This is a genomic window from Nostoc cycadae WK-1 (assembly GCF_002897135.1).
Lineage (GTDB): Bacteria > Cyanobacteriota > Cyanobacteriia > Cyanobacteriales > Nostocaceae > Nostoc_B.
The window spans coordinates 23,149-80,819 of sequence record NZ_DF978422.1 but is presented as its reverse complement, the minus strand read 5'-3'; the positions used below and the strand labels follow the sequence as shown (position 1 = coordinate 80,819).

The following is a 57,671-nucleotide window of genomic DNA, read 5'->3' as shown; positions in this document are numbered from 1 at the left end:
TACGCGACTCATGATGAATAGCTTAACCCAATTGCTCAAGGCGCAATTTCATACCAATAATATTGATATGTTGCTAGTGTACATTGGGCTGGCGATCGCTCTTGCTACCTTACCCGCCGGAGTTTTAGCTACCAAAATCGGTAATTGTCAGGCAATGTTACTGGGCGTAGGTACAACAATTATCTCAATATTGGCGATCGCTTTTACTGGTGCAATCTTACCGCTGATAGTCTTGTTAGTAGCCGGCTTTAGCACCATCATCAACGGCGCAATTCCCCTAGCTTTGGGCTTAATATCTCCAAAATGGGCAGGTTTGGGGATAGGAACTTACTTTGGTGGGTTTGCTTTAGCTATGAGTTTATTCGGTTGGTTATTTCCCCAAGTTGCAAAAATGACACCTGTTATTAGTGCGTTGTTTTGTGGGTTAGCCTTTTTGCTAGTTGGTATTTGCCTCATAATTGCTACTGTGCAGATAAATGCAAAGGCTCAAACTCCATAAGCACGGGGATAGGGTTTAAGCAGTGTCTTAGCTTGATAGACATAAACAATATTCACAGCCACACCACCACGGCGAATTACTATTTGTTCAATCTCTTCTACACTGCGAAAATGATTGCGATAACTAGCCATTAAATCTTCTCGCAAGTTAAACGGTGCAGTAGTAATATATAGTGCATCTTTTCCTACCCATTGTTTAGCCCTCGACCAAAAAGCAAAACCACGGTTATCATTACCAATATCAAAACAAGTGATGGGAATTTGCGCTACAGGTTCCAGAGACATGGCAATTGGCCCACCTAAATAATAGCGATTAGTAAAGATAAAACTAGAATTTTGTAGGGCTGTTTTGAGAATTGGCGATTCACTAAAACTACGGCGCAGTTGTTGAATATCAATTAGTTCTGTAGAAGGGTCATTCTGAACAGGTAAGAATCCTCCCAACAAGGCGTATTGGCTAGGTTTTTGGAAAATTCCTAAAGTTAATTGCAACAGTAAAATGAGGACGATACTCACAACCATAATTCCCGAACCTAAGAGCCATTGCCGCACCCAAAGCCGGGATTTTTGCTCCCAAATAACAGCTTGTTGTCCTAATAATAAAGTGATTCCCCAAAATCCGGGCATTGTCCAAGCTGGTAGAATCTGTCTATATCCGCCAATAAAAGTAAAGCCTAAAATTAAGGGTAATGAAACCCATAAAATTAAGAGTTTTTCTGTCTGGAAATTATCTTGGTAAGTGATAGGTTTTTGCGTAAAAATTTGCTTGATTTTTCTGAGTATTGGTTGCAAACTGACACGCCATAAAGGAAAACCTAGGGTTGGGAATAAATAAGCTACCTGAGCTAAATAAACTAATAAAACATTCAGTAAATTGTAGCCAGTTTTCGGTACCGCTCGTGCTGATTGAAAACTAAACGATACCCAATCATGCTGCATATTCCAAAACACAATTGGGGAAATGGTAATGATAAATAATCCTAAACTGAACCATGCCCAAGGCGATCGCAATACAACTCGATGTGGTGAACTGCTGAAACAAAACCCAAGTAACCCTAGCCCCAAAATAAACCCATGATATTTGCTATTACAGGCTAACCCGACCAAAATTCCTAAAATAGCTAAACGATAGCTAGGAATATATGAATGAGGCTGACGCAGAAATTCAGTAACTGCACAATATAAACTAGCCGACCAAAAAAACATCAGCGGGCTATCTGGTAGACTCAGGATACCAAAACCAATTTGAAAAATTGGACAGATGGTAGCAATTGCCAAAGTAAAATAGGCAGCTTTGGCAGAAAATATTTTCTGACTAGTCAAATATAAAAATATCAAACTGCCTGTATGGCAAAGTATAGCTCCTAGACGAATAGTAAACTGTGATACGTCTCCAGTTAACCAAGTACCAAACCCAGTCGTAAAAGCAACTATCGCAGGATGATCAAAATAGCTCCAGTTGAGATGCAAACTGTATAGGTAGTAGTAAGCTTCATCAAATGTAGGGTAAAGCCAAAAAGCAATTATGGCTCGAAATAATAATCCTCCGACCAGCAAAACAAGCACTGATTGATTAGCTTTTCTAGTCAACCACTTTTGAGCTATTGGCATTTATTTATATTTGTTTTTAGTATGCACACTAAATCATAAACTCAAAGGTCAATGGACAAAAATCAAGGGTTTTTTGGACTGTTGACCATTGACTATTGACAGCCTAAACGAAAAAAATCTGACACTTGCGTAAGTCCTATTCTTTTTTAATGACCCTTACCTGCACCTAAATACAATTCACCCACTTTCGGGTCTGTTAATAATTCTTGCCCAGGGCCAGAAATTGCATCCCGTCCAGACTCTAAAACATAACCGCGATGAGCCATTTCTAAAGCTTTCCGAGCATTTTGTTCTACAAGTACGATCGCAGTACCACTCTGGTTAATTTGCTTAATTTGGGCAAATACCTGAGTTACCAAAATCGGCGATAAAGCCGCTGATGGTTCATCTAACAGTAATAAACTGGGTTCTAACATCAATGCTTTGCCCATCGCCAGCATTTGCCGTTCTCCTCCAGAGAGTGTACCAGCCCGTTGACGACGGCGATCGCTCAATTTGGGAAACATAGCAAATATCTTATCTTTGACTGGTTTGAGAGGTGCATTACTCACAAAAGCACCCATTTCTAAATTTTCTTCCACACTCAAAGAAGGAAAGACGTTAGCAATCTGTGGTACATAACACAAGCCTTTCTTAACAATTTGATTTGATTTTAGTCCAGCAATATTTTCACCTTTAAAAGTAATTGTGCCTGTATGCGGTGTTAAAAGCCCAAAAATAGTTTTTGCCAAGGTGGATTTACCCGCACCGTTGGGGCCAATTACTGTCACCAATTCTCCTGCATCTACCCGAAAATTCACACCTTGCAGAATATCCACATCTTTGATGTAACCAGCATGGACATTGTGTACTTCGAGTATTGGGGCAGAGTGATCAACTGAACCTGACATACAATCCTTAAATTAATCGAATTTTATAATGCTATGTCTTCTCTCTCAGAAACGCGAATGAAACTTTTATCTGTTCCCTGTTTCCTCTCTACACAAATAATTTCAGCAATCACATCAGATTGTATATAACTCTATGGAAAATTATTGAGACTTGTTTTTTTTGCAGTGGCGAACTGCCAAATATATCCCCGCCAAAGATAACACAGCGAGACCACTAGGTTCTGGAACAGGACTGGCTGGCTGTGAAACAATCACTTCTCCGACTGCAACTTCACCATTGTCGCCAACTTCCCCAATGTAAAGATATAACGGAATATTTGTAAAAACAGGACTTTTAAGTTTAAATTCTACTTGACCATTGTCTCCCAAGCTGAAAAATCCAAAAATTCTCCTGGGGTCAGTAGTAGAATTAGCATCAAAATTTCCCAGCGTAGCCACAGCATTATTGACATTACCGCCTGTAGTGCCAAACAATGGCGGAGTTGTAGGAGGACGCTGGCTTCCTAGAGTCAAGATAGTTCCTGTAGGAGTAAAATCAAAAACGTCTACTAAATCTGAAATAGAAATGTTTTTCGCGGCGACGGCGCTGTCAACAGCAAGGTAACTAAGTTTGATCCCATCTAAATCAAAGCCACTGACATTACCAGGAGTGCCACCAGTCCCATTACTAATATCTTTAATTACAATGGAAGCAATCTCACCAAAGCTTAAAACCGGAATTTCGGCACGATAAACAGCAGTAGTTGCAGGAGAACCACCAGTTACACCTGTTAGCTTGGTAAAGCCAAGAGCAATTGTTGCTGCTGTAGCACTTTGACTTGAGATCAAGCTAATAGCTAATGTAGCTATACTAGAAGTTAAAAACTTAACACTAGAAAAACTACTTAGTTTTTTCATGAATTTCAATATCTTGTTCTAAAGGAAATGCAAGTATTACTTATTTTCCAGATTTAGCTGAGGTTGCTAACTGAGGTAATCAAGTAGACAGTCTATCAACTTTTACAAAGAAGATATCAAGATTATATAAATTTTTTATACGGTACTGAGTTGCAGTCTTATGGATGAATACAAAAATAGGCATTGGTGAAGTTAATCCAATGCCTATATGTTGAATAATATGTGTGCAAAGATGTAGTGGTACGAGGATTTTGAACATCTGTACTCCCATACACCCACACCCTTAAACTCAAGCAATGCCTAATTGATTCTGAATTCTAGCTTCTGAATTCTTCTTCAAGGTGTTTTTTGCAAATCTGGGCGTTCTTCTTGAACGATCGCCCCTGCTACTGGGCATACTTGGAAACATATCCCACAATCGATGCAGGTAGTAAAGTCAATCCAGTACCAATCTGTTCCTTGAACATTTTTGCCAGGCCCTTCATGGATGCAGGCTACAGGACAAGCATCTACGCAGTCGGCAACGCCTTGACAAACATCAGTGACAATTGTGTGTGGCATTTGATAGATTCCCTCTCTTAATTGGTCATTTGTCAATAGTCAAAAGTCAATGGTTTTTGCTATTGACCCCTTCGGGGTGACGCTCCTAACGTCGCTAACGCTGCGCTAACACCAGTCGCTCATGGGGGAAACCCCCTACAGCCCTTTGGGCATCCTACGGCGGGCGTTAGCCTCTCCCTTTGGGAGAAGACCGCGCTGGCTCACCATTGACCATTGACTCTGAACTATTGGCTAATACTTTCTATTGTGGGGGAGCCATCGGCTTTAATCCAAGCGATTTGGGCAATTCGGCGATCGCTGGCATACTGACGAATAGCTTGTGCATCTCTGCCTCCTAATTCCATTTCTACTATGACTAGATGAGTAGAATCACGGAGTTTTTGGGAATATGCAAAAGCTGCCGCCTCAGCATGTTCGGTTTCTGGTACTACTAACCAGTTGCTGGCAGGAATTTCTTGCGGCAATTGCTGACTAGATAAAAGAACCTGGTATAAATCTTCAATGTTGAGGACAAAACCAATGCCGGGGATGTTTTCGCCTTGGGGGTGATACAGTCCTAAAAGTTGGTCGTAGCGACCACCCCGCCCTAAAACTCTGGCTGGGTAATCGCTATTGTTGACTATTTCAAAGACAATCCCTGTATAGTAGTCAATGGTCTGGATTAAACTGAGATCCAAAATTACAGGAAAATTCCTTTCTTTTTCTAGTAAATCTACTAGAGATTTGAGGCTATTTACTGCTGCTTGCTGTTCTGCGTCTAAACCCAGACTACTGACTTTTTGTAATACGTCTTGACTTTTGCCGCGCAGGTCGAGCATGATTCTGGCGCGATCGCGTAAATCTTCACTTAGCGGCAAGGTATCTATAGTCACACGATCAAGGTGAGCGATCGCCTGACGCACTTTTGCTTGTAAATTAGCCGGAAAAGCTTGCAAAAGCGATCGGGTAATTCCCGCCTCGCCTAAAACTATCTGCCAATCCCTCAAACCCAATGCGTCTAAACAATTACCCACCAACAGCAGTACTTCAGCATTAGCCCGCAATCCACCAACACCTAGAAGTTCCACACCAGCTTGATAAAACTCTTGCTGACGATTGTGCCGATTTTCCCAAATATGTCGGAAGACATTGGCATGATAATAAAGTCGTTGCGGATAGGTAACAGCTTCCATACGCGTAACTACAGCACGAGCAATGGAAGCTGTCAGTTCTGGACGCAATCCTAATTCTTCATTTTCTGAATTTTGCAGTTGAATCACCATCTGGCGTTGAATTGCTTCCCCCGCCATTAAAGTGTCCATCCGTTCCAGCGTTGAGGTAATAATCTTGTGATATCCCCAACGATGGAACACTTGCTGTAACCTATCTTCAATCCAGCGTTTTTGAGCCACATCTAAAGGTAATAAATCCCTCGCTCCCGCTGCTGGTTGATACACCATTATTTTTTATTCCCACCAAACAAACCTCCAAATAAACCTCCACCTCCCGATTTATCTGGTTGTGTATTCCCAGTTTTGGCAGATGGAGTCGCTTTAGAACCACCTGATTGTTGACCCAAAGCTTTATCTATTTTAGGTTTCCATGTGGCCGCTATTTGGTCGGTCGGGTCTAATTTTAAAGCATTGTCAAAATGAATCTTGGCCATTTTTAGCTGATTTTGCTTTAAATAGACCAAGCCAATCAAACTATGACAGCGGCCACTCTTGGGTGCGAGTTTCAGTGCATCCTGCAACTCGACTTTGGCTTGAGCAAATTGGTTTTTCTCAATTAGACCTTGCGCCCGCCGAATATATTGTTCCGCGGCTGAGTCTTCTTTTGGTGGCGCTGGCGGTGGTGGCGGTGCTGCTGCTGTATCTGGAGGAGTGTTGGCGCTCGGTGCAGATTTAGGTGCAGCCGATTGGCTAGAGAAAGCTTTACCCGCACTCCGCATTAAATAGACTAAGTTCAACTCACTAATTTGAGCAATGATAGGTATTACTTGCTGTAAAGAATTGTATTGAGTTTCAGCAATTTTAGCGATCGCAGTTTTATAGGAATGATCAATATTGGGAGCCGCCGCCAGCTGTCTGGCTAAATCGGTGGTAAGTTCTATAGAAGCCGAATCTTGTACCAAACGCTTACCCATTTGAGACAAAATTATCATGTATTCTGTGCGGCTGCGATCGCCAGATAGTGCCTCATAAGCTGGGTTAACCAACTTAGATAATAATTCACTAGCCAGCTTTTTTTCCCCAGGAGTGGCAGAAGCATTACTATCAGGATGCAAACGACGAGCAATTTGCAGATAACGCTTGCGGATCTCTTTTACATCCGCATCCACTGAAACGCACAAAACTGCATGATGGTCTATAAAGTCATATCTAAACAGTCCACGATCTATTTTTAGCGACATAGGTTGGTGTTACACCACAGGAGTCATAAGATTCCTTCTAGTTTACTTCGCTAGATCAGTGGATCGTCAGTAGCAATTTTTCATTTATTCCATAGTCAAGGGTCAATAGTTCATAGCACTATAACTTTGGCGTGAACAATGCACGCTTCGGGAAATGCTATACCAACTACGGAGTAATCCAAGTGCTTAAAAGCCAGCTATATTCATATTTTTCGCATAAAAAGCTAAAAATAGCCTAAAAATAAGCTACATTTACCGATTTATAACTATTTTTTTGAGTATAATTTTACTGTGAAATTTTTGCTCCTCAATTTAAATCTTTTTTCATGTTGCAATATCAAATTGCTTTACATGATTTGTGATTTTTGACTTACACCTTACGTTACTAGCTTAAATATCGCATCAAAATTGATTCAAGCTGAACAATCCGAATTGGCTTTAAAATATAGTTATATTTATCTGCTTGTCCCAGGTTCAATTCTGGCAATTCATTTTCGTTACCACCCATAAATACCACAGCAATATTTTGCAATTCAGATTCCTGCATTAATATTTGGTATAAACTGGAGTCTTGACTTGGCAAAAGTTGCGTATCTAACAAAATTAAGTTTGGCTGAAAATTTGTGATTTTTTCTAATAATTTATCTAAAGTATTTATCCACTCAACTTGATAGCCAATAAGTTGGAGATAATCGTGTAAAAATATGGCTATATTTTCTTCTGCTTCCGCAAGTAGAATACGTTTTTCATTTAATTTGTTTGCAGGTGCATAAAATTTACTGATATTTTCATCTACTATGTTGATATCTGTGGTTAAATCTACTTGATCTGGTAGAAATAACGTAAAACGGCTGCCTTCTCCCAATTTAGATTCGACTGTTACATCTCCACCATGTAATCGGGCTAATTTACGTGTCAAGGCTAAACCTAAGCCTGTACCTTCATACTGGCGATTTAAGCGGCTATCTAATTGTTTAAATGGTTCAAAGAGAAATTGAAATTGATTACTATCTATACCAATACCAGTATCTGCAACTATAAAGGTAATCCCTTCAGGAACTTTATTAATTTCTAAACTTACCTGACCGGCTGGTGTAAATTTAATCGCATTCGTCAGCAGGTTAATTAACATTTGTTTGCTCCGACGAATATCCACTTTACAAGTTTCTGCCTGTGGATCAATTTTGCTGATCAGGTTTAAACCTTTTTCTTTAGCTTGATCATGTACTGTCGAAATGGCGTAATTGCACAAATCTACTACCGATACAGTTGATAAATTTAGTTCTTCTTTACCTGCTTCTACTTTTGATAAATCAAGAATATCGTTAATAATTGCTAGTAAATGTTCTCCGCTACTATATATACAATTAATATATTCTTGTTGTTTTTCATTTAAAGAACCAACCATTCCATGTTGCAACAACTGTGATAATCCCATAATTGCATTTAAAGGAGTTCGCAGTTCATGACTCATTGTGGCTAAAAATTCGTTTTTGGCGCGATTACCCGCTTCTGCGGCTGCTTGAGATGTACGGAGTTTTAACTCTGTTTGTTTGCGCTCAGTAATATCTTCTATAATTGCCAGAAAAAACTCTGGTGTGCCATTACTCCCAGGAATCATAGAAATTGAGAGGTTAGTCCAAACTAACTGACCATTTTTATGTCGGAAATATTTTTCGATTTCAAGGCGATCGCGCATTCCTGATATTAGTTGTTTATATACCTCTAAATCTCCTTTTTGGTGGGAAATATAATCGATAAAGTACTTACCGTACAGTTCTTCCCGACTGTATCCCAGCATTTGCGATAATGTGGGATTAATATCTACTATCTCAGCTTTGATATCTGCAAGTCCAATACCAATAGACGAACGCTCAAATATTGCGCGAAATTTGGCTTCACTTTTTTGTAGCGCTGCTTGTACAGTATGGCGATCGCTCGCTTCTATGGCTAAGGCGACAAAATCCGCAATTGAACTAGCAAAGTTTTCTTCATCTACAGTCCACTGGCGGATGTCTCCAAAGTGTTCATGGCATACTACACCTACCACTCGTCCTCCCAGCCAAATTGGTGCATCTAGTAATGATGTAATGCCAAATACTTTTAAATAAGATGCGGCTAATTCTTGGGTTCTATTATCGTTAATAGCATCACTAACTGCTAGACTGCGCTCCACTTCTAAACTTTGGAAATAATTAGGATAATTTGCTTTTAATAATGTCTGACCTGATATATGTATTTTTTTCTTCAAGTCATACAAATTTTTACATTCAATTGAGGTGTGATCAGCAGTGTATAACCATACGCCAACTCGCTCCACAGCCAGTGTTTTTGCTGCTACTTCGGTAATTTCTTGTAAGGTTGCCTTGAGATTGCCTTTTTGGAATGTCTTGCTCCTGGCCAATTGCACTAGGGATTGAATCTGTTTACGTTGCTCATTTTCTCTGATTTGCACAATCTCTTGTTTGCTATCATTAATCACTGCTAATTGCATCTATTACACCTGTTAAGTAATTACCACGTCTGGCAGAGCTATCACAGAAATAGAACCATCTTTTATAACTACAACTACCCCACAGGGTTTTTCATATCCGGATTGTATATTTTTTTTCATTAAAATCTTTGATGTCAGTGCAATACCTACCACTAAAATTACATTATTATTAGTCATCCACCTTTGGCAATCATCTGGTATGTAACTACGTGCGGAATGGCTGCTTGTTAAAAATTTTATGAGTTTAATAGATAAACTCCATATAGCTACTATGCTATTAATAAGCTCATACACTTTCAAAATACACCTAATTTCCGGAACTATTTATTAATGCTTACCACCCAATAGCATAGAAGGCACAAAGATAGTATCGTTCCTGAAGAAGATATCTCATACAATGGGAGTAATCAGTGCGGAAATATATTGATTTATGAAATTTTCTTAAATAGTCAATTTATTCAGCTAATCACGGCAGTAACAATTTGCGGCATTCTCCTACAGAAAGATACTTATTTATTTAAAGTTTGTAAAAATTGAACTGTAAGCAGATGTTCTGGAGATGGTGCGATGACTAATAGCAATATCAGAATTGTTTCTTTGATACCAAGTGCAACGGAAATTTTAGCCACGCTGGGGTTAGCTGATGCAATTGTGGGGCGATCGCATGAGTGCGACTATCCCCCAGAAATCAAAAATCTTCCTGTCTGTACACAAGCCCGCTTAAGCACTGATGAGCCTAGTGGCAATATTCACGCTAAAGTCAATGATTTGTTGCAATCGGCACTGAGTATTTATCAAATTAAAACTGAGGTTTTAGAGCAGTTACAACCTACTCACATTCTGACTCAAGATCAGTGTGATGTTTGTGCAGTTAGCTTACCAGAAGTTGAAAAAGCAGTTGCTAATTTTGTCTCAACTTCACCAAAAATTATTTCTTTACAGCCTAATCTGATTGAAGATGTGTGGGCTGATATTGAACAAGTTGCTCATATCTTTAATGTAGATTCAGTAAAAATACTAGAAAATTTAGAAGCTAGAGTTAAAATTACTCAACAAAAAATTCAAGGACTTTCACTTAACGAATTGCCTAAAGTTGCTTGTATTGAGTGGACAGATCCTTTGATGACAGCAGCAAACTGGATTCCCGAATTAGTCAACTTAGCGGGCGGACAGTCACTATTTAGTGTTCCAGGTAAACCTTCGGTACTTTTGGAATGGGACACACTCATCGCCACCAATCCAGATGTGATTATATTTATGCCTTGTGGCTTTGATTTAATTCGCACTCGCAAAGAGGCTGATTTATTAACTCAACGTTCAGAATGGCAACAACTTCACGCCAATCAAACAGGCAGAGTTTATATTACTGATGGAAATGCTTACTTCAACCGTCCAGGGCCACGATTAGTAGATTCTTTAGAAATTTTGGCAGAAATGCTGCATCCAGAAATTTTTGACTATGGTTACAAAGGTACAGCTTGGGAAGTTTTGTAAAAGTGCTGAGTAAAAATACTAGTCTCTAGTTCCTCTTAAATTATTTTTGCTTGGCTGCGTTATTTAGCCATTCAATGAGAGGTCTTAAAGTTCCTGGTAAGGCTGCTTCACTGACAATTACTGTGTGCTGTTTATCGTTGTCTTCTACAGTTAACCTATATTGAAAGCGATCGCTTTGAGGATTAGGCGAGGGAATTTGTGCAGGTAAATGAAATAAATCAGCCGCTTGGACTAATAATGGTAGTTCTTTTGCTTCTTTTGCTGACAGCGTGTTGGTGTCAAGGGTGGTTTTTTTAGTTATCCCAGCAAAGCCGCCTGTGCGTTCAAATGTGATCCGCATGATTAAGTCTCCGTTGCATACAAAAACTGGGAGAAAATGACTATCTTCTCCCAGTTTAGCAACAATGAAAAATACAGTAAAAATTCGGAATGATCAATCATGAATTATGAAGCCATTGTTGATTCATGATTCATCATTGCTCATTACTATCAACTAAAGTACTCCTACTTTTTGCCAAGCATTCTGTACAGCTTTTTGTTCTAGGCTGTCAATACCATAAAGTTCGCCTGCGACTTGGATAGTGATGTTAGCTGCGGTTTTAAATTGTGCTTGGTTACGCAAGCGATCGCGCAAAGCAATGTACCAAATTTTCCCGGCTTTTTCCCAAGCATAGCCCCCAATCTCAACTGCTGCTAAATAAAAAGCATAGTTGGGGATACCGGAATTTATATGCACTCCCGCATTATCTTCCCAGCCAGTAAACTTATCTCGCATGTGTGCTGGTTGTGGATCTTTACCTAAGACAGGATCATCATAAGCTGTTCCCGGTGCTTTCATCGAGCGAATCCCAATGCCATTCACACCCGGCGCTAAAAGACCTTCACCAATAATCCAGTCGGCTTGATCGGCTGTTTGATTTTTTAGCTTTTGTTTCACTAAAGAACCAAAAACATCAGAAAATGACTCATTTAACGCCCCTGGTTCGCCATAATATTGCAGACCAGCTTCGTATTGAGTGACTCCATGTGTTAACTCATGCCCAATAATATCAATACATTTAGTGAAGCGTTGAAATAATTCACCGTCACCATCGCCGTATACCATTTGGTCGCCGTTCCAAAAGGCGTTGTCATACTTAACACCATAGTGTACGGTAGAATCTAAACGTAAACCCTTATCATCAATGGAGTTGCGTTCAAACACCTCATAATATAAGTCATAAGTAGCACCAGCAGCATCGTAAGCTTCATTCACTGCTTCATCGGTGCTTGGAGGATCACCCTCACCACGTACTAAAGTACCTGGAAGTTGCTGTCCATTTTTTGCATCGTAGATAGTGCGTCGCTTCTCACCAGGAGAAGGAGAGAAGGAAATATTCCCGACAACATTCCGTCGCCCCTGGAACTGTGCGGAAACGTTTAATGTATGAAACGCCCAAGAACGTTGCTGAGGATTACCATTCACAGCCACATGTTCCAGCATGTGAGGTGGAACAATACAACAGATAGGACATCTAGTATGTAGTAAATGCTGAAATCTAGAACCCGATGATTTTTTCTTACGAGCCATAGAAGATATTCTCCTTAAAAAAACTAAGCGATCGCCAATTTTGACATCAATGCCAATGTGCCAATAAATAGACTCATTAATGCCAATAACATATCCGCTATTTATACTTTTGAGTAGCTTTTCTACTAGTTCTTTTTAGATATGTCTGTTCAGCATATATAGTACGAAGCAAAAAAGCTTAAATTACCGTCGTTTCAGCCCTAGTGTTTGCACCAATAAATCAAAACTCTTCACAGAACTAGCAAGGCTAAATAATAGTTCCTTTTAAGAAAAATTATGCTCTTTTTTAAATGTCTTTTACAGGATATTTCCTAAATATTTTATTAAGCTTTTTTGCCTAAGCAGGAATTTTTACAGTTTGTTAAACTGGCAATTATTATATTGCAAATAAAATTTAAATTTCTGATTTCAATCAGGGGCTAAGATATATGTACAAAATAAATGATCCATCGTCGGTAAATAGAACTAACTGGAGATAGTTTATAACTAATTGTTAAGTAAGAGGAACGGAAAAGTTTATATTAATTTACCTCAGAATTTTACTCTTTGTTATTTATCATGACTCAAACAGGATGTACGCACAGCCTAAGATTTTACGTCATTACGAGCAAAGCGAAGTAATCGCAAAGGCTGACTTTTCGTCACGAGTGCGTAAGTCCTATCAAACTAAAAACGCCATATGCTCTTTGATGCAGAATTGTTATGACAGTTAAAACATCAATCTTGACAAACAAATGTCGCGCATCCCTGATTGGTATTTCACGGCTCTTGCTCTATTTTTTCCTTTACTGACAATATTTGTCTTGCATCTTAATTGGAATCGTCTTGCCAAGCACTATCGCACCTACGAATCACCACCTGCAAACTTCTGGCGGATGCAACATGGTTCTGTGGGTTGGCTTTATTACAAAGGAACTTTGAATGTTGGTGTTAGCCGCCAAGGAATTTATTTGAGTATCTTTCCTTTATTTAGTTTTGGGCTACCGCCGTTGTTGATTCCTTGGAGTGCGATTAGGAAAATTGAGCCTGCTAATAGTTGGTTTGTGCAGCGTTTTCGACTTTACCTAAGTGTGCCAAAAGTCAAGTTAGTAATTAATAAAGAAGTTTTGGAACCGGCAAAAGAATATCTAGCTGCACAGGGGTTTGAGTGGATTTAGAGGTCTAGTACAACAAGGTAAAAGTCAAAAGTTAAAAGGAAAAAGGAAAAAGAAAGAATAGTGATACCACAAGCCTTTTAGCAATTGCAGATGGTCACGGAGCGTAGTCGAAGTGTGGTCTGTACTAGCAGTATTTTTCGAGTTACTAATCACCAAAAATTACTAAACCGAATTCTTCCCCAGTCGGACGAAAACCGATACCTTGGTATGCTGCTTGGGCTGGGTGGTTTTTTTGATTGGTAAACAATATAGCGCGTTCAACACCGTGCGATCGCGCTTCTAATAATGAGCCAGCTACTACACATTTGGCATAACCTTTTCCCCTAAGTGGTGGTGGTGTCCAGACTCCACCAATCTGCACAATTTCTGGCAACCAAGCATTGAATGTCGTATAAGCTACAGGAGTATCATTTAGTACTAACACCCAATGTCTAGCTCTAGCTTGGCGTGCTTCTAGCTCACGGCGGCAATTTAAGATTAAATTAGGAGTTTTAGTATGTCCTAATGCTTCCACATTAAATTCAGCACACCACTGGCTGAGTAAATCAAACTCTTCAGGGTAAGGTAATCGACATTCCACTTCTTCCAATAAAGTTGGAGGTACTTGTAAGTTTTGCAATGCTAAAGAAAACAATCTCTCGCTTTCATCAAGCTGAGTTGGTCGCTTCACAAGTCCCAATACTTGCTTAGTAGCCGTAACTTGTGCGGCTGGGCCTGCAATTCCCGAAATCGGGCGATGAGACTGCGCTACCGTTGCTTGCACCACTTCCGCCAGATGCACTGGTGCTTGGATGACAAGCATATTATTCCAATAATGGGCGGCCACTGCAACTATAGTTGCATCAGCGATCGCAGCTACGTATGTTCCTTGAAACCTTCCACCTTGGTCGAGTAGTCCAGCTTCGCGCCAATTTGATCGCAGAAACATGGAAGTGTCAGCGTGTTGCAATAGAAAATTTTCTAGCCATGCTTCATCACCAGATTGCAAGGTTTTTAAGGTATACACAAAAAACTCCGTTGCTTGAATTAGACATTCACTGATGAGCATTATTTCAGATAAATCAACAAATTCAATCCGGGAATTGTGCGCGAAAGTGTCCACAAAATTAGGGTAATATACAGTACACCTAAACTCCACTGATACCAAGCAAGGGTAGCAATTATTCCTGGTAAATGTTGGTCGCGCAGACGAATATCATTAAATCCTAATCGCACTAAATTGTTGAGACTAAAGTCATAATAATTCAGCCAATTCCAGCGGCGATCGCTTAATAATGGCATATATCTTTCTCGAAATGTGGAGTTTCTCGGTATCACTGGTAAACGTCCAATCAATAATCTTAATTGTCGAAAAGTTCCATCCTCAGTGAAGTAAGAAACATCCATTAAATCGTGATAGCGTCCCTGTTGATATAATCGTACTATTAACGTTATTGGTACAGGGATAATAATGAGCAATAAACATCCCAAGGTTAACCAAGGCTGTTCGGCATTGCGAAAGATAGCTAACAAACTAAAAAATTCTAAACAGCTAAAACCTATTAATATAGAGACAGTTTCGTAATATGTAGGAATAATTACTACAGGACGGAGACGACGGTAACGATCTACTAGCCAAAATAGTAACCCAAAATAAGCGATCGCCACACCACCTACACCAAAAGCTAACCAAAAATTTGTACCATAACCACTTAATAACAGTAATAGAGTTAAAGCGAACAAACTCCAAGCTTGTAATATCCATCCGCCTAAAGCTAGAGGTTCAGTAAAACTCAGGCGATTATTGAGTTTATTATATGTTTCTAAATCAATATCTGCTAAAGTTAATATCTCATTACTATAACGAAACATTCTGATAGCCCGACGCTTAATGATTGCGTCTGCTTGTGTTGCTGAAAAACCCAAGTTAATCAAACGATTTATAGATGCACTATTAATGTTTGTTCTCAGTAAACTTTGACTTAATTCAATTAATCTGAGACGCTGTTTGGTATACTCCAGTTGATTAGCATCGGCAATTTGCTGTTGCTGACGAAAATTTTGTCCTAAATTCCGCAGAATATTTTGATTACCTTGTAAACTAGTTACACAAAACATTTTGCCAATTTGACCAAGATTACCTAAAATTTTGGCTTGGTTAGAGTTAAAACTTAATCCAGATACATTTAAAAAAGTATTTTTAGCAAAACTCGCATCACTAAAGTCGGCTAAATTCAAGATACTCGCACCGTGCAGATTTATAGGCTGATTAAATTGGGCTTCCCGAAAACTCACAGCTTGTTCAAAAGTGGCTTCTGTCAACAATAAAAACTGATTAAAATTTGCCTTGGTAAATTGAACTTGATTAGCAAAGCGTACATCAGAAAAATTAGTATTACTTTGCCATTGTACTTTGTTAAATTTAGCTAACTGCTTAAACAAAGCTTGGTTAAAGTTAGCGGTTTGAGCAAAAAAACTCCCATAAAAATCAGCAATTTCTTGAAATTGAACTTGTTTAAAATTAGCTTTATCAAAAAAAATACTCCCTTGAAAATTACTAGCTTGTCGAAAAGTAGCATTCATAAAGCTAACCAGACGACTAAATCTAGCTTCACTCCAATTTGTTGTTTGTAAGAAAGTCGCATTTTGGGCATCTACAGATTGAAGAAAGAAAGTATTGAGGAAATGTACTTGCCCATTAAAGCGCGTATTTACCAGAGTTAAAGTACCACGAAAAACATTAATTTCACCAGAAGAATTTGCATCAGTTGCCAAAAGTGAGCGACAATCTTTAGAGTTAGGTAAAGCGTAGACGTGAAGCGGCTTGTCGTTAGACATCGCTAGTGATTGTAAACAGACTAGACGTAAACTTTCTAATTGTGCTTGTTCTGTAGCGGTAAAAATTGGTGCGATCGCTTGAGCATATAAAGGTGTGCGTAAACCCAAATCACTCCCAATAAAATCCCCCTGAATCACAGAATAGCTGAGGTCTAAACCTAAAGGTTTCGCACCAGCTTTTTGTAATTCTTTCCGCAATAACTGATAAAAAGCATCCCGAAAACTACCATTTTCTGGACGCAAATCAATCACCATCTCTCGCAAATCCACAGTTAAATTACCTTCGCGGAGTATGGGTTTGCTTAATCTTTCTTGTAACAGTTCCAGAGTTAGGGGTGTACGTTCTAATTGTGTCTGTGCAGCTACAGCAGACAAAGGTAATAAAAAACTCAACAATAAAACGCAGAGGAACACCAATATAAGATTCTCAGCAAACCTCCGCGTACCTTGGTGTTGAAAAAATAATTTACTCAAATGTCAATCATTCATCACTAATCAGCAGGACAATTTTACCTGCGATCGCACCAGTTTCAATTAATTCATGGGCTTTTGCTGCATCTTTTAACGAAAACTGATGATTAACTTGGATTTTCAACTTACCTTCTTCCATCCAACTCCCGCACTGTTCCAAAATTTCCGCATGATGTTGCAGACTTTCATCCATTCCTAATAGCATCGGTGTTAGCATTAACTCCAAGCCAATACGGAGATTCCGATTCCTCGCAATTTTCCACACAGTATTCGCATCAGGTTCTAGAATCGTCACAATATCACCATACACCCGCACCGCTGGAAAGGTGTTTTGAAAAGTTTCGCCGCCAACAGTATCAAAAGCTAAATCTACTCCTTCTCCATTAGTCCAATCTAAGATTGCTTGGACAAAATCTGTTTGTTTGTAAAAAATTGGATAATCTGCGCCAAGTTGTTGGACAAACTTCGCTTTTTCCTGAGAACTCACCGTAGTGGCGACAGTAGCATTGTTGAGTTTAGCTAATTGAATTGCAACATGGCCGACACCACCAGCACCCGCATGAATTAACACCTTTTCTCCTGGTTCTAATCTTCCCCGTTCGTATAAAGCTTCCCAAGCAGTAATTAATACTAACGGTGCTGCGGCTGCTTCTGCAAAAGACACAGATGCGGGTTTACGCGCCACAAATCGTTCATCCACAATAGTATATTCCGCATAATTACCTTGGTGTCCGCCTAAGCCACCGTAGCAAAAATATACTGCGTCTCCCGGACGAAACTTTTGTACACCAGCACCCACAGCTTCAACAATACCTGCACCATCACAGCCTAAAATTGCCGGCATTTTATCAGGGTAAAAGGTACCACGTCTGCGAAGTTTAGTATCAATCGGGTTAATCCCAGCCGCTACTAAGCGGACTAAAAGTTGCGTATTATCTAAAGGAATACTTGGGGCTAGTACTTCCTGTAATTGCAATACTTCAGGACTACCTGCTGCTGTCATTAAGACTGCTTTCACAACGCTTTCCTCCTAGCTGACACTAGATGCTTGTTCTTTTGCAACTTTATCAGTATTGCTATGTGTGTGCGATCGCTTTGATAAAATAACCACAATTATCTTTGCCCAAGCCAATTTAATGACGAGATTTATCCATGATCAATTCTCTAAAGACTATTTAGAAGAATTGCTAAAGCCTTATGGACAAGTCCAAGCACCCAGTCGAGTCGCCGCCGAAGTGCGAGAAATAGACGTATTATTTACACCAATTCCCACACAAACAGCTAATTTAGTCACGTTGGGAATATTAGGAAAAATGGTGACAACACCAGCCATCTTTGAACCCTTCCGTAACCCTGCATCAATAGAAGAAATCCACGATTGTATCTCTAAATTATTAGAAGTCAGAAGGGACATACAGCGAGAAGTTAATCGCAGCAAAACTAAAATACCAGACGCAGAAATTCCTCAACTATGGATACTAACGCCCACTTGCTCAAAAAGTATAATTTCTGGATTTGGTGGACAACTAAACTTAGATTGGGGGAAAGGAATCTACTTTTTACCAAAACATTTCCGCACAGCGATCGTGGTAATTCATCAGTTACCATGTATTCCCGAAACACTATGGCTGAGAATACTAGGACGTGGTAGAGTGCAGCAGCAAGCGATTGACGAATTAGTCGCACTCCCAACAACTCACTCATTCAAAAGAGTGACGCTAGAATTGCTTTATAGCCTGCAACAAAACTTGCGAATCAACCAGAATATAGAAACAGATGATCGGGAGTTAGTAATGAGATTAGCACCACTGTATCAACAAGACAGAGAACGCGCTAGACAGGAAGGGTTACAACAAGGACTACAACAAGGAGAACAACAACTAATTCTGCGACTGTTAAATCGGCGTTTTGGAGAAATCGAGATATCTTTAACCGATAAAATTCAAAGATTGTCTATTGAACAATTGGAACCTCTAGGAGAAGCGTTGTTGGATTTTGCCACGGTAGCGGATTTAGAAGTTTGGTTAACTCAACTAGAAGACACAGAAAATCAGTAAATCTTTAATGTGGGTTATTTCGATTAAGTTGATAGGCGATCGCACTCTACAATCATGCAGTATTTCTGAGGCGATCGCACTACAATAATAAACAAAATTTTATGCCGCAAAAAAAGAGAGGTAAAACTATTTACCTCTCTTCTGTTAAATATTAAAACCACAGGTATGAGGAATTTCACCTTTTACCTGTAACTTTTTCAATATCTGTTGGGTTTGTGAACGATAAAGCTGAGAACTTGACATTGCTTGATGTTGTCAAAACCTACAACACGGATGTAGTGTGTGGGATATTGAGAACGGCAGGATTGAACCTCAGCCAATACTTCACGGGAGGTTTTAGCGCCGAATAAAGGCAACTTCCACATTGTCCAGTAAAATTCGGTGGGTTCTGAGACTTCGTTAAACTCAACACCTGGAATGTAGCCTTGGCTCAAAATGTATTGAACTTGCTTTTCGATTTGAACGTCGGTGAGGGGAGGTAAGTAAGAAAGGGTTTCGTAACGACGCTCTTTTGGTAAGGTTTGCATAGCTGGTGATAATGGGTTGCTATTTGGAAATAATTACTTGTACTAGCCTAGCTGGATTAGTGATCCCAGTCAGGTTCGGAAATTGTCTGCTGTTCTGATTCAGGACTGGGGTCTGATAAACTCAACTGCGTCATGCGTTCTAGATGCTGGCGGCGTTGTTCCATATTGCCTTGCTGAATCCCGCTACGAACCATTTCTGGCAAGAAATCGGCTACCTCTTCAGCTATATGTTCTCTGACAGTCATAATCCGCAAGGCTAAATCTGGTTTTTCTCGGAAAAGTTGTTTAATATAAGCTTCTCCGTCCTGAACTTTGCCGGCAGAAAAGGTTTGCAGCCATAGTGCTAACGGTGGATTCGTTTCGCCTAGCTGCGCCAACACAGTCATTAGCGCCTGATAAGTCAGGTAGCTTTGGAGAGTTTTGGCTGTATCTTTAGCTATTTGCTTGAGATTCATGCTTGACCCAGCCCAAATTTAAGTTAAAAGTAAAAAGTAATAAGTAAAAAGATTTTCTTTTACCTTTTACCTTTTAACTTTTTACCTTTTACTTGATGATCAGACGGTATCCATAGCCTCAAACTCGAATTTGATTTCTTTCCACAGTTCGCAAGCAACAGCCAATTCAGGAGACCATTTGGCAGCTTCGCGGATAATGTCATTACCTTCACGAGCCAAGTTGCGACCTTCGTTACGTGCTTGGACGCAAGCTTCTAAAGCTACACGGTTAGCGGTTGCACCAGGAGCGTTACCCCAGGGGTGTCCGAGTGTACCACCACCGAATTGGAGTACGGAGTCATCACCAAAGATTTCTACTAAGGCGGGCATATGCCAGATATGGATACCACCAGAAGCAACTGCCATTACACCAGGTAGAGAAGCCCAGTCTTGGGTAAAGTAAATACCGCGAGACTTGTCTTGCTCAACGTAGTTTTCACGCAATAGGTCAACGAAACCCATTGTGATACCACGTTCGCCTTCCAATTTACCTACTACAGTACCTGTGTGGATGTGATCACCACCAGATAAACGTAGGGCTTTAGCCAATACACGGAAGTGGATACCGTGGTTCTTTTGACGGTCAATTACTGCGTGCATCGCGCGGTGGATGTGTAGCAGAACGCCGTTGTCACGACACCAACGAGCCAAGGTGGTGTTAGCGGTGAAACCTGCGGTTAGGTAGTCGTGCATGATGATGGGCTGATTGAGTTCTTTAGCGTACTCAGCCCGCTTCAGCATTTCTTCACAAGTAGGGGCGGTGACGTTTAGGTAGTGACCTTTGATTTCACCTGTTTCAGCTTGAGCTTTGCTGATAGCGTCAGACACGAACAAGAAGCGATCGCGCCATCTTTGGAATGGTGCGGAGTTGATGTTTTCGTCGTCTTTGGTGAAGTCCAAACCACCGCGCAAACATTCGTATACAGCACGTCCGTAGTTCTTAGCAGACAGACCCAATTTTGGTTTGATTGTACAACCCAACAGAGGACGACCGTATTTATTTAATTTGTCACGCTCAACTTGGATACCGTGAGGAGGCCCTTGGAAGGTCTTGATGTAAGCAACAGGAAAGCGAAGGTCTTCCAAACGCAATGCCCGCAGAGCTTTAAAACCAAATACGTTACCTACAATTGAGGTTAGAACGTTGGTGATGGAGCCTTCTTCAAAGAGATCCAGAGGATAGGCAATGTAAGCGATAAATTGGTTGTCTTCGCCAGGAACTGGTTCGATATCGTAGCAACGACCTTTGTAGCGATCTAGGTCGGTTAACAAGTCTGTCCATACGGTTGTCCATGTACCAGTGGAAGACTCAGCCGCTACAGCCGCAGCTGCTTCCTCAAAGGGAACTCCGGGCTGGGGTGTAACACGGAACGCCGCCAGAAGATCTGTATCTTTAGGTGTGTAATCAGGTGTGTAATAAGTTAGTCGGTAATCTTGAACCCCGGCTTTATACCCAGATTTTGCCTGAGTCTTCGTTTGAGCGTAAGACATATCTATCCTTCCAAGATGTCACTCTTTTTACTTATCAAATCACGTTTTGTACAACTTCCTCTCACCATTTTTCTTACCCGCATCAACAGAGGAGAAGATTAGGCACATTTTTTTAGAGGTCGTCTTCGCTAAAGGGCAGCAGTTTTACTTTTATTAACACTTGACTTTTCACCAGTGTTATGTAGAACCAGGAGTTCATGTCCTAGCGCTTGCGCCCTTGTTGGATGAAAAAATTTCTTTTATTTATTCCTCTTGACTCGCTAAACTTTCTCAGCCTCACCAAAAACTCTCTACTTTGCAGAAAGTATGAGATTATTCTCTTTGATATCCGGTTATTCTAGGAAATGAGCTTTCTAGCTAACATCTCCGCATCCGCACTCCTGCTGTGTTCTCAATTTATAGAAAACAGACCAGGAGAGAATTTTGCTGGATGTTGATTTAGTCGAGTAGTGAGCGAAAGACAATATTGCACACAACGTAATTTGTAACTTGTCTCACAATATATCAATAAATTGCATAAGTTATTCTTTGAAAATTTTTAACTTATATATTTAAATTTGTTATTACATAAAGATTTAAACATTTTGTTACAACTAATTTACAAATGTTTCGTCTAACTGTATGGAAATGTGAACACTAGTACAACAAGGCAAAAGTAAAAGGTCAAAAGGAAAAAGAAAGAATAGTGATAAACAAGCCTTTTAGCAATTCCAGATGGTCTGTTTACTTACGCCGACCTGTACTAGGATGGGGAGTATGTTACAAAAGTCATCTTGAACTGTATAGAAATGTGAACACTAGGATGAAGAGTAGGGGAAAAGTACAAAAGACTATTGACCATTGACTCCTACTCAGTAATTTCTGGGAAAAATTCTTGAAGACGATTTAAACAATATCAACAAAGGGAACACTGAGTTTAACCGCCAGCCAGTTTAGGCAATGGCTAAACTTACTGTCTTTTGAGGAAATGTCACCGTGGTATTGTTTCGCAAGCAGACTAGTTTTTTGATGACTGCGATTTTGCTGGGGTTAATCACTTTGCCAAACATTGGCGTTGTCCTGATGACAAAACCAGCCAAGGCGCAAACAAATGGGACTCTATCACCGAAAACTCCAGATATTCAGCCATCTGAGTTAGTTCCTTATTACCCAGCTTCTGCACCACCGCCACAAGTCAAACCTTTACCTGATGAACGGATTATAGAAGAAAGGTCGATAGAAACAGATTACCGTGTGAGTAACTTGCTGAAAGATTTTAAAGGTAATCTTTGGGTGGGTTCTTGGCGGGGACTATCACGGATTGACCCCAAGACAGGTAAGATATTGGCGCGTGTAAATTTGCCGAATATTGCTATTGGTGCTTTAGCTCAAGATAAAGTAGGGCGTTTGTGGGTGGGAACGTATGAAGGACTGATGCGAGTTGACCCCAGAACTAATGAGATTACGGCACAAAATTTGTTTTTACCTTCCAAGCGCGTGTTATCGATGTTAATTGACAAGCGGGGCTATTTGTGGGTGGGAACTGATAGCGGTTTAGCCTTAATTAGTCCCGACCAAGGCTTAATTATGACGACTGTGAAAAATTTGCCTGGAGTCAGCGCCAACACTTTAACTTTAGATGCGGAAGGTCAATTGTGGGTGGGAACTTTAGATGGGCTGGTAAGGATAAATACTACCAATGCTTATATTATGAAGCGGATTGACGGTTTGCCTGGCACGACCGTACAAACTTTAGCTATTAGTCCCGAAGGCTTAATTTGGGCAGGAATGGCGAATAATTTACTAGTGATTGATCCAAAAACAGATAAAGTACTACGGTCTGTAACTCCATTGCGGGGAAGAAATGTCACAGCAGTAAACTTTGCTCAAGATGGTAGCGTTTGGGTCGGGACGAACAATGGTTTGTTGCGATTAAATCCACATACAGGCGCTCTTTTAGATCAAGTTGCGGGACTTCCTTCTAGTCGAGTTCTTGCCCTTGTACCTGATATCGGTAATAAATTATGGATAGGTACTAGTGAAGGTTTAGCTTGGTTAATGCCTAAAATGAACGGTGCAAAACCTCATCTTGCTTTTAGTCGCGCAGTGAAATGAGGGAACAGGTGATAGGTTACAGGTTACAGTAAGGAACTGTCACTTATCACCTATACCCTGTAACCTTTAACCTGTAACCTCTATGCCAGTTACTACCCAGCAATTAATTCAATGGAAACAACAGGGACGAGCGATCACAGCTTTAACAGCTTGGGATTATGCGATCGCCCAACTTATCGACGCGGCTGGTGTAGACTTAATCTTAGTTGGGGACTCGATGGCTGTAGTTTTAGGGTATGAAACTACACTCCCCATCACCCTAGAGGAAATGCTATTTCATGCTAAAGCTGTGCGTCGTGGTGTAAAACGCGCTTTAGTTGTGGTTGATTTACCATTTTTGACTTATCAAGAAAGCGTCGCCCAAGCCATGCACTCAGCCGGCAGAATATTGAAGGAAACTGGAGCGCAAGCCGTTAAATTAGAAGGTGGCTACCCAGCGATGGTTGAGACAATTGCACGTTTAGTCCAAGCGGGAATTCCCGTGATGGGTCATGTGGGTTTGACACCGCAATCAGTTCATCAACTGGGTTTGCGCCAACAAGGCAAAACCGAAGCACAAGCAGAAAGAATTTTAAATGAAGCGATCGCCTTAGAACAAGCAGGTGTATTTGCTATTGTCTTAGAGCATATCCCCGCAGATTTGGCAAGAAATATCACCGAAAAACTCAGCATTCCCACAATTGGGATTGGTGCGGGGGCTGACTGTGATGGCCAAGTATTAGTTACTTCCGATATTCTCGGTCTTTCCGCCAAGCAACCACCATTTGCCAAAACTTACACCAACCTGCGGGAGATCATCACTCAAGCTGTACAGGATTACGCTGTAGAGGTGCGGGAAGGGAAATTTCCGTAGTTAAACCAGTGAACGGAAATCATGAGTGTATAATGAAGGACTTAAACCCAAAGATTTAACTGATAACTGTTCACTGTTAAATAAATCCAATGCGGTTAAGCGGCCAAAAGCGAAACACTGCGCGACCGATAATATTTTGTCTTGGTAGAAATCCCCAATAACGAGAGTCATTGCTATCGTTACGGTTGTCTCCCATCACAAACAATTCATCAGCAGGGACTTGTACGGCGGGGAATGGCTGATTTGGCGGTTCGGCGATGTAATCTTCTTGCAACGGTTGATTGTTGAGATAAACTTTGCCATCAGCAACTTTGAGAATTTCTCCTGGTGTGCCAATTACCCGTTTAATAAAGGCTTGGTCTTTGGGATAGCCGCGACGTTGCAATTCTGCGGGGGCTTGAAAAACTACAATATCCCCAGTGGCGGGAGCTTGAAAATGGTAAGAAAGTTTTTCTACCACTAAGCGATCGCCTTCATATAAAGTAGGCACCATAGAATCAGAAGGTATATAGCGAGGTTCCGCCACAAAAGTTCTGATAAACACTGCCAATAATAAAGCGATCGCTACTAAAGTTAAATTTTCTCGCCAACTACGCCATATTTTTGATGACGCACTAGCTTCTTTTACATCAGTTTCCTGGGGAATCATAGAAATTTTTAGCCAATACGAAAAGTGGGATAAATACCTTGATTTTTGTGATACCAAGGTATGTTTACAAGTAAACTAGGTTTTGTTATGACCCATATAAATATTAATATGACGTTTTCAAGTATATTTGTAATCTTGTATATAGCAACACCTGATATTTCTCAGTAATCTCATCATGATTTTTGTATTACCTGCCAAATTGACAGGAATACCAATCATAATTTCATCATCTACAACAGTCGTAGTTCGTGGATTTATACTCAGCACTTTCTGATACTCAATCAAATTGCATGATTGGGTAAAAAACTATTTCCACGGTGAAGAAGGTAGTTGGTCAATAGACTGCACAGCACAGCCTTCTAAAAAGATGGGAACTCGTCCACAATTTGGACATTTCATCACATCATCTTGCTGAGTATCAGGTTTATTTTTTGGTTTAGGTTTAGAATTTTGTGGTGTGAGAAAAACCACGTCAATAGATAATGGAGTCAAGCAGTGACGACACTCACAAATTAATAGCTGTCCCGCATCACTCGTTTGATAGACCTTTAGGTGTTGTGTGGGATAAAATTTTTCTGGTTCTTCCGGGAATGATCTTTCTTCAAACTTTTCAGACATTGCTTTGACCATGTTTCCTTACAGAGCATTCAGTTGAATTTTGAGGTACTGTTAGTGCAGTATAAACATTCAAGAGACACAGTTGTGACCTCTTATTTAGAATTCAACTACACACTTTTAGCACGCCATACTAAATACTACAAGACTAGATTCTATCTATCAGAATAAGGGGCGTAAGAGAAAAAGGGCGTAAGGGTGTGGGAGCGTAAGGGTATAAGGAATAAAGAAAATTAGAGAATAAAAGGTATAAGGAGTATGGTAGAAAACGCATATTTTCTTCCCCCTAGACCCTTACACACCTCAACCCCTACACCCTTAGTTACGTTATGCGCTGAAGTACTTCGCTACTGGGTGGTAAGCAATAATCGCCGTTGTAGACTGTTCGGGATAAAGCTGTTCACTTTCATCCATATATAGATTAATTCTGCCAGTCTCCAACAAATCCAACTGCTTGTACTGATCTTGAATATTCGGGCAAGCTGGATAACCAAAACTATAGCGTGAGCCGCGATAGCGTTGCGCTAAAACATCCCGAATATTATCAGGTTCCTCAGCAACAAAACCTAACTCGCGGCGAATTCTGGCGTGTGTCCACTCAGCCAGCGCCTCGGCTACTTGTACCGCTAAACCGTGGAAATACAAATAATCTGTGTATTGATTATCTGCAAACAGCTTTTGAGCAAATTCTGTAGCCACATCCCCCACAGTTACCGCCTGCATCGGGAAGACATCAATTATCCCTGATTCCTTCGGTGCAAAGAAATCTGCAATGCACAGCCTTCTTAAAGACTTCTGTCTGGGAAATTCAAAGCTTGTTTTTACCTGTGCATCTGAGTGGTTCGTTTCATACACATACAATGTATTCCCCTCAGCCTGACAAGGAAAATAACCGTAAATTACTTGAGGATGTAACAAATTTTCCTCAATAATTCGCTGTTTCCAAGTTTCTAAAATTGGGTAAACTTTCTCATTCAAGAAAGCCTGATACTCTTCTTTGGATTGTTCTTTGGGTTTACGGTATTGCCATTGTCCCGCAACCAAAGCCTGTAAATCTAAATGCCAGAATATTTCCTCCCAAGGAATATCAGCAGGTTGTAATAACTTGGTTCCCCAAAATGGCGGCGTGGGACGTTCAATATCTACCGAGACGGCTTCGGAACGGCGGGTGTCTACTTCAGTGCTGAGTGCTGTTAGTGGTAGCGGGGCGTTTAGCCCGTGCTGAGTGCTGAGAGTTGAGTGCTGAGAGTTGAGTGCTGAGTGCTGAGTAGTTTCTAGTTCATCAATGACTTCATCCAAAAATCCTTGCAAGTCATCCCAATTATTTGCAGCCTTGGCTGGCATTAATTTATCCATGAAATGCAAGTCAGAGAATGCATCTTTGCCATAAATCACTTTACCTTTGTAGGCTTTTTGGCAATCATCATGAACAAACTTAGGTGTTAACGCTGCACCGCCTAAAATTACCGGGACAGTAATTCCTTTTTCGTTGAATACTTCCAAGTTTTCTTTCATAAAGGCTGTGGACTTCACCAGCAAACCACTCATGGCAATACAATCAGCTTTGTGTTGATTGTAAGAGTCAATGATGTTTTCTACTGGCTGTTTAATTCCGAGGTTAATTACCTTGTAGCCGTTGTTAGATAAGATAATATCCACTAGGTTTTTACCAATGTCGTGGACATCACCCTTAACTGTGGCAATAATTACGGTTCCTTTAGCATTATTACCCGCTTCGGATTTCTCCATGAACGGTTCTAAGTAAGCCACCGCCGTTTTCATGGTTTCCGCCGACTGCAAAACAAAGGGTAACTGCATTTGTCCTGAACCAAACAATTCACCGACTACTTTCATGCCATCTAGCAAGAAAGTGTTGATAATATCCAGGGGTTTGTATGCTTCTAAGGCTTTTGTCAGGTGCTTTTCTAAACCGATGCGTTCACCGTCGATGATGTGGCGTTTGAGAATTTCTTCAATGGGGAGATTTTCGTCAACGCCTTTGTCACGTTTGGCACTGACCCCAGCAAAGACTGTGGTAAGCTCTCCTAGAGGATCGTAAACGCAGACATCACCCGTAAATTTCCGTTCATCATAAATTAGTTGGTGGCAAATTTCTTGATGACGGGGGTCTATTTTAGACAGTGGTAAGATTTTGCTGGCGCTGACAATTGCTGCATCCATTCCCGCAGCCATCGCTTCGTGGAGAAACACTGAGTTGAGGACAATACGCGCGGCGGGGGAAAGTCCGAAGGAAATATTTGAGACACCCAAAATTACATGGCATCCTGGTAATTCTTGGCGAATGCGGCGAATGGCTGCAATGGTGGCTTTGCCATTTTCTCGGTCTTCTTCAATCCCCGTAGAAATTGGTAGGGCTAAGGTATCAAAGAATATTTCTGTGGGAGGAATGCCGTATTCTACAGCTTGACGATAGGCACGTTGGGCGATCGCAAATTTTCTCTCGGCTGTCCGCGCCATACCTTCTTCATCGATAGTGCCAATGACTACACCCGCACCGTATTGTTTCGCTAACTCCAGCACTTTTAAAAAGCGCGGTTCGCCATCTTCGTAGTTGGTGGAATTCAACAAACATTTACCACCCGCAACTTTTAACCCAGCCTCCATTTTTTCCCATTCGGTGGAGTCGAGCATTAAGGGTAGGGTAACATTATTCACAATGCGCGAAACAAGTTCGTGCATATCTCGCACACCGTCACGCCCGACATAATCGACGTTGACATCTAGGATGTGTGCGCCTTCTTTGACTTGCGCCCTCGCCATAGATACCAATCCGTCCCAGTCTTCGGCGTTGAGTAAATCGCGGCACTTTTTAGAACCGCTGGCGTTGAGACGTTCTCCGACAATTAAGAAAGAATTGTCTTGAGTGTAAGGCTGAGTAGTATATATTGATGCCGCCGCAGGTTCCAGACTTGGCTGTCGCACTTTTGGCTTTAACTCTTTGGCGATTTCTGCCAATTGTTGAATGTGTTCTGGACGTGTCCCACAGCAACCCCCAATCACTTGGACACCCAAATCTTCAACAAAGTGCATTAATGACATCCGTAATTCTAGCGGTGTCAAGCGGTAGTGTGCTTGGCCGCCAACGTTCTCTGGTAAACCCGCATTAGGAATACAAGAAACCACAAACGGCGAATGTTCTGCCAAATACTTGATGTGTGGTTTCATCAAGTCTGGCCCTGTGGCACAGTTCAAACCGAGAATATCAATGTTGTAAGGTTCCAAAATTGTCACGACAGCGCTGATTTCTGTACCTACCAACATTGTCCCCATGCTTTCCATTGTCACGGATACCATCACAGGTAGGCGATCGCCTTTCTTGACAAAAGCTTCTTCTATCCCATTCAGTGCGGCTTTGATTTGCAGCACATCTTGGCAAGTTTCAACCAATAATAAATCCACACCACCATCAATTAGGGCTTCGGCTTGTTCAGCAAAAGACGCTTTCATTGTGTCAAAGTCAATATGTCCCAAGGTGGGGAGTTTGGTTGTTGGGCCGATGGAACCCGCAACAAACCGAGGTTTTTCTGGTGTGGAAAATTCAGCGGCGACGCTTTTGGCAAGTTCAGCGGCTTTTTTGCTGAGGTAATAGGCTTGGTCTGCTAAGTCATATTCTGCCAATACAATTGAGGTACTGCCAAAACTGTCGGTTTCAATGACATCAGCACCAGCAGCGAGAAAGTCACGATGCACTTTAGCAACGGCTTCGGGTTTTGAATGAACTAAATATTCGTTACAACCTTCATATTGTGCGCCGCCGAAATCTTCAGCGGTGAGGTTTTGGGTTTGCAAGTTAGTCCCCATCGCCCCGTCAAAAACAAGAACTGGGCTATCAGGACTACGCAGGCGTTCAAGGAAAGGATGAGTCATATTTTCCTAGAAGAAATGAGGAAATGTAGTGAGTATTGTGATGCTCGACTTAATTTATTATTTTCCATAATTGTGGGGGAGAATGGGCGATCGCTTATAATCTTGATTTACGTACAAAAGGTGCAGAGCATCGGCTGACCAACGAAATTAAGGATATTGTTATTTAGTATTTCTCCACGGTTGTTAGCAAAACGCTATAAACGTTATTTTGATTAGAGTTTTAAAATTAAAATGGCTGTAGCTATTGTATAGACAGCAGTTGTATGATTTTTCACGCATCTTGTAAGGATTACAGATAATGTCAGTTATAAAAAGACCCATCAAACCAGCCACTTATATATCTTTTCTCTACATCTATGAAACTACTTGGGGAAAGGCTGGTGATATCTGTTTAATCCGGGAATCTGTAGCGAATGCAAGTACAACGAAGTTTATCGGCCATAAAATTCGGCTTGTAGTCCCAAAACGCCTAGAACGCGATCGCGTGGCGAATTTTCCGGTAGTCAAAGTTGCAGGTAATGTCGGTGATGGACACCCAAAAGATCATCCTTATGAATGGGAGGCTTATGAAGGGGTAGATCTGGAAATTGCGATCGCCGCTTTAAGACCTTGGGGTTTCAAGTTAATTGAGAATACAGATTAAGCTTAAGCACAACCACACAGTTGTGCTGGCTTTTCTCCTTCATTTTCAAAAAAGATGGATAACTTCTGGAGGTTGCCTTGAGCATTATACAAACTGCTACTGAAAAAATGCGATCGCTCCCGCCACAACAGCAACAAGAGGTTTTGGATTTTATTGAGTTTCTGCAAAATAAGATAGCAGGACAAAATACAAACCAAGAACATCAGGAACCTATTTCATTTTTGAGTGCTGCTCAACAACTTGCTGGTTGTGTTGACGGTGGCCCTGGTGATTTAGCTACAAACAAACAATATCTTGAAGGTTTAGGGAGTGAATGAAGCACCAAGTCATCATCGATACTGGGCCATTAGTAGCTTTTATTAATCGCAGAGAGCATCTTCATGACTGGGTAATCAATACCTTAGCGACAATTGGGCAACCATTACTTACTTGTGAAGCTGTAATTGTTGAGACTTGTTTTTTGTTGCGAAATATCTACGGTGGTCAAGAAGCGGTGATGTCTTTACTAAGTACCGGAAACATTTTAATTCCCATACATTTAAGTGAGTCAGCAGCAGAGATTAAAGAATTACTACGGCAATATCAATCTGTGCCAATGTCGTTAGCAGATGCTTGTTTGGTGAGGATGACACAACTTTATCCTAAAAGTGAATTGCTCACATTTGATAGCGATTTTAGAATTTATCGCAAGAATCGTAATCAATTGATTTCTGTAATTATGCCAGAAGATGCGTGAGCAAGCTGGGTAAGCTAATGTGCTTAAAGTTCAGAAGAATGTTTTTTTACAAGCAGAATAAGCAAATGCGGAAGAATGTTTAATACTCATAAGTGAGTGTTTGATATTCGCTCGTGAGTATTTGATATTCGTAAATGAGTCTTTGATACTCATGAACGAGTGTTTAATACTCGCGTAAGAGTCTTTGATACTCATGAGTGAGTGTTTGATATTCGCGGATGAGTCTTTACTATTCGTGAACGAGTGTTTGATACTCGTGAGCGAGTCTTTAATACTCACAGTCGAACCTTTGATACTCGCCGATGAGTCTTTTATTCTCATTAACCAGTATTTGAACTTGGTGAGCAAGCCTTGAATACTCGTTGAGATTCTAATCTAAATGACTTTAACTACACCATTCCCTACTCTCCACTCCCTACTCCCCACTTCCACACTGTTACACTATTCTGGTAAATATAGCTACAGAGTGGAAGTGGGGTTTGCAGGTGACAGAACTGTTGCAAATTATTGAACAAGCTGCCAAGGACAAGCTAACAGAGTTAGATCTCTCTAATCATCAACTCAGCACTCTGCCACCAGAACTCTGTCAACTCTCCAACTTGACAGAGTTAGACTTCTCTCACAACCCCTTAAGCTCACCATAGTTAAAGAAGCTTTTCCACAGCGCCGCTGAACTCTTCGTAAGGTGAAACCCCAACAATTTTTTCGACTAAATCACCATCTTTGAAGATTAAAACAGCGGGAATGCTGCGGAGACCATATTGTTTAAATAGTGGTTTGTTGTTATCTACGTCTACTTTAACGACCTTGGCGCGTCCTTGATATTCCTCTGCAAGTTGTTCCATCAACGGACTGATGAGGCGACATGGGCCGCACCAAGTAGCAGTAAAATCAACAACTAGAATTTTTTCTTGAGTTAAAAGCGTATTAAATTCATTTTCTTGAATGTCAGCAACTATATGCGCTTCGGTAGACATTTTTAAATTCCTCAATATCAAACTAAAATTCAATAACTAAGTAACTATACAGAGTATATAGTAAAATTTTTACTTTATTTTTCCTGCTCATCAGTAATAGCGGCAATTGAAAAAGCCATCACCCAGACGTAATTTTGGTAACTGTTGGGTAATGGCTATCAGCTTGTTGTTAAAAGCATTAATTTTAGAGCTAATGGAAACTAGCCAATAGCAGAGATAGTTACACCTGTTACAGCGATCGCACCAGCGATCGCACTGGCGACAAGAGAGGTGAGTGCTGTCCCAAATAGCCACCAAGCGGCGTTAGCAACGGTTTTCTTGGTTTCTTCGGCTTGTTTTTTCGCTTGGTGTTTAATGCTGTGTAAACGTTCCTTGGTGATTTGCTGAATGCGTTCGGCGCGTTGCAGGACGCTATCGCGGGCGGCTTCGATTTGGTTGATAATGCGGTTAGCATCTTCTTGGGAAATATCTTCCCGTGAACTGATCAACGCGACTAAAGTATCACGATCAAAATGACTCAGGCGATCGCGCAAGGCTTCAAATCCGGCTTGGGGGTCATCAAACAATTTAGCAAAATCATGTTTGATGTCTTCATAATTAAGTTCAGGACGATTCAAGGAGTTAAGGTAATTGCGAATTCTCCCTGTTACCTGATCTGTGGCTGATTTAATTCCTTGCTGAATCTGCTGGTATTGTTTGACTATCGAATCACGCGCAGATACTATCTGATCGGCAATGCGGTTAACTTCCTCTTCCGAAATATCCTCACGTTGGGATAATAACGCCACAATTGTGGAACGGTCAACTTGAGAAAAGCGATCGCTTAATTGACCAATTCCGGCGCGAGGATCGCGCAACAGCAATTGTAAATCACGCTTGATACTGTCGGGGTTGAGTTCTTCTTTATTGGCGTTACGCAGGTAATCTTCGAGATTTGCTTCAAAATCGACAACTCGCTGAACCGTACGTTTTGCCAAGCGGCGCGGTGCTTTGATAATATCTTGAATTGCATCTTGCGCTTGGTCGATGATTTTTTGAACTTGTTCTTCGCTTAAATCACCGCGTTGAGTCACGAGTTTAACTAAAGTTTCTCGGTCAACTTGCGACAAGCGATCGCGGATTGCAGATACTCCTTCTTTCGGGTCAACCAGCAATTTTTCCAAATCTTGGCGGATACCTTCGGGGTTGAGTTCTTCTAAGTTGGTGTTGCGGAGATATTCAGCAATTTTAGTTGTGGTTTGTGCGTACTGTTCTTTAGCTTTGTCGGCTACAGCTTGCGGCGTTTGCAAGATATTATCTCTCACGGCTTCAAGCTGATCAAGAATTTGATTCACTTCATCTTCATTTAAATCTTGACGCTGAGTTAGCAGTTTAACTAAAGTATCCCTGTCAAACTGTGATAGACGCTTACCTAACAAGTTAAATCCCGCTTGGGGGTCTTGCACTAAAGTGCTGAAATCACGGCGAATACCTTCAGGATTGAGTTCTTCCTTATTAGTATTGCGGAGATAGTCTTCTACTTTTTGCCGTAGTTCTTCTGTTTTGCTTCTCCCTTGTTCTTCTAATTGGTTTAAGACAGAACCCCGGATATTTTCTAGCTGATTTAAGAGATTATTCGCTTCCTCTTCACTGAAGTCTTGACGCTGCAATAGGACTTGTTGCAATACATTGCGGTCAAATCCCTGTAAGCGTTCATTTAAATCTTCAACATCAGTCTTCAATTCTGTGAGTAAATTAGTAAAATCTCGCTCAACAGCTTCATTATTCAGTTCTTCTTTACCAGTCGAACGCAAATAATTTTCAATACGGTTCCGTAAATCTTGACCTTTATCTTTTGCTTCCGCCTGTTGCAAAGTTTCTAAAACTTCTTGGCGAATTTCTTCCATCTGTTGAGCAATTTCTTTTACTCTGACTTCGCTAATATCACTGCGGCGAATTAGCAAATTAGTAAACTCTTCTTGATTTAATCTTTCTAATTCACGGCGCATAGTGGACGCATCTGCTTGCGGGTCATAGATGACATCGCGGAATTCATCTTTAATGGTGATGCGGTTAAAGTGCCAAGGTAAAGAATTTTGAATGTAAGCTTCTATATCTTGGCGATAATGAGAGTTTGATGAATCACCTTTGCCTTTAGTAGTTTTTTCAATCGTTTCTTGCAATTGGTGAGTAATATCCTCAATATCTAAATCTTGAACTTTATCTTTGAGTTTTTGCAACTGATTGGTGATTTTGTTCACATCTAGATTGGAAGTATTTACTTTTTCTAAAACTATTGGTAAAGCAGCAGTTAATCCCGATTGGATGGCTTGCTTGATACCGCCATTGCTACCATTACCGTTACCGCCAACAGTTACCAATTCTTGCAAGCGATCGCCTAATTTATCTGATTGCAATTCTTCGGGACTTGCTGATGTGAGTAAGTCAATTACTTGCTGTGCAGGATTGCGTCGATTAACAGTTTGTTTCCAAGCTGCTTCTAATTGGTCAGCAATTTTATTGATATCCGCTTTAGAGAAATTTGTGCGATCGCTAATTAAATCAACAAAGGTTTGACGATTGAAATTTTGCGCCAAATCACTCTCAGGGATAGACTTCCAATCTATATCGCTGAATATTTTATCAAATTGGCTACGGATATCTTTAAAATCTAGTTGCGGTTTTGGCAGATTACTTAATGAAGTTTGCAGCGTATTTTGAATACTGTCAACATCAAAACCAGATGTTAATTCTCTGCGGACTGCGGCTGTAATATCTTCCGCTGTAGAAACCATCTGCTTTTGTGCTAGGTTTGCACCCAACGCGCTAGTTGCAGTTCCCATTAATGCTTGCAAACCAGCATTAGCAGTATTCGCAACTGAACCGACTAAGGAACCAACAGTTGAGGAACCAAACCAAACTATGATTGAAAAGTAAGCTGACCAGATAACTACACCAATAATTGCGCCTAAAAATGCACTCTCAATTAAGCTGAGTTTTACTGCTAAAAAGCAAGCAATAAATAATGCAATAGTAACGCTAATTAATGCCCAAAATCCAACTTTATTTTCTACTTTACGAATTGTAGTACCTAAACTTTCGTCATCATCACTAGAAGATGAATCATCTCCTGTGGCAGAAATTTTGAAAGCGATTGCAAAGTTAGTTAGTAATAGTTGAAAGGCAAATGCCATTAAGACACCAGCCACTAATGAAACTAAAAATTTAGGCCCAGAAAAAACTAATGATGCTTGTTCGGGAGTTAGTAGTTCTTGAACTCTAGTTATGGCTACTAATCCATTACCCAGCCAATGTAACCCTAAAGAATTCTCGAAAATTTGAAGCATAGTATTTTCTCACTCATGCTCGTTGAATTCCAGTTACTCAAAAAGCAACTGGCTTACTTTCTACGCTAGTTACTAAATTCTTTAGTTGACACTTTCTTAGGGGGTAAAGTAGGTTTCCGAAAGTCGTAGTTTAGAGGAATTTTTTAAACGAACCACAAAGGACGCAAAGTGCGCTAAGAAAGAGAAGAAAGTCACTGAATGAATTAAATGTAAAACTCTTTATCCTCTCCGCGCCTCCGCGTCTCTGCGTGAGACATTCATACAACGCCGCAGTTTTATATCTAAGTCGATCTACGGTTAATTAATTATCAAATCATAAAAGGCTCTATTTGATAATTATGCCATTCTCTTTGATACCATTCGGCAACTAACGGGCGGACAATAAATCGAGGATGTTTTTTGCCTGTGACATCAATTCGCAAACATGAGTAAGGACGGCGTTTTGTAGAACCATGACCGTTGCGACCTACAAATAAATGCGATCGCGCAATTAATTTATTTTCCTCAACTAAATCAGCGCCTTCAGTTCTTTGTCGGCGCAAACTAAACCCACTTCCACCGCACACAATCCAGTTCATTGAAGAATCTGCGTGTCCAGTGTTATATGTTTGCAGATATTCTAAACAATGAGCATGGCCGTTTAAGACTAAATCCACTACAGGACGATTTTGAGGCAAATCACCAACTGTTTCTGCTACTGCGTTAAATACTTCACGCAAGCGAGTCCGAATTGCTAATGTTTGTCCTTGTTCCCATTTGGTTGCTTCGGTGACGTAGGGAGGATGATGGAAATAAACGACTCGTCCGCGCACTTGGGAGTTATGCCAAGATGCAATTAATTTGTTTTTCAACCATTCCAACTGTTCTATATCGGTGTCGGCTGTTTGTTGCGGTGCTAATTGTTTGTCAATATCAACAATTAGTTCTTCAATTTGCGACAGTTTGACGTATAAATCATCTAAATATTCGGCTTCGTTAGGGTTATCAGGATTTAACTGGCTGGATTTGTCTAAGATTTGCTGTTTCTCTTGTTCAAAGTCTTGGCGGCGTTGTTCTAAAGTGATGCGTTCTGCGTCGCCTGCGGCGGTTTCTGGTATTGGTGGTGGATTGTTGAATGTATTGGAATCTAAAGCAAAGAAGTCAATGTCACCATAACGAAAAGTGTAATAACGATTGGGCAACCGCGTAAACTGTCCTGGTTGATAAGCTAAACAACGGCCTGTGTCTGTTTTGGCTGTGTAGTGTGTGTCTAAGTGTCGGTCTAAATCGCCAGGAAATTTAAATGCCTTGAGGTAATCAAGAAATGCTTTAGCATAAGCATCACCTGTTGCTGAACCATGTAAACCAACATCCATATCCAGGCGCGATCGCAATAACCGCCGAATTGGTAATGTTGTAATTGATAGCAAGTTAAAAACAACTGGCAAATTATAGTAATCATGATTTCCCGGTACAGGGAGAATCGGTACACGGAAAGTCATATTGTCGTAAGCAATCTTTTTGGGATGTTCACCACCAACAAGATATTCTTTATAAGGTTGAATGAAGTTTTGCTGATAATATTCACTCGACCCAACTAAATAAATGACATCGCCTGTATGTAGCATAAAACGGCAGTCATCTAGATGAGGTAACGCCAGTTCGGCTACTCGCCTTTGGGGATTTTGTCCGCCATGTCTACCAGAACCGCTATCTCCCACTACCAAAAACGAAAATTCAGGAGTATCAGCTTGACCATCTTTTAGTACAAGCTGAGTTTGGTCAATACCCCGCTGTTTAATTAAAGGATCTTGCCAGCGGACGCGCTGGTTCATCTTCTGAATTTTTTTGGCGATCGCTGGATCGGAAACAAGCTTCAAAACATTTTACTCCTTTAACTCTACTGTTTCTGCTTCTCCTTCTGGGGGATGTTTCAACTCAATTACTAAATTTGGCAGTCCTTCGAGTTTTTCAGCGAGTTCAGCTTCTTCTACTGTTGGGACAAACACTTTTAACCCGGCGGGAACACATTTAACTTCTATTGGCGTTGTCCCTACTAGTTCGCCATCTACGACAACTTTTTGTACTGGGTCAGTAGTGATTTTAAAATGTTTGGCGCGGAGATAACCAATATCATCCCGTTCAGCCGCATTACCCGCCGAAGCACTTTGAAATAAATGATAGGTTGCGGCGATCGCCCCTGCTTTATTTACAGGAGCAACAATTGTTACATCCAACAAGCCATCATTATAAATAATTCCCGCTGGCCCTTGCGCTAAAACTGATGTTGGTGGTGCTGCATTGGCTACGGTGACGGCGGCAGCTGTGGTTTTAATGATTTTTTCGTCTGTCTCAATTTCGACATCAAAACTCTGTAATTCTCGTAGCTGTTGAATACCAGCTAAAATATAAGCGATAATGCCAAAGCGATTTTTGGCTTCGCGGTTGGCTTTTTCCACAGTTTCCGCTTCAAAGCCAATACCTGCTAGTAAAATTAATGGGCGATCGTTGCAATAAGCTACATCGATATCACGAGTTACTCCTTGTAAAATTGTTTGACAAGCTGCTTCAATTGTGTCAGGAATTCCCAAAGCTGTAGCAAAAGCGTTGGCTGTCCCCCGCGAAATAATCCCAAAGGGAATATTAGTATTAATCACAGCCGTTGCTGCTGCGGAGAGTGTTCCATCACCCCCAGAAGCGATAATCTCATCAACTCCTCGCTGCACTGCGGCTTCAGCCAGTTGATCAGCATCGATTTCTTCTGTGGTGAAATGAATATCTAAGTCAATAGTGGGTTCTAATAATGAACGAATCTCTAGCAGTTCTTGTTCTGGGTTGCCTTGACCCGCAACTGGATTAAAGATGAGGCAGGCGGAACGATTCATAAAAGTCTAATCTTAAGCAGCGATCGCTAACATACCAGAATATTCCTATCATTCCTAAAAAATCTTAACTTCTCTCTGACGACAGGTTTGTGAGTAAGACCCAATCTCAATCCGGTTAAGATCAGCCTGTATTGTTCCGTTGCTTGTTTTAAGCGATACATTCGCAATGTAAGCCGATACATTCACAATGTAAGCCGATACATTCACAATGTAAACCGATACATTCATCATGTGAGCCAATACATTCACAATGTAAACTAATACATTCATCATGTAAGCCAATACATTCACAATGTGAGTCAATGAATGTCTTCACAGAGGAATTAACTTGATTTATAGGTTTTTTATTATACAAAATAAATACTTGATTTTGCTTAAATGTCTTAACTGTCCCTATTTATTTGCTTAAATGTCTTAACTGTCCTTGTCTATTCGCCAAAATCCTTAGAAAATTTATCAATATGAAAAACCCTGTCAAATTCAGGGATACTTAATACAGTAAAAATAAATGGATATTGATAACATCGGTCAAATTTCTAAACGCGATTTAGAAATCATTCAACTACATCAGTTTCAACAACCTATTTACTGTTGTAATGTGACTGCGATCGCCTATGCTTTCACTGCATTAGGATATCTCACAACCGTTGATGAAATTTTTTATGTTACTCAACTGCCAATCGCATCGGTTTTAGATGATGGCATGACTTTAGCAGAAACTTACGATACTTGTAAAATTTACATAGAAAGAAAGAAATTACCTCTGTCTATTCAGATGGATCATTTTGATAAACCGAGTATCACCCTCGAAGCATTCACCCGCGAAGTAGAAGCGGCCGTTTGTAATGAAAATGATGTCCATATTGTTAACTTCAATACTCGGATTGCTCATGAAAATCCTAGTTTAGAAGGTGGTCATTTCTCCTTGTTAGCAGATTATGATCCAAAAACTCAAGAAGTCACTATTGCAGATACCAATCCCAAACGATATACCCGCTTTTGGAAATGTCCAATTCAACGGATGTATGCGGCTTGTGTAGATAAAGATTCCTCTTCCAATCGTTCTCGTGGAATGATTGTACTCCGCAGATTAGAAAAAGTGAATCTCGCAGATAACGGTGTAGCTCATCCAGCGGAACTTGCTTTAAATGCTCTCCACGCAGAAAACAGTTAAGCGTTGATGCAGTTATCTAAAAATTTTCAATAAAGGCTCATCATAGCTCCTTCCAACAAGTAAATGAAGGAGCTTTTTTTAGTTTTTCAGTACTGAACATTTTCTATGGACACAAAGAGCGATCGCTCTCTTCTAATGTTGTGTTAGTTTTCAAATAATCTTGTACAAGAGAACAACCATAATTAAGTGGATTGAGATTGAGAATGCGTGACAAATTCCATAAAATTAGGTTGTTATCATCACCACCAGAAGCCAAAAAAGTTCCATCGCGGCTAATGGCAATTTTGCGAATGGCTGCGGTATGTCCACTCAAGGTGGTGATTTCTGTACCGTCTAACTTCCAAAGTTTAATAGTTGCATCCACACTCCCAGAAGCCAGTATTTTGCCATCAGGAGTAAATGCTACTCCCCAAATTGCTGCTGTGTGACCTTTGAAAGTTTGCAGTAATTTGCCGTCAATTGTCCATAATTTAACAGTATTATCCCCACTACCAGTAGCCACCATTTTACTGTCAGGACTAAATGCTGCTCTCCAGACTGTTGCTGTGTGTCCTACTAAAGTTGTGAGTAATTTACCATCCACAGTCCACAATTTAGCTGTGCTATCACCGCTAACAGATGCGATCATTTTGCCGTCAGGACTAAAGGTAACTTGCCAAACTTCGACTTGATGTCCTGGCAGAATTTGCGGTTTAGGCTGATTGCGTTGCCATATTTGGACAATTTTATCAACATTTGACATAGCGATCGCTTGACCGTCAGGACTCAATACAGCGGCTAAGAGTTTACCCAGGGGATCTTTGTAAGTAGCAACTAATTTCCCGTCTCGCTGCTGGAGTTTAATCTTATCGCCATAAGTGCGAAGGGCAATTAACTTACCACCACGACTGAAAGAAACTTCAAAAATTGCTCCCCCAGGTTCAGTAAAAGTTTTTAGCAATTTACCTTGACGACTCCAAAGTTTAGCCATGTTTTCGTGACCAGTTGTCCCAACAATGGAACTGTCAGAGGTAATATCTAATGACCAAATTCCGGATTTATGGGCAACTATAGATTTTTGAAATGAGTTTTCACTTTGCCACAGTCGCACAACGTTTTCTGCACCCGCTGAGGCAATAAAGTTACCATCAGGGCTAAAAGTTACGCCCCAAACTGAGGCAGTGTGTCCTCTAAGAGTATTTAATTCTGTACCATCAATGTTCCAAAGTTTAATTGTTTTGTCGAGGCTGGCGGAAGCAATAGTTTGGCCATCAGGACTAAAAGCTACTCCCCAAATTCCTGCACTATGACCTTGCAAGGTTTTATCTAAGCGATAGCTGTTATTTTTGGGGTCGCGTCGCCAAAGTTTGACGGTTTTATCTTCACTGGCGGAAGCAATAATTTGACTATCAGGACTGAAAGCTATAGCAATTACCCAAGCGTTATGACCTTTGAGAGTCTGCACAAGCTTGGCATTTTGCCAGTCTGAACCTTCTCGTCTCCAGAGTTGAATAACTCCGTCGATGCTTGTGGCTGCCAAAATTTGATTATCTGGACTAAAAGCGACTCCCCAAAACCCCACTCTCTCACCAGCAAAAGTTTTGAGCAATGTGCCGTCTCGTTGCCAAAGTTTCACAGTTCTGTCATAACTGGCAGAAGCAATAGTCTGGCCATCGGGACTAAAGGCGACTCCCCAAATTGAAGCATTATGACCTTTGAGGGTTTTTAATAACGTGCCTTCTTTTGTCCACAATTTGACAGTGCCATCTTCACTCGCTGAAGCTAACATCTGACCATCAGGACTAAATTTTACGGCTCTAACTGTGGCTGTGTGACCTGTGAGAGTAGCGACTGCTGTACCATCACGTCGCCAGAGTTTGATTGTTTTATCTACACTGGCTGAGGCAATTAACGAACTGTCAGGACTGACATCAACGGCTAAAACAGCTGCTGTGTGACCCCAAAAACGATTGTATTCGTCTGCACCATAAACTGCTTGCCGTAATACAGCATCAACTTTTTGAGCTATTTTGGAGTTGACTGGACTGAGTTTGCGGAGTTTTTGTTTAGCTTTGATTGCTTCTACAAGTGCATCTAAGCGACGATTTGAGGCAAACATTCCTTCTGAAGAAGATATCAGCGCCCGCATTTCACTATTCTTGGCTTGAGTTTCACTTGTTTTGGCTTGGCGATACAATATAAAACTGCCTATACCCAAGCTACTAGAGACGAACAAACCAATACATACGGCAATTAGCAAATATCTCTGCAATAAAGCCGTTTTTTTCTCTTGTGTTAGCTGTGTTTCTACTTCTTTCACTCGTGCGGCTTCTAGGGCAGTTTGCACTTCCCGCCGTTCAAATTCTTGACTAGCCACAAAAAATTGATAATCTAAATTACTCAAACTTTTGCCTTGCGCCCAATTTTGAGCATCTTTGAGCGCCTGTCCCCGCAACAAGCGTGACTCATCTTGATAATTTGATAATACCCAAGCATTAAAAATTTGCGAGTAAGGACGGAGATTATCTAATTGTCTTGTCACCCATTCTTGATTGAAGACATGGCGATAAATTGGGTTTTTAATTTTGAGATAGCCTTCGTGTCTTGTGGCTAAACCCGATAGCAATAATTCTGTTTGTTCTCGGCTATCATTCAAGGTCACAGGTGTTTGAGTTTCTGCTTCCGCTTGTAACACTTGTTGATACAGCCCTAACAAGCGTCCAGCTTTTTGTTCATCAAATAACAGGCGATCGCGAATTGTGCGAAAATGTTCTGGTTCGTCTTTCGATTCCCAATGTTGAATAATCTGCTTTTTTACCAGTTGTTCTACCCAATAACTTTCTGTACCTTGAGGTAAATCAATTTTGCCGTTGGGTGTCTCCCAAGCAATTTGCACAACTAACTGACAGAGTTTTTGGGTTAAAAAAGGTTGTCCACTCGTCCATTCTAAAATCTTTTGTAAAACTATTTCTGATTGACTAACTACACCTTCTAATCCTTTAAGTAAGGGTGTAGCTTCATCTAATTGGAAACCTGCTAATTCAATCGCTTTACCAATATTAAAAGGTGTCCGGCGTTTGTCAGTAATTAAATCGCCGGGACTAGCTACGCCAAAAAGTGCAAATCCTAAGCGTTGATATTTGGCATCATACGCTCTTTGGTTATAACAATGACGAATCCAAGCAAAAAAGTCATTAACCGAAAAACTTAAACTTAATAAACTATCAATTTCATCAATAAAAATAAATATATTTTGACTTCCGTCAGGCGACAGTAATATTTCATCGACAAATTGATCTAGCTTTTTGATAGGAGCAAGACCTGTTTGGGTTTCCCACCAAGTTTTAAAATTGATTTTATCTGCTAAATTTAAATTATAAAAAAGACTGAGAATCAGACCCTTATACCATTGTTCGGCTGTTATATCTTCACCGCCTAAGCGAGTCACATCTAAGTAAACACAACTATTACCTTCTTCTATGAGATGATAACTTGTGCGATGTAATAAAGATGATTTTCCCATTTGACGGGAATTTAAAACATAACAAAAATCTCCAGCTTTTAAACTAGAATAGAGTTGTTCATCTGCCTTACGAATAACATAACTTGGATCATCACTAGGGAGACTACCACCAACTTGATATTTCATATTGAGTTACGCATCTTCCAAAGAAGACAGAAATTCTATTTTAGAATTATTTAATATTTATCAAGGCAATTAGTTAACTGCCATCATCTTACTAGAATTTTGCAATTTTTTTAGGTAAAATCAAACTATTTTTAGCGTTTAAATTTTCTTCAATTTGCTTAAATATCTTAATTGTCTTAACTGTCTACTACTGTTTAAACTTATTTTATTAAATGTCTTAACTGTCCTGATAAGCTATTTATAAAATAAACATTAGTTAGTGTTTACGTTGTCGTGGACAGGAAATTTAACCTTAAGTTTCTTGATATTCTGCTGCTAACAACAAGACCAAGTTTATTTTTTTTAATAAAATAGTACTTTAACTAGATTTTTATAGCAAAGTGCTGACTAATGAATTAGCAATAGCAGTTGGCAAAATGATGACGAAGGATAGATTGCTCAAAAGGCTATATAATAACTGTTTTCCCCTCCAAAATTGTATAGTCTTGTTGAAAAATTAGAAACAATCTAACAAACAAAGTAGGGGTGCAAACCTCTGCACCCCTACAAATGATCTATTTTATTATCAGACTGTTTTTGTTGACATAATCCACAATAGATAATTCGTGTTTAGGGATAAAAATTACGAATTATCCATCATAAATTATCTTCTTCTTTTAGCAGGTCGGCGATCTAAAATATGCACAGCCGCACCAGCCGCCGCACCATTAAGACCATTTTTCAAGGTATTTCTACAGCCGCCAGTAATTGCACCTGCGACTACACCAGCACCAGCACCTACGCCAGCATCTCGGATGATATTACGTCCGTTAACTCTTCTGTCGCTTCTGGTTCTTAAACCGTTAGCACCATTAACAGCCGCACCAGCCGCCGCACCAGTAGCCGCATTATTTAAGAAAGAACCGCAACCTGTTAATGCTCCTGTTAACGCACTAGCACCAGCGCCAATTGCCGCATTATTCAGAACTCGGTCATCAGCAGCCGCAGGTTGAGCCGGAATTAAGTTGATGCTGGTTAAACTAGCAGCCATCAAACCAGGTAGAAATACACGTTTTAGGATGTGTTGCATGGGTAGTACCCTCTCAAAAATCAAACGATTGGTGAACAATTAAATATTAAGTGCGATCGCTAACACTTGTTTATTCTAGACAACAGCAACATTATCGTCGATCAGCATATTTTGATAATTACATACATACAAAACTCATTACCTCTACTAAAAGTTAGTAATTTTAACGTGTGTTGAGATTTTGTTGCGGTACATTAGTGGACAACAAATAAACTGCCACATAGACAGCAATAATTAAATATATAAAGCAAAAATCAGGAGCTAGATTTTTTGCTCCTGAGTTTGCTAATTTAAACAGCTTGAATCCACTCTTTGATAGAGTATTCTGTCCAAATACCATTTTGCCAATAGGGGTCATTTTCAATTAATTGGCGGACAGTGGCTTCGTCTTCAGCTTCGTAAATTCCAAAAACTTTGGTGATATCTTTGGTTGGGCCGATGGTAATTAACACACCAGATTCTTTTTGTTGGGCTAAACCATCTAAATGAGCTTGACGGTAAGGAGCGCGTTTTTCTAGAACGTCGTCGCAGTAAGTTCCCCAGAGTACATATTTAGGCATAGCTAATCAATTAAAAACGCAAATTTCACAATGAATAGTAGTGAGTGATGAGCTATAAATCAACTCATCACTGCTGATGTTTAACTTCTCAGGTTAACGCCGAATTTTTCAACCAAGGCTTCACGAACTTTGTTGTGTACAGGTTCGACTTCGGCATCGGTGAGAGTGCGATCGCTGGCCCGATATACTAGACGAAATGCCAAACTCCGCTGTCCTTGGGGGACATTTTCGCCACGATATTCATCAAAGATTTCCACAGATTCTAGTAAACCTTTACCTGCTTTGGTAATTGCTTTTTCAATTTCTCCCACGGAAACTTTTACAGGGGCGAAAAAGGCGATATCGCGATCGCTGGCTGGGTAAGTAGAATAAGATGTGAATGTGGGAATGAGAATTTCATCTTGATCTAAAGCATCCAAAAAGACATCTAAATCTAATTGGAACAGATATACAGAATCTGGTAAATCTTTTTCGCGCCGCAGTTGGGGATGCAATTGACCAAATACACCCAGTCGGTTTCCTCCTATCCACAGAGAAGCAGTGCGACCAGGATGTAAACGCTCATCACGACAATCTGGTTGATATTCTACTGAGATTCCGCATTGTTGAAAGATGCTTTCGAGAATACCTTTGGCTTCAAACCAAGTCATTGGTTGTTCCCGTCCACCTTTTGACCATTTGCCTAGGTTTCTATCTCCTCCTAAAATACCAGCGATCGCATCTGCTTCGCGCAAACCGTCTTCTTCTTGCTGGAAAATTCGCCCAATTTCAAAGCCGTTAAGAGAACCATTACCTTGTTCTAAATTGTATTGAAAAGCATCAATCAACCCAGAAAGTAACTCTGTACGTAATGCCGAATATTCTGTAAATAAGGGATTACTTAATACTATCTGGCGATCGTCCCCTGGTTTGACTAAGGAATACTGAATTAATTCTGTCAAACCTTCCGCCCTGAAAGAAGCACGCAATTTCCGCACCAATTCCTGGTCTATTGGCAAATAGCCAGCTTCCGCTTTTTGTGGCAAGGTATCGCAGAAATGATCATAGCCGTAAAGACGAGCAATTTCTTCAATTAAGTCAATTTCTCGTTCTAAGTCACGGTAACGGTAGGGAGGAACAGCCACATTCCAAGTCCGTTCGTCTGTTGATGTTAGCTGACATCCCAAGGCAGTTAAAATTCTGACAACATCACTTTCTTGTAATTCGCCTGTGTCTTCACCTAAGTCAACAGGCCCTAATACTTCATTAACTCTATCTAACCTCAGTGCAATAGAACGACTCCAAGTCGCTGGGTCGGGACGAGTATCAGCAATTTCTTGATGAATAATTACACCGTTAGCTAATTCGCTCATCAAAGCTAAAGCACGACGACAGGCGATTTCTAATTCTGCCCGATTTACTCCCCGTTCATATCTCCCAGAAGCTTCACTGCGTAAACCCACACTACGAGAAGAACGACGAATAGCTACGGAATCAAATAAAGCTGCTTCTAAAACTAAGTTTTGCGAACCTTCATGGACTTCCGTTTCTTCTCCCCCCATAACTCCGGCTAAAGCCACAGGTTTTTCGTTAGCGGTAATTAACAAATTCTGGGTTGTTAAAGTGCGAGTTTGTCCATCTAAGGTTTTCAGGGATTCTCCTTGATTAGCAAACCGCACACCAATAGTTAAATTGCCATTGCCAGCAACAGTTTGTAAACGGTCTTTGTCAAAAGCGTGGAGTGGTTGTCCCCATTCCAACAATACATAGTTAGTAATATCAACTACATTACTAATTGGACGCACACCCGCAGCCCGTAAGCGTTGTTGCAACCACTCAGGTGATGGGGCAATTTTTACTTGTTCTATGACTGTACCAATGTATGCAGGACAAGCTTGGGTATCAGCAATTTTTAAACCTAACTTACCTGGATTTTGCGTGATTACTACTTCCCTAGGTTCAGGAATACTCAATTTACCACCAGTCAATGCGGCAACTTCTCGCGCTATGCCTACCATACTCAAAGCATCAGCACGGTTAGCAGTCGCAGTCACATCTAAAATTACATCATCTAAACCCAGCAACGGACGGACATCACTACCCACCGATAGATTTTCTTCAGAAAAAATATGAATTCCATCTACATCATTCGGCAAACCCAGTTCTTTTAAAGAACAAATCATGCCTTGAGAAGGGACACCGCGCAGTTTTGCCGGTTTAATTTTTAAATCGATGTTCGGTAAATAAGTGCCAACAGTGGCGACTGGCACAAAAATATCTGCGCGGACATTAGCTGCACCGCAGACAATATTTAAAGTTTCTGCCGCACCGACATCTACTTGACACACACTTAATTTATCAGCGTTGGGGTGGGGTTGACGCTCAAGCACTCTCCCCACAACAACGCCATTTGCCCAAGTGCGGCGGTCTTCAATATCTTCGACCTCAAACCCCGCCATTGTCAGGGTATGAGCTAATTCTTCTGGGCTTAGTTTGACTTCTACTAGTTCCCGCAGCCAGTTGAGAGAAATACGCATGGAATGTGCTTGTTTTAGGAATCGTCTTTTGCTTCAATTTTAGGGTGTCTGATGACGTAGAGGCTTGCTGTTAGGCATTACTAATCAACCGCATCAAGCTGACCCATTCACTTGAATGATCCTACTACGTTGCACTTCAAAAGTCTCTTTGATTAACACTAGGAGCGATCGCACTTGATCAATCCCAGTTAAATTTCTGGATGATTAGCCTTGTCTTTTTTATGTATTACAAATATAATACATAAATATATTACCACCTCAGTGGTAACTATTTGTCGCTTAAACAAAAAGGAAAGGTTATGATTCCCCGAACACGCGTCCACAATATTGGTATTTCTGCTCACATCGACTCTGGTAAAACTACGCTGTCAGAGCGAATTCTCTTCTACACGGGCAGAATCCATACTATTGAGGAGGTGAAGGGAGGCGGCAAGGGTGCAACGATGGATTTTATGCCAGAGGAAAAGCTGCATGGAATTACTATTACCTCCGCGGCCACAACTTGTCAGTGGCGTGATACCCAAATTAATTTAATTGATACTCCAGGTCATGTTGATTTCACTATAGAAGTAGAGCGTGCCTTGCGAGTATTGGATGGGGCTGTGATGGTGCTGTGCGCTGTGGCGGGTGTACAATCCCAATCCATCACAGTAGATCGCCAGATGAAACGCTATCGTGTGCCGCGTCTAGCATTTATTAACAAAATGGATCGGATGGGTGCAGATCCATTTCGTGTAGTCCAGGCAATCCGCGATCGCTTGCAATTAAATGCTGTGTTGTTGCAATATCCCATCGGTAGCGAAGATAACTTCCAAGGTGTGATTGATTTAGTGACAATGCAGGCACACTACTTTGAAGGCGAAAATGGCGAAAATTGGGTAAAACAACCAATTCCTGAGATTCTTGTAGTCGCAGCACAACAGGCGCGGGAAAAATTGCTAGATAGCTTGTCTTTGTTCTCAGAAGAGATGACTGAGATGCTATTGGTAGATCAGGAGATTCCTTCAGAACTGATTTGGCAAGTTATCCGCCAAGCAACCTTGAGGCTGGAACTGACACCTGTACTGCTGGGTTCTGCATTCAAAAACAAAGGAGTGCAAAACCTGCTGGATGCGATCGCCCTTTATTTACCATCTCCCATCGATAGGGAAGTAGTCAAAACCGCAGAATCAGTCAGTGTTTACCCTGAGCCTGATGCTGCTTTAGTGGCTTTGGCATTCAAACTCACTCTTGAATCTTTCGGTCAGCTAACCTACACCCGCATTTACTCCGGCACATTAAAACCGGGTGATCTTGTGTATAACTCCCGTACCGAAAAACGAGTGCAAATTGGTCGCTTGGTGCGAATGCACGCCAACAAGCGCGAAGAGTTGCCTGTGGCTGTGGCAGGAGATATTGTGGCTTTGTTGGGTGTTGATTGTGCTTCGGGCGATACATTATACACGGGAGACACACCAGTGTTTCTCGAAAGAATGTTTGTCCCGGAACCAGTGATTACACTGTCAGTTACACCCAAAAAACAAGAAGATAGCGATCGCCTAGCCAAAGCCCTCAACCGCTTTCAACGGGAAGACCCGACATTTCGAGTAAGTATCGACCCAGAATCAAAAGCAACTTTGATTTCTGGTATGGGTGAACTGCATCTGGAGATTTACTTAGAGCGGATTCAACGGGAATATAATGCTGAGGTTTATGTCGGTACTCCAGCCGTGGCGTATCGGGAAACCATTAGCCAAAAAACTCAATTTGATTACCGACTCAAGAAACAATCTGGTGGTACTGGTTTATATGCTCATGTAACTGGGTGGATTGAACCAAGCGATGAACCATTTGTGTTTGAAAATCGGGTAGTTGGTGGTGCAATTCCCAAAGAATATATCCCCGCTTGTGAAAAAGGTTTCCGCGAGGCGATGACAACAGGAAAACTGTCAGGCTATCCGGTAACTGGGGTGAAAGTCATGCTGGATGGAGGTTCCTATCATCCAATTGATTCTTCGGAATTGGCGTTTCGTTCTGCTGCTCATCAAGCACTAGAAAATGCGATCGCCCAAGCCAAACCCTATATACTCGAACCAATTATGCTCGTCGAAGTGGAAACACCAAACGAGTTTATAGGTAGAGTTCAGGGTGACATTTCATCCCGTCGCGGCTTGCTGCTGAGTTCCGAGACAATGCAAGGATACTCTGTGATTCGCGCCGAAGTACCACTAGTGCAGATGTTTGGCTATTCTACAGACTTGCGATCGCTCACTGCGGGTATGGCGACTTTTTCAATGGAATTTGCCTGTTATCGCCAGTCTTAAATCCACACTTGCAACTAGCATCTTGAATTAGTTATTTAGGGACACAATAATTGTGTCCCTTTTATTTTTGTATGAATTTTATCAAACAAGAATTTGATGGCTCACGCAGAGGCGCAAAGACGCAAAGAGTTATGGGAAATTCACTAGTTTAGTAGGCAGAGGTTTATTCTCTAAACAGTCAATAATTCTGTATAGAAGAAACTTTGTATAAAAAAGTTAAAACAGATTTTGTACAGGGAATATTAATAAAGGAGACATAAATCTAGTATTTACTTGGTTAAAACTGTCTCTCTGAATTGGTGTAACTTTCTGCCCACATTTTTGCTATGCACATCTCAATCAAATCTCCTGTATCTTTGCTGGACAAAATTCTGCGATCGTATTTTCAAGCAATCTTGCTAGTTTGCTTATTTATATGGACTGTTTTACTAGTAATTAATACTTTACAAGTACAACACTCTTGTAATCCTATGATTCATTGGTCTGGTGAACTTCCAACAAAATGCCTAAGACATACCAGTTTAATCCCATCTTCCCAGATAAAGCAAGACAAGGTTATTCCAGTGCAACCAGACAATGAGCATAAGTATGAAACTTCAAATCTTCCCACAGATACTAGTAAAAATCCATCCGATATAATAGGCAAATTAGAAAAATATCCTGATGTTACTGCTGGCGCTATTGCTATAGGTGTTGCAACAAGTGTTGCTTTAATTGCAAGCTCCCCAATCGCTGTTGTTCTTGGTTCTGGATTTGTTACTTGGTTAGCCATTAGAACAGTTTTGTCTATGGGAGCAAATTAAACCACTAATTTGGAATGTTCAAGAATTTATTTTAGGAGAAATCGGTGATGCAATCTCTTCCGCAGAATAACAATAGTTCGGCAAATAGTACACAACAATTATCAAATTCTCCTGTCAATCAGGTGACGACTCAAGCTTCAGGTAATCAACTTGGAAATAATACATCTGTACCTTTAGGAAATGTACAGCCTGTGAATAAAAGCTCATTTTTTTCAGGCTTATCAAGTGATGTGACTAAAATGATTTTACTTGGGCTTTTCATTATTGGAATAGTTGCTACATTCTTTCTCGTTACTAGGGGAAATGAATTGTGTATCTTCAGCTTTTGTTCTGATGTGGGTAGACATTCTTCTACATTAACTAGTGATTTTTGGGCTTTTGCAGGAGGAACCGCGACAGTTGTAGTTTTAACGTCATTCTTAGGAGTTTCATTACTACCTGCTGTTGGTATAGCCTCTGCCGTTTGGTTTTTTATATATTCTTCGCTGCATTTATCTTAGTTGTTAGAGAGAAATTGAGTATGAACCTCATTGAAGTCAGGCAAGTTTGTAAGACCGTTTATCAAGGGTTTCAAAAAAAGCGTGTTCTCAATAAGATTGATTTTTTTGTTGAGAAAGGAGAATTTGTAGTATTGCTAGGAGAAAATGGTGCAGGTAAGACTACCTTACTGAATTTAATTTTAGGAATTCTTCAACCGAGTGAAGGAGAAGTCAAACTCATGGGGCTTTCTCCTGAAGAATCATCTGCCAGAACATCAGTAGGTGCGGTTTTACAAAAAACAAATGTTCCACCAAATTTGAAAGTTAAAGAACTGGTTCAGCTTGTATGTAGTTACTATCCTAATTCACAGACAGTTGTGGATATTTTAAAAAAGGTTGGTCTTGAAGATCAATCTGAAGCATGGGCTAGTCAGTTATGTGGTGGGGAAACACAGCGTTTATTTTTTGCTCTGGCTTTAGTAGGTAATCCAGAACTGCTTATACTTGATGAACCGACGAAACACTTAGATGCTAAAGGCGATGAACTTTTTTGGCAAGAAATCAGACGTTACCGAGAGCAAGGTGTAACTATTTTAATGATTACACATAGTCAATCAGATTTGAAGGAGCTTAGTCAACTGGCAACTCGTTATGTAACTCTTCATAAATTTAATGAAGCACTCACCGAAGGACAACTTACTGAATCCGAGAGTATCAAGAGTCAAGAAGACATATTAGTTAAATGTAAAAATCAAGAGAAGCCACAAAAAGAAATTGTAATTCATCCACAAAATGTTGTATTCATATTTCTACAGCAAATTTGGGTAGAAATAATTCAGTTATTGCGTACACCTTTGTTTTTATTAGGTATTATTCTGTTTGCGTGTTGTATTACTGTAATTCCATTTCAGGGTGAGGTTGCAAAGCAAGCACTATTATCGTTTAGTGTGTTAATTTTATTGACTATTTCAATTGAGCGATTAGGTAAGAGAGTGTCAGTTGAACGTGCTGAAGGTTGGTTAAAATTGCTGCGTGTAACTCCATTACCACCAATTGTATATATAGCTGCAAAACTTGTCACAACACTCCTAATATCTGCCATCACTATTACATTAATTATGATATTGGGAGTCTGGCGATTAAAAATAGACACTGATATCGAACAAGTATTACTTATTTTCTTCAGTTTAGTTTTAGGAGTAATACCTTTTGCAGTTTTCGGCCTAGCTTTGAGCTACTTGACACAACCTAAAAGTTACGACTCTATTGCAGGTTTATCAATTCCTCTCGGACTGGCTAGTTGCGGTGCTTTACCTCTAACTCATCCACATTTTTTAGAGGATGTAGTAGCTTTTTCACCGTTTTACCACTATCGAGAACTAACGCTATGGGCAGCAGGTCTAAGTTATGATCAACATCTCTCGCTACATTTACTATGGCTTTTATGGGCTGGAGGGGTGTTTGGATTTATGGCTGTATGGGCATATAAACGTGATTCTGTGATTCAATAGCGTTTGCTTTTAAATATTTAGGAGAGTTGTTGTCTTCTAAAATGGCAATTCAATTAATTATATTATAGTGAATCAGCAAAACATATTTTGCTGATTCACTACTTCTATTAAATAGAGATATTAAACCGCGATTATCTAAACTTTATCTATTTAATACTTCAGATTGAAATTACTATATTTACCAATAATTACGGTTGAATAAATATAAATGAAATCGCAATATTAATACTATTGATAGGAGCTTTAAAAATATGGGTTTATCTACTCAAGATTCCAATAACAGCAACGCTATTAACCAGCTTTTAGATTGGATAATTAATGTTGGCATCAATGGCTGTGAAGTTCTACCTTCGGCAAAAAATGTTGCACAAGAGCATCTATCTTCATGCGGAAATGATAAAGAAAAAGCTATAGATTCAATCATTGCGTGGAGAACTGCTTATGCTGCTGGTACAGGATTTGTCACTGGATTAGGTGGATTAACAACTTTACCTATCACTATCCCGGCAAGTTTAGCTTCATCTTATGCTTTAGCCGCAAATACTGCGGCTGCCATAGCAGTAGTAAGAGGATATAATATTGAATCTGATCAAGTTCGTACTTTTGTCATACTAGCATTGTTGGGTGACGCAACATTGGAAGTTCTTAAAACTGTAGGTGGCAACTTGGGAACCAAAGTTACAAAGTCACTTATCAGTCAAATACCTGGAAAAGTTCTAATAGAAATTAACCAAAAAGTAGGTTTTAGACTAATTACTAAAGCTGGAGAAAAAGGAGTTGTGAACTTAATGAAATTAGTCCCAATCATAGGTGGTGTAGTAGGAGCAGGTTTTGATAGTACATTTGTTAATAAATGTGGACAGTCGGCGAAAAATCTGTTTACATAAAATTAATAATCTCTGGTGTAAGCAATTTTGACGATTTATCAATACTAAATACATAAGTTAAATGCCATAATTTCTTCCCATTCAAGTTGTGAAAATGGTTTTAATTCTATTTCCATATCAAAACAATCTTGAGCCGCAGCAATCAAAGCCGTAATGATTTGTTCAAGACTGTGGGGAAACTGAACGTTATTGAATAACTCTGTACCAAACACTTGTGCAAACAGTTCCGCATCTGGTTGCAAGCGAATGGAACCATGTTGCAAAATTATGTTACCGCGTTTGAGTTGGGCGCTACCGATGAGTTTTGCACCATTGGGTAAAATTAAATCTGCACCTGTCGCCGTCCCAAAACAGTTAGGGTTATGGATGTAGCCCCGCCCTGCTGTACCGTAGGTTAATTCTACGCCGAGCGATCGCCATCCTCTAATTAAAAACTCACAAATTTTTGTATACGCTTGTAAACGGTTCCCAGGCAAACCAGATGTAATTACAGCGTAAGTTAAATCGCCTTGGTGTAATACTGCTCTACCACCAGTAGGACGACGCACTACATCTAGTTTTTTCCCTTGCCAAGTTAAATTTTCCCATGCTTGGGGATATTGTTTTTGATGATAACCGAGAGAAATAGCAGCTGGCGACCAAGTATAAAAGCGCAGAGTTGGAGGATGCTTTCTTAAATGGTGCTGTTCTAATAACCATTTATCGATCGCCATCTGCACATTACCAGAGGCTTCTAAAAAAGGAATCAGTCGCCATACCTGCTTGTTAGACATTAATTAATACTTAAGCTGCACCAAAGTTAGATTGTAAAACTTCATCGTTGTTATCGGCGATCGTGGCAACAATTGTAATTAAGCGCGAAACTTCCCCTGGAGACAACTCGGCTAGGGTACGTGTTGAAATCACCACGACTTTATTTTCGATTATCCCAAATCGAGCTTCAAAAGTACTAGAGCAGTTCATTTCCAAGAGTTGACGCATTAATTTTGGTTCATCGTTGGCGGGTAACTTTAACACCACAGACCACACTGTGATTGTGTCTTCATCAGTTGTACCTGTGAGTTGAACAAACACTTCCACGCTACCGTAGTTAAACTTCCAGAGATAAGCACCTTCTGGAGTGTGGCTAACCATTGCACTGTCGTCTTGTTCTAAAGAGTCAATGACGTTTTCAATTACTTCTAGATGGTTGATAGTTGCTGTCTCCTCAAGTAGTTCCTGAATGAATTCATCGTTAGTTAAGGTTTCTTGGTAGCTTGCCATAGAAATTATAGATTTAATATGTTTACTGGTGGATCAACATAGAATTCAGCAGCCAGGATTCAGAATTCAGTATGAATACTGTTCAACTAGCGGATAAATAAACGGGTTTAAATGCCCATTTCCCTGATTTTTGGAATCTGACTCCTGAATTCTGCTGTAACTACACATACTTTATAACTTGTCAGCAAAATTAGTTTTAGCTCCCTAGGTGATAATCTGGTCATCAGTGACCTGGCTAACGCGAAAAAGGATGGGCTAAATTATGTCATCTCTCTCTCAAGCTGTGCAAACTTGTGATGTGCGTCAATTGGGTATTAATCCTAATCACTGGTATGTAGTTGCACAGAGTAAGGAGGTAACTAATAAACCTGTGGGCGTGATAATTTGGCATCAGGCGATCGCACTTTACCGCGACAGTACAGGCAAAATTCACGCATTAGCAGACCGCTGTCCCCATCGCCAAGTTAAACTAAGTCACGGCCAAGTTATCGGTAATGAATTGGAATGCGCTTATCACGGTTGGCGTTTCAATTCATCTGGTGAGTGTACAGAAGTTCCTTATTTAGCAGCAAATCAGAAATTACCAAACTGTCAAATTCGTCGCTACCCAGTCAAAGAACAAGACGGTTTTATTTGGCTATTTCCTGGTGATACAGAAGCATCTAATCAACCTTTGGGTTTACCAGAATGGGAACATTTGAATTATATTGCCTCAGTTGCAGTGATTAACTGTCAAGCCCATTATTCTTATTTAATTGAAAACTTGATGGATATGTATCACGGGCATTTACATCAAGATTTACAAGCTTGGGCGGCAGCAGCTTTACAGCATATTGACGAAGATAATCACCGTGTAGATGCTCATTATACAGCCCAAAGTTATTACAAAATAGATAAAATCTGGTCAATATCCCAGTTATTTTTTCCAGCTTTGCGAAGATTACATCCTGAACCATTGGATGTCAGTTATATTTATCCTCATTGGCAATCAACTTTAGGCAAAGATTTTAAAATTTATTGTTTATTATGTCCTGTTAGTGAAACTCAAACCAAAGCTTATTTAATTCATTTCACATCACTTAATGCTTTTTGGCGATTACATAAATTACCTATATGGTTCCGCCGATTTATTAAAGATAGTTTATTTAATGCAGCCCAAAAATTACTGGAAGGTTTAGTAGTTCAAGATGTAGAAATGATTGAGGAAGAACAACAAGCATATTTACAAAATACCCAAAGACGCAATTATGAACTGAATCGAGCGTTAGTTAGTGTACAGAAATTGATGCGGAGTCAAGTTGAGAAATTAGGGTGAGATATCAGTAAATTATCTAGTTGTAATTCGCATTGTTGAAAAATATGGTTGACTGCGGCAAATAAATTGTCTAATTCATAAATAGTGTAGGGTGTAATATTTCTGGTAAAATTTTGTGCTTCTAGTTTACCAAATTGCCAGACTGCACCATTAGAAACAATCCCATAGATAACTACAGATAAATCTTGATTTAGTCTTTGAGCAGCAATCATTTCAGCTAAACATTGCGCCCAACCTGCTTCAAAATTATCTTGCTTGGCTTCTACTAAAATAAAGTATGGTTTATCAAAAACTATTTTCCCTAAAGGCGAACGTCTAGCCAAAATATATTCAGGAAAACCTGATAATTGCTCATCATAATTTAGTGATTGATGACTCCATAAAGTAAACTTACTGTTATACTGCTTCCAAACTTCTTTCAGAACTGGATAAATTAAGTTCTCACAAATAGCAAACTCGGAATTATCAACTACACCTTCGCGCATAACAATTGCTAAGTCTTCTCGAAAATAATCAGTAATATTAAACTCTGTTGCTAGAACAAAATTAGATTCTGTATAGATAATCTGAAATGTTTTGAGAACTTCGCTAATAGATTTATAACTACTAAAAGCCATATTTACCTCCTGAAGAATAACTTTACCTTAGCTGTATTTTCCAGTTTGCAACAATAATTGTAATCAAGGGCGATCGCCAAGTATCTTAGAAATAGGTTTGATAGTTGTGGAGTGGCGATCATGAATACTCAAGAATTCCTACGATTGATCGACAAACAAGTCTCATGTCCCCAAACCCTACCAAAAGCGCTGCAAGCTCTGTGGTATGACAAAAAAGGAAATTGGAACCAAGCTCACGAAATAGTCCAAAATGCCAATGATGTTGATAGTGCTTGGGTTCACGCCTACTTACATCGCCAAGAAGGTGACTTGCATAATGCACGTTACTGGTATCACCGCAGTAGTCAACCAGAGTTTATAGGCGAGCTAAACCAGGAATGGGAACATATTACTTCTCTATTACTGAAAAAGGTCAACACAACTCATGGATGCTGAACAACTCAAGCGCAGTTACGCCGCAGGTGAAAGATATTTTCCCGCAGCAAATTTAAGTCGAGCTAGATTAATCTCCGCTTATTTACCAGGAATTAATTTGTGGGGAGCAGACTTGAGTCAAGCTAACCTAGCCAAAGCTAAACTCTGGGGAGCAGACTTGAGTCAAGCTAATTTGGCTCAGGCGAATTTGACACGAGCTAATTTATGCGGTGTCAAATTAAAAGAAGCAAATCTCCGGGGTGCGAAACTCAACTTTACTAAGCTGTATGGTGCAGATTTAAGTGGTGCTTATTATGATGACAGCACCCGCTTTTCTAGAGGATTTGACCCTGTAAAGAACAATATGCGAAAGTTTTAATTTTGGCAGGATTGAGATAGCGAATACTTGCCATCAAGCTAATTTCGATTTGACAGTAATTCCCCATCCAAAATCTCAAATGCTATAAGTCATTAGTGCGCGGAGAAAAGCTATCTGCATCATGTACATTGGTAAGCAGTACAAACACGCATACATTTGATGAACAGACAGTACTGGAGTTGCCTATGATTCGAGCTAGTACGCCCGATGATGCAGCGGCGTTAATTGCGATCGCTGTAGCAGCAGAGCTATTCCCCGCAAACGAAACCGCAGAACTGAGCAAGGTGCTGGAGAGTTACTTCAGCGGCAACATCGGCGAGGGTCATGTGTGGCTCACCGATGAGGATAATGGGGAGCCGTGCGGAGTCGCCTACTACGCACCTGCCCCGTTTACGGATGGGACATGGGACTTGTTAATGATTGTTGTGCATCCCAACTACCAGAGGCAAGGGCGAGGAAAAGCACTGGTGGAGTATGTGGAAAATACTTTACGGGCAAGTGGTCAGCGGATTTTGTTGGTCGAGACTTCGGGGCTTCCAAGCTATGACCGAGCGCGGGCTTTTTACACAAAGTGCGGTTTTGAAGAGGAGGCGCGTATTCGTGACTTCTACAAGGCAGGGGAAGATAAGGTGGTGTTCCGCAAAGCGTTGAATGCGGAATAGCCCTCTTCTGTCACTTTCCGGATAT

Annotated in this window: 50 protein-coding genes (1 of these 50 running past the window's edge); 20 read left to right on the top strand and 30 right to left on the bottom strand. The window is 40.4% G+C overall.

Annotation, left to right across the window (positions count from 1 at the left end; genetic code table 11):
• Positions 1-499 carry the final stretch of an MFS transporter gene (locus tag NCWK1_RS02490; RefSeq protein WP_103123600.1) on the top strand. Its footprint begins 701 nt before the window's first position, so the window shows 499 of its 1,200 coding nt (coding positions 702-1,200); its start codon lies off the left edge, out of view; it ends in the stop codon at positions 497-499.
• On the opposite strand, the gene NCWK1_RS02485 is transcribed toward NCWK1_RS02490, so the two are convergent.
• The 7 genes from NCWK1_RS02485 to NCWK1_RS02455 all read right to left on the bottom strand — a co-directional run bounded on the left by NCWK1_RS02485 (position 487) and on the right by NCWK1_RS02455 (position 9,343).
• Positions 487-2,109, bottom strand: coding sequence for an ArnT family glycosyltransferase (locus tag NCWK1_RS02485; RefSeq protein ID WP_103123599.1), 1,623 nt, complete (start codon positions 2,107-2,109; stop codon positions 487-489). The genes NCWK1_RS02490 and NCWK1_RS02485 overlap by 13 nt on opposite strands.
• Positions 2,110-2,255: 146 nt before the next feature.
• Positions 2,256-2,999, bottom strand: a complete 744-nt coding sequence (locus tag NCWK1_RS02480) for an ABC transporter ATP-binding protein (RefSeq protein ID WP_096580468.1) — start codon at positions 2,997-2,999, stop codon at positions 2,256-2,258.
• Between the two features lie 141 nt (positions 3,000-3,140).
• A complete protein-coding gene (locus NCWK1_RS02475; RefSeq protein WP_103123598.1) occupies positions 3,141-3,896 on the bottom strand; it encodes a PEP-CTERM sorting domain-containing protein in 756 nt (251 codons plus the stop codon).
• A 336-nt stretch (positions 3,897-4,232) separates the two neighbouring features.
• Positions 4,233-4,457: an indolepyruvate ferredoxin oxidoreductase subunit alpha gene (locus NCWK1_RS02470; RefSeq protein WP_096580472.1), complete on the bottom strand. Its 225-nt coding sequence runs from the start codon at positions 4,455-4,457 to the stop codon at positions 4,233-4,235.
• Between the two features lie 224 nt (positions 4,458-4,681).
• Entirely contained in the window at positions 4,682-5,896 is a 1,215-nt protein-coding gene (locus NCWK1_RS02465; protein WP_096580474.1) for an ATP phosphoribosyltransferase regulatory subunit, read from the bottom strand.
• Complete coding sequence (locus NCWK1_RS02460; protein WP_103123597.1) at positions 5,896-6,849, bottom strand: J domain-containing protein; 954 nt, start codon at positions 6,847-6,849, stop codon at positions 5,896-5,898. The genes NCWK1_RS02465 and NCWK1_RS02460 overlap by 1 nt, the downstream gene beginning before the upstream one ends.
• Positions 6,850-7,234: 385 nt before the next feature.
• Positions 7,235-9,343 (bottom strand): hybrid sensor histidine kinase/response regulator, encoded by a 2,109-nt coding sequence (locus NCWK1_RS02455; protein ID WP_103123596.1) that lies wholly within the window; start codon positions 9,341-9,343, stop codon positions 7,235-7,237.
• 567 nt (positions 9,344-9,910) lie between these two features.
• Between NCWK1_RS02455 and NCWK1_RS02450 the strand changes: the two genes are divergently transcribed.
• A complete protein-coding gene (locus tag NCWK1_RS02450) occupies positions 9,911-10,837 on the top strand; it encodes a cobalamin-binding protein (RefSeq protein WP_103123595.1) in 927 nt (308 codons plus the stop codon).
• A gap of 40 nt (positions 10,838-10,877) precedes the next feature.
• Here NCWK1_RS02450 and NCWK1_RS02445 read toward each other — a convergent pair whose 3' ends face one another.
• Positions 10,878-11,177, bottom strand: a complete 300-nt coding sequence (locus NCWK1_RS02445; RefSeq protein WP_096580482.1) for a protealysin inhibitor emfourin — start codon at positions 11,175-11,177, stop codon at positions 10,878-10,880.
• Positions 11,178-11,330: 153 nt separating this feature from the next.
• Positions 11,331-12,407: a M4 family metallopeptidase gene (locus tag NCWK1_RS02440; RefSeq protein ID WP_096580484.1), complete on the bottom strand. Its 1,077-nt coding sequence runs from the start codon at positions 12,405-12,407 to the stop codon at positions 11,331-11,333.
• A 734-nt stretch (positions 12,408-13,141) separates the two neighbouring features.
• Between NCWK1_RS02440 and NCWK1_RS02435 the strand changes: the two genes are divergently transcribed.
• The gene (locus NCWK1_RS02435) at positions 13,142-13,564 is read left to right on the top strand and encodes a hypothetical protein (RefSeq protein ID WP_096580486.1); all 423 of its coding nucleotides are present in this window, start codon (positions 13,142-13,144) and stop codon (positions 13,562-13,564) included.
• A gap of 145 nt (positions 13,565-13,709) precedes the next feature.
• Here NCWK1_RS02435 and NCWK1_RS02430 read toward each other — a convergent pair whose 3' ends face one another.
• From NCWK1_RS02430 to NCWK1_RS02420, 3 genes are read right to left on the bottom strand one after another with little or no spacing between them, the layout of a single operon-like run.
• On the bottom strand, positions 13,710-14,570 hold the full coding sequence (locus NCWK1_RS02430) for a GNAT family N-acetyltransferase (RefSeq protein ID WP_245894805.1): 861 nt from the start codon (positions 14,568-14,570) through the stop codon (positions 13,710-13,712).
• A gap of 41 nt (positions 14,571-14,611) precedes the next feature.
• On the bottom strand, positions 14,612-16,855 hold the full coding sequence (locus NCWK1_RS02425) for a pentapeptide repeat-containing protein (RefSeq protein ID WP_103123594.1): 2,244 nt from the start codon (positions 16,853-16,855) through the stop codon (positions 14,612-14,614).
• A gap of 7 nt (positions 16,856-16,862) precedes the next feature.
• Positions 16,863-17,870, bottom strand: a complete 1,008-nt coding sequence (locus NCWK1_RS02420) for a zinc-dependent alcohol dehydrogenase family protein (protein WP_103123593.1) — start codon at positions 17,868-17,870, stop codon at positions 16,863-16,865.
• 118 nt (positions 17,871-17,988) lie between these two features.
• Here NCWK1_RS02420 and NCWK1_RS02415 point away from each other — a divergent pair, with 118 nt between their 5' ends.
• A complete protein-coding gene (locus tag NCWK1_RS02415) occupies positions 17,989-18,909 on the top strand; it encodes a DUF4351 domain-containing protein (protein ID WP_103123848.1) in 921 nt (306 codons plus the stop codon).
• A 197-nt stretch (positions 18,910-19,106) separates the two neighbouring features.
• Here NCWK1_RS02415 and NCWK1_RS02410 read toward each other — a convergent pair whose 3' ends face one another.
• The 3 genes from NCWK1_RS02410 to NCWK1_RS02400 form a co-directional block, all read right to left on the bottom strand.
• Positions 19,107-19,436 (bottom strand): ribulose bisphosphate carboxylase small subunit, encoded by a 330-nt coding sequence (locus NCWK1_RS02410; protein ID WP_096580496.1) that lies wholly within the window; start codon positions 19,434-19,436, stop codon positions 19,107-19,109.
• A gap of 56 nt (positions 19,437-19,492) precedes the next feature.
• Positions 19,493-19,891, bottom strand: coding sequence for a RuBisCO chaperone RbcX (gene rcbX, locus NCWK1_RS02405; RefSeq protein WP_103123592.1), 399 nt, complete (start codon positions 19,889-19,891; stop codon positions 19,493-19,495).
• 99 nt (positions 19,892-19,990) lie between these two features.
• Positions 19,991-21,421: a form I ribulose bisphosphate carboxylase large subunit gene (locus NCWK1_RS02400; RefSeq protein ID WP_096580500.1), complete on the bottom strand. Its 1,431-nt coding sequence runs from the start codon at positions 21,419-21,421 to the stop codon at positions 19,991-19,993.
• 1,008 nt (positions 21,422-22,429) lie between these two features.
• On the opposite strand from NCWK1_RS02400, the gene NCWK1_RS02395 reads away from it, so the two are divergent.
• Together NCWK1_RS02395 and panB are read left to right on the top strand one after the other, a co-directional pair.
• A complete protein-coding gene (locus NCWK1_RS02395; protein ID WP_422730835.1) occupies positions 22,430-23,515 on the top strand; it encodes a ligand-binding sensor domain-containing protein in 1,086 nt (361 codons plus the stop codon).
• Positions 23,516-23,597: 82 nt separating this feature from the next.
• On the top strand, positions 23,598-24,368 hold the full coding sequence (gene panB / locus NCWK1_RS02390) for a 3-methyl-2-oxobutanoate hydroxymethyltransferase (protein ID WP_096580504.1): 771 nt from the start codon (positions 23,598-23,600) through the stop codon (positions 24,366-24,368).
• A gap of 76 nt (positions 24,369-24,444) precedes the next feature.
• Here panB and lepB read toward each other — a convergent pair whose 3' ends face one another.
• The 3 genes from lepB to metH form a co-directional block, all read right to left on the bottom strand.
• Entirely contained in the window at positions 24,445-25,017 is a 573-nt protein-coding gene (gene lepB / locus NCWK1_RS02385) for a signal peptidase I (protein ID WP_103123591.1), read from the bottom strand.
• A gap of 306 nt (positions 25,018-25,323) precedes the next feature.
• Positions 25,324-25,635 carry a hypothetical protein gene (locus tag NCWK1_RS02380; protein WP_146033931.1) on the bottom strand — a complete coding sequence of 104 codons (312 nt, stop codon included), beginning with the start codon at positions 25,633-25,635 and terminating at the stop codon, positions 25,324-25,326.
• Between the two features lie 324 nt (positions 25,636-25,959).
• A complete protein-coding gene (metH, locus tag NCWK1_RS02375) occupies positions 25,960-29,520 on the bottom strand; it encodes a methionine synthase (RefSeq protein WP_103123590.1) in 3,561 nt (1,186 codons plus the stop codon).
• A 298-nt stretch (positions 29,521-29,818) separates the two neighbouring features.
• Here metH and NCWK1_RS02370 point away from each other — a divergent pair, with 298 nt between their 5' ends.
• From NCWK1_RS02370 to NCWK1_RS02350, 4 genes are all read left to right on the top strand, one after another.
• Positions 29,819-30,163, top strand: a complete 345-nt coding sequence (locus tag NCWK1_RS02370; protein WP_103123589.1) for a hypothetical protein — start codon at positions 29,819-29,821, stop codon at positions 30,161-30,163.
• Positions 30,164-30,240: 77 nt separating this feature from the next.
• Entirely contained in the window at positions 30,241-30,480 is a 240-nt protein-coding gene (locus NCWK1_RS02365; protein WP_015112704.1) for a DUF2281 domain-containing protein, read from the top strand.
• Entirely contained in the window at positions 30,477-30,899 is a 423-nt protein-coding gene (locus NCWK1_RS02360) for a type II toxin-antitoxin system VapC family toxin (RefSeq protein ID WP_103123588.1), read from the top strand. The genes NCWK1_RS02365 and NCWK1_RS02360 overlap by 4 nt, the downstream gene beginning before the upstream one ends.
• A 485-nt stretch (positions 30,900-31,384) precedes the next feature.
• Entirely contained in the window at positions 31,385-31,543 is a 159-nt protein-coding gene (locus NCWK1_RS02350; protein ID WP_245894804.1) for a leucine-rich repeat domain-containing protein, read from the top strand.
• Here the strand turns inward: NCWK1_RS02350 and trxA are convergent, their stop codons facing one another.
• The 5 genes from trxA to NCWK1_RS29025 all read right to left on the bottom strand — a co-directional run bounded on the left by trxA (position 31,544) and on the right by NCWK1_RS29025 (position 38,369).
• Positions 31,544-31,876 carry a thioredoxin gene (gene trxA, locus NCWK1_RS02345; RefSeq protein WP_103123587.1) on the bottom strand — a complete coding sequence of 111 codons (333 nt, stop codon included), beginning with the start codon at positions 31,874-31,876 and terminating at the stop codon, positions 31,544-31,546.
• Positions 31,877-32,076: 200 nt separating this feature from the next.
• Positions 32,077-35,202: a hypothetical protein gene (locus NCWK1_RS02340; RefSeq protein WP_103123586.1), complete on the bottom strand. Its 3,126-nt coding sequence runs from the start codon at positions 35,200-35,202 to the stop codon at positions 32,077-32,079.
• 308 nt (positions 35,203-35,510) lie between these two features.
• Positions 35,511-37,061 (bottom strand): metallophosphoesterase family protein, encoded by a 1,551-nt coding sequence (locus NCWK1_RS02335; protein WP_103123585.1) that lies wholly within the window; start codon positions 37,059-37,061, stop codon positions 35,511-35,513.
• A gap of 6 nt (positions 37,062-37,067) precedes the next feature.
• On the bottom strand, positions 37,068-38,066 hold the full coding sequence (locus tag NCWK1_RS02330; protein WP_103123584.1) for a YegS/Rv2252/BmrU family lipid kinase: 999 nt from the start codon (positions 38,064-38,066) through the stop codon (positions 37,068-37,070).
• 54 nt (positions 38,067-38,120) lie between these two features.
• Positions 38,121-38,369 carry a hypothetical protein gene (locus tag NCWK1_RS29025; RefSeq protein WP_146033929.1) on the bottom strand — a complete coding sequence of 83 codons (249 nt, stop codon included), beginning with the start codon at positions 38,367-38,369 and terminating at the stop codon, positions 38,121-38,123.
• A 205-nt stretch (positions 38,370-38,574) separates the two neighbouring features.
• On the opposite strand from NCWK1_RS29025, the gene NCWK1_RS02325 reads away from it, so the two are divergent.
• Entirely contained in the window at positions 38,575-39,240 is a 666-nt protein-coding gene (locus NCWK1_RS02325) for a phytochelatin synthase family protein (protein ID WP_103123583.1), read from the top strand.
• A 103-nt stretch (positions 39,241-39,343) separates the two neighbouring features.
• Here the strand turns inward: NCWK1_RS02325 and NCWK1_RS02320 are convergent, their stop codons facing one another.
• The 4 genes from NCWK1_RS02320 to pheT form a co-directional block, all read right to left on the bottom strand.
• Positions 39,344-42,868, bottom strand: a complete 3,525-nt coding sequence (locus NCWK1_RS02320; RefSeq protein WP_103123582.1) for a WD40 domain-containing protein — start codon at positions 42,866-42,868, stop codon at positions 39,344-39,346.
• 643 nt (positions 42,869-43,511) lie between these two features.
• Positions 43,512-43,937: a hypothetical protein gene (locus NCWK1_RS02315; RefSeq protein WP_096580527.1), complete on the bottom strand. Its 426-nt coding sequence runs from the start codon at positions 43,935-43,937 to the stop codon at positions 43,512-43,514.
• Between the two features lie 290 nt (positions 43,938-44,227).
• Positions 44,228-44,497, bottom strand: coding sequence for a YciI family protein (locus NCWK1_RS02310; protein ID WP_096580529.1), 270 nt, complete (start codon positions 44,495-44,497; stop codon positions 44,228-44,230).
• 80 nt (positions 44,498-44,577) lie between these two features.
• A complete protein-coding gene (pheT, locus tag NCWK1_RS02305) occupies positions 44,578-47,013 on the bottom strand; it encodes a phenylalanine--tRNA ligase subunit beta (RefSeq protein ID WP_103123581.1) in 2,436 nt (811 codons plus the stop codon).
• 299 nt (positions 47,014-47,312) lie between these two features.
• Here pheT and fusA point away from each other — a divergent pair, with 299 nt between their 5' ends.
• The 5 genes from fusA to NCWK1_RS02280 all read left to right on the top strand — a co-directional run bounded on the left by fusA (position 47,313) and on the right by NCWK1_RS02280 (position 52,996).
• On the top strand, positions 47,313-49,316 hold the full coding sequence (gene fusA / locus NCWK1_RS02300; protein WP_103123580.1) for an elongation factor G: 2,004 nt from the start codon (positions 47,313-47,315) through the stop codon (positions 49,314-49,316).
• Positions 49,317-49,786: 470 nt separating this feature from the next.
• A complete protein-coding gene (locus tag NCWK1_RS02295; RefSeq protein WP_146033928.1) occupies positions 49,787-50,119 on the top strand; it encodes a hypothetical protein in 333 nt (110 codons plus the stop codon).
• Positions 50,120-50,166: 47 nt separating this feature from the next.
• A complete protein-coding gene (locus tag NCWK1_RS02290) occupies positions 50,167-50,619 on the top strand; it encodes a hypothetical protein (protein WP_103123578.1) in 453 nt (150 codons plus the stop codon).
• On the top strand, positions 50,583-52,109 hold the full coding sequence (locus NCWK1_RS02285; protein ID WP_146033927.1) for an ABC transporter ATP-binding protein/permease: 1,527 nt from the start codon (positions 50,583-50,585) through the stop codon (positions 52,107-52,109). The genes NCWK1_RS02290 and NCWK1_RS02285 overlap by 37 nt, the downstream gene beginning before the upstream one ends.
• A 251-nt stretch (positions 52,110-52,360) precedes the next feature.
• Complete coding sequence (locus NCWK1_RS02280; protein WP_103123576.1) at positions 52,361-52,996, top strand: EcsC family protein; 636 nt, start codon at positions 52,361-52,363, stop codon at positions 52,994-52,996.
• Between the two features lie 44 nt (positions 52,997-53,040).
• Here NCWK1_RS02280 and NCWK1_RS02275 read toward each other — a convergent pair whose 3' ends face one another.
• A complete protein-coding gene (locus NCWK1_RS02275; RefSeq protein WP_103123575.1) occupies positions 53,041-53,769 on the bottom strand; it encodes a lipoate--protein ligase family protein in 729 nt (242 codons plus the stop codon).
• Positions 53,770-53,779: 10 nt separating this feature from the next.
• Positions 53,780-54,259 (bottom strand): YbjN domain-containing protein, encoded by a 480-nt coding sequence (locus NCWK1_RS02270; RefSeq protein WP_096580537.1) that lies wholly within the window; start codon positions 54,257-54,259, stop codon positions 53,780-53,782.
• Positions 54,260-54,521: 262 nt separating this feature from the next.
• On the opposite strand from NCWK1_RS02270, the gene NCWK1_RS02265 reads away from it, so the two are divergent.
• Positions 54,522-55,574 carry an aromatic ring-hydroxylating dioxygenase subunit alpha gene (locus NCWK1_RS02265; protein WP_103123574.1) on the top strand — a complete coding sequence of 351 codons (1,053 nt, stop codon included), beginning with the start codon at positions 54,522-54,524 and terminating at the stop codon, positions 55,572-55,574.
• Here NCWK1_RS02265 and NCWK1_RS02260 read toward each other — a convergent pair.
• Positions 55,553-56,191: a hypothetical protein gene (locus NCWK1_RS02260; RefSeq protein WP_103123573.1), complete on the bottom strand. Its 639-nt coding sequence runs from the start codon at positions 56,189-56,191 to the stop codon at positions 55,553-55,555. The genes NCWK1_RS02265 and NCWK1_RS02260 overlap by 22 nt on opposite strands.
• A 120-nt stretch (positions 56,192-56,311) precedes the next feature.
• Here NCWK1_RS02260 and NCWK1_RS02255 point away from each other — a divergent pair, with 120 nt between their 5' ends.
• From NCWK1_RS02255 to NCWK1_RS02245, 3 genes are all read left to right on the top strand, one after another.
• Complete coding sequence (locus NCWK1_RS02255; protein ID WP_096580541.1) at positions 56,312-56,626, top strand: hypothetical protein; 315 nt, start codon at positions 56,312-56,314, stop codon at positions 56,624-56,626.
• Positions 56,616-56,984 (top strand): pentapeptide repeat-containing protein, encoded by a 369-nt coding sequence (locus NCWK1_RS02250; RefSeq protein WP_103123572.1) that lies wholly within the window; start codon positions 56,616-56,618, stop codon positions 56,982-56,984. Before NCWK1_RS02255 ends, NCWK1_RS02250 begins: the two co-directional genes overlap by 11 nt.
• Positions 56,985-57,169: 185 nt before the next feature.
• On the top strand, positions 57,170-57,646 hold the full coding sequence (locus tag NCWK1_RS02245) for a GNAT family N-acetyltransferase (RefSeq protein ID WP_103123571.1): 477 nt from the start codon (positions 57,170-57,172) through the stop codon (positions 57,644-57,646).
• The last annotated feature ends 25 nt before the right edge of the window (positions 57,647-57,671 follow it).

What these genes read in the sequence shown, in the direction of transcription:
- NCWK1_RS02485 (WP_103123599.1), bottom strand. Translation starts at nt 2,109, where the DNA reads ATGCCAATAGCTCAAAAGTGGTTGACTAGAAAAGCTAATCAATCAGTG.
- NCWK1_RS02480 (WP_096580468.1), bottom strand. Translation starts at nt 2,999, where the DNA reads ATGTCAGGTTCAGTTGATCACTCTGCCCCAATACTCGAAGTACACAAT.
- NCWK1_RS02475 (WP_103123598.1), bottom strand. Translation starts at nt 3,896, where the DNA reads ATGAAAAAACTAAGTAGTTTTTCTAGTGTTAAGTTTTTAACTTCTAGT.
- NCWK1_RS02470 (WP_096580472.1), bottom strand. Translation starts at nt 4,457, where the DNA reads ATGCCACACACAATTGTCACTGATGTTTGTCAAGGCGTTGCCGACTGC.
- NCWK1_RS02465 (WP_096580474.1), bottom strand. Translation starts at nt 5,896, where the DNA reads ATGGTGTATCAACCAGCAGCGGGAGCGAGGGATTTATTACCTTTAGAT.
- NCWK1_RS02460 (WP_103123597.1), bottom strand. Translation starts at nt 6,849, where the DNA reads ATGTCGCTAAAAATAGATCGTGGACTGTTTAGATATGACTTTATAGAC.
- NCWK1_RS02455 (WP_103123596.1), bottom strand. Translation starts at nt 9,343, where the DNA reads ATGCAATTAGCAGTGATTAATGATAGCAAACAAGAGATTGTGCAAATC.
- NCWK1_RS02450 (WP_103123595.1), top strand. Translation starts at nt 9,911, where the DNA reads ATGACTAATAGCAATATCAGAATTGTTTCTTTGATACCAAGTGCAACG.
- NCWK1_RS02445 (WP_096580482.1), bottom strand. Translation starts at nt 11,177, where the DNA reads ATGCGGATCACATTTGAACGCACAGGCGGCTTTGCTGGGATAACTAAA.
- NCWK1_RS02440 (WP_096580484.1), bottom strand. Translation starts at nt 12,407, where the DNA reads ATGGCTCGTAAGAAAAAATCATCGGGTTCTAGATTTCAGCATTTACTA.
- NCWK1_RS02435 (WP_096580486.1), top strand. Translation starts at nt 13,142, where the DNA reads ATGTCGCGCATCCCTGATTGGTATTTCACGGCTCTTGCTCTATTTTTT.
- NCWK1_RS02415 (WP_103123848.1), top strand. Translation starts at nt 17,989, where the DNA reads ATGACGAGATTTATCCATGATCAATTCTCTAAAGACTATTTAGAAGAA.
- NCWK1_RS02410 (WP_096580496.1), bottom strand. Translation starts at nt 19,436, where the DNA reads ATGCAAACCTTACCAAAAGAGCGTCGTTACGAAACCCTTTCTTACTTA.
- rcbX (WP_103123592.1), bottom strand. Translation starts at nt 19,891, where the DNA reads ATGAATCTCAAGCAAATAGCTAAAGATACAGCCAAAACTCTCCAAAGC.
- NCWK1_RS02400 (WP_096580500.1), bottom strand. Translation starts at nt 21,421, where the DNA reads ATGTCTTACGCTCAAACGAAGACTCAGGCAAAATCTGGGTATAAAGCC.
- NCWK1_RS02395 (WP_422730835.1), top strand. Translation starts at nt 22,430, where the DNA reads ATGACTGCGATTTTGCTGGGGTTAATCACTTTGCCAAACATTGGCGTT.
- panB (WP_096580504.1), top strand. Translation starts at nt 23,598, where the DNA reads ATGCCAGTTACTACCCAGCAATTAATTCAATGGAAACAACAGGGACGA.
- lepB (WP_103123591.1), bottom strand. Translation starts at nt 25,017, where the DNA reads ATGATTCCCCAGGAAACTGATGTAAAAGAAGCTAGTGCGTCATCAAAA.
- NCWK1_RS02380 (WP_146033931.1), bottom strand. Translation starts at nt 25,635, where the DNA reads ATGTCTGAAAAGTTTGAAGAAAGATCATTCCCGGAAGAACCAGAAAAA.
- metH (WP_103123590.1), bottom strand. Translation starts at nt 29,520, where the DNA reads ATGACTCATCCTTTCCTTGAACGCCTGCGTAGTCCTGATAGCCCAGTT.
- NCWK1_RS02370 (WP_103123589.1), top strand. Translation starts at nt 29,819, where the DNA reads ATGTCAGTTATAAAAAGACCCATCAAACCAGCCACTTATATATCTTTT.
- NCWK1_RS02360 (WP_103123588.1), top strand. Translation starts at nt 30,477, where the DNA reads ATGAAGCACCAAGTCATCATCGATACTGGGCCATTAGTAGCTTTTATT.
- trxA (WP_103123587.1), bottom strand. Translation starts at nt 31,876, where the DNA reads ATGTCTACCGAAGCGCATATAGTTGCTGACATTCAAGAAAATGAATTT.
- NCWK1_RS02340 (WP_103123586.1), bottom strand. Translation starts at nt 35,202, where the DNA reads ATGCTTCAAATTTTCGAGAATTCTTTAGGGTTACATTGGCTGGGTAAT.
- NCWK1_RS02330 (WP_103123584.1), bottom strand. Translation starts at nt 38,066, where the DNA reads ATGAATCGTTCCGCCTGCCTCATCTTTAATCCAGTTGCGGGTCAAGGC.
- NCWK1_RS02325 (WP_103123583.1), top strand. Translation starts at nt 38,575, where the DNA reads ATGGATATTGATAACATCGGTCAAATTTCTAAACGCGATTTAGAAATC.
- NCWK1_RS02320 (WP_103123582.1), bottom strand. Translation starts at nt 42,868, where the DNA reads ATGAAATATCAAGTTGGTGGTAGTCTCCCTAGTGATGATCCAAGTTAT.
- NCWK1_RS02315 (WP_096580527.1), bottom strand. Translation starts at nt 43,937, where the DNA reads ATGCAACACATCCTAAAACGTGTATTTCTACCTGGTTTGATGGCTGCT.
- NCWK1_RS02310 (WP_096580529.1), bottom strand. Translation starts at nt 44,497, where the DNA reads ATGCCTAAATATGTACTCTGGGGAACTTACTGCGACGACGTTCTAGAA.
- pheT (WP_103123581.1), bottom strand. Translation starts at nt 47,013, where the DNA reads ATGCGTATTTCTCTCAACTGGCTGCGGGAACTAGTAGAAGTCAAACTA.
- fusA (WP_103123580.1), top strand. Translation starts at nt 47,313, where the DNA reads ATGATTCCCCGAACACGCGTCCACAATATTGGTATTTCTGCTCACATC.
- NCWK1_RS02295 (WP_146033928.1), top strand. Translation starts at nt 49,787, where the DNA reads ATGATTCATTGGTCTGGTGAACTTCCAACAAAATGCCTAAGACATACC.
- NCWK1_RS02290 (WP_103123578.1), top strand. Translation starts at nt 50,167, where the DNA reads ATGCAATCTCTTCCGCAGAATAACAATAGTTCGGCAAATAGTACACAA.
- NCWK1_RS02280 (WP_103123576.1), top strand. Translation starts at nt 52,361, where the DNA reads ATGGGTTTATCTACTCAAGATTCCAATAACAGCAACGCTATTAACCAG.
- NCWK1_RS02275 (WP_103123575.1), bottom strand. Translation starts at nt 53,769, where the DNA reads ATGTCTAACAAGCAGGTATGGCGACTGATTCCTTTTTTAGAAGCCTCT.
- NCWK1_RS02270 (WP_096580537.1), bottom strand. Translation starts at nt 54,259, where the DNA reads ATGGCAAGCTACCAAGAAACCTTAACTAACGATGAATTCATTCAGGAA.
- NCWK1_RS02265 (WP_103123574.1), top strand. Translation starts at nt 54,522, where the DNA reads ATGTCATCTCTCTCTCAAGCTGTGCAAACTTGTGATGTGCGTCAATTG.
- NCWK1_RS02260 (WP_103123573.1), bottom strand. Translation starts at nt 56,191, where the DNA reads ATGGCTTTTAGTAGTTATAAATCTATTAGCGAAGTTCTCAAAACATTT.
- NCWK1_RS02255 (WP_096580541.1), top strand. Translation starts at nt 56,312, where the DNA reads ATGAATACTCAAGAATTCCTACGATTGATCGACAAACAAGTCTCATGT.
- NCWK1_RS02250 (WP_103123572.1), top strand. Translation starts at nt 56,616, where the DNA reads ATGGATGCTGAACAACTCAAGCGCAGTTACGCCGCAGGTGAAAGATAT.
- NCWK1_RS02245 (WP_103123571.1), top strand. Translation starts at nt 57,170, where the DNA reads ATGATTCGAGCTAGTACGCCCGATGATGCAGCGGCGTTAATTGCGATC.